The following is a 48,022-nucleotide window of genomic DNA, read 5'->3' on the forward strand; positions in this document are numbered from 1 at the left end:
GCTGCCCGGCCGCCCAGTTGGAGACCTCGATCGCTGAGGGCTTCCCGGCCCGCGCCTGCACCAGCTCCCGGTCGGCGTTCCCGCCGACCCAGCAGGCCCGGTCACCGAGCGCGGCCAGCCGGTCCAGCACCTCGACCGGCTGCGGACCGGCGGCCAGGTCACCGGTGAGGACGATCAGGTCGGCGGCGGCCACGTCCGGCTCGGCCAGGACCGCCTCCAGCGCGGGCAGCACACCGTGGATGTCGGAGAGGACGGCGACGCGATCAGGCATCGTCCCAGCCTGGCGGCACCGGCCCGGGAGGACCAAGCGATTCTGCGGCGGGCAGAGACGGCGCCGGCCCGGCCCGCGCGGAGGCGGGCCGGGCCGGGAGGCCGGTACGGAGGGTCAGACCCGCGCGCGGCGGGCCAGGCGCTCCGGGTCGAGGATGATGATGCTCTTGCCGTCCAGCCGCAGCCAGCCGCGCGAGGCGAAGTCGGCCAGCGCCTTGTTGACGGTCTCCCGGGAGGCGCCGACGAGCTGGGCGATCTCCTCCTGGGTGAGGTCGTGCGTCACGCGCAGCACGCCGCCGTCGCGGGTGCCGAAGCGGCCGGCCATCTGGAGCAGGTTCTTGGCGACCCGGCCGGGCACGTCCGTGAAGATCAGGTCGGCGAGCGAGTCGTTCGTCCGGCGCAGCCGGCGCGCCAGCACCCGCAGCAGCTGCTCGGCGATCTCGGGCCGGTTGTTCAGCCACGGCCGCAGCGCCTGCTTGCGCAGCCGGACCAGGCGGGTGTCGGTGACCGCCGTGGCCGTCGCCGTACGCGGACCGGGGTCGAAGAGCGACAGCTCACCCACCATGTCCGACGGGCCCATCACGGCGATCAGGTTCTGCCGGCCGTCCGCCGCGCGGCGACCCACCTTGATCTTGCCGGACAGGAGGATGTAGAGACTGTCGCCGGGCTCACCCTCGTTGAACACGACCTCGCCCTTGCGGACCTCGATCGTCTCCATCTCCTTGGCGAGCGCCTCGGCAGCCTCCGGGTCGACACCCTGGAAGATCCCGCTGCGGGCCAGTACCTCGTCCATCGCGCACCTCCGCCTGCGCGTGCCGTCCGTCGGCCGGGTCCGCCGTCCGCTGATCCCTCGCGCGCCGCCAGTCTAGGCGCACATGAGTAGGAATCAGAGGTGCACCCCTGGAATCTTGATCGTTGGGCGTAACCCACCCGACCCGGTGAGCAGCTAAGATCCCGCCTCCGGCCCGGGCCGGCGCCACCCGTTCCCTCCTGCGATCGTAGGGTGACCGGCGTGCTGTGTGAGCCGTTCCTGACCAGCCGGTCCGAATCCGGGTGGGAAATTCCGCTGCTGGTCTGGCGGGCCGAGTCGCCGCTGCTGGCGGTCGGCTCCGCGCCGCTGGGCGGGGGGATCGGCGTCCGCGGGTGGGTGCTGAACGCGACGGTGCCGATGTCGTACGACCGGGACGACCCCGCCGCACACCTGGCCGAGCTGGCGCACGGCCTCGACCTGGACGGCCCCGGGGTCGGGCTGCTGACCGGCGTGGACGTGACCGAGGTGGTCCGCCGGACCGACGGCGGCGTCCGGGTCTGGGCGACTGTGGGCCTGGGCACGCCGGTGTGGGCCGCCGCGCCCGAGCCGGCGCCGCCCGCCGCGACCGAGCCGGTCCGGCCCGCGCAGCGCGTCGGCACTGTCAACATCGTCGCGTACGTGCCGGTGCGGCTCGGCGACGCCGCCCTGGTCAACGCCGTGGCCACCGCCACCGAGGCGAAGGCGCAGGCGATCTGGGAACTGGGACTGCCCGCCACCGGCACCCCCACCGACGCGGTGACCGTGCTCTGCCCGGCCGACGGCGATCCGGCCCCGTACGGCGGTCCCCGGTCGGCCTGGGGCGCGCCGCTGGCCCGGGCCGTGCGCGCGGCCGTCCGCTCCGGCGGCGCCGGGACCGTCGTGCCCTGGTCCGACCGGCAGGCGGGCTGACGTGCGCCGGTCATGTTCGACACGCCGGGTTTTCCGACCGATCGGCCCTCGTCGCGGCGTCCCGGGGACGGTAGCGTCGCCGACGATGTACGCTCCCGCCCGTTCTGTGCCCCGTACCCTCCGCGCCGCCGTCGCCGGAGCGCCCGCCGCCGTCGCCGGAGCGCCCGCCGCCGTCGCCGCAGCGCCCGCCGCCGTCGCCGGACCGCGCCGCGCGGTGCTCGGCCGGCGCCTGGCCGCGTTCGCCGCGCTCGTCGCCGTCCTGTTCGTCGCCGGCTGCGGCGGGGACGCCGGTGGGTCCGGCGGCGACCCCAGGTGGCAGGCGGGGCAGGGCGGTGGAGCGACCGGCTCCGCCGGACCGGCCACCGGTGACCAGCCGGCCGCGCCTGACGCGGCGAAGGAGCCGTCGATCTCGCTCACCGCGACCGGTGACGTGATCATGGGCAATGCGCCGGACCGGCTGCCGCCCAACGGCGGCAAGGGCTTCTTCGACGACGTCAAGTCGGCGCTCAAGGGCGACCTGGTGATGGGCAACCTGGAGGAGCCGCTCACCGACGACACCGGCGCCGGCAAGTGCGGCCCGGAGCCGAAGAACTGCTACCAGTTCCGGGCCCCGCCCGGGTACGCCGCGCACCTGCGGTCGGCCGGGTTCCAGCTGCTCAACCAGGCCAACAACCACGGCTACGACTACGGCCGGCAGGGCTACGAGAACACCCAGTCGGCGCTGGAGGCGCACGGCCTCAAGCACACCGGCGCGCCGGGCGAGATCACAGTGGTGGACGTCAAGGGCATCAAGGTCGCCGTGGTGGGCTTCTCGTCGTACCCCTGGTCCAACAGCCTGGTCGACCTGAGCGCCGCCAAGCAGGTGGTCGAGATGGCCAAGGAGTCGGCCCAGATCGTGGTGGTGCAGGTGCACATGGGTGCCGAGGGGGCGGACAAGACCCGGGTGAAGCCGGGTACCGAGATGTTCTTCGGCGAGAACCGCGGCGACCCGATCCGCTTCTCCCGTACCGTCATCGACGCCGGCGCCGACCTGGTCATCGGGCACGGCCCGCACGTGCTGCGGGGGATGGAGTTCTACAAGGGGCGGCTGATCGCGTACAGCCTCGGCAACTTCGCCGGCGGCGGCAAGTCGCTGAACAGCTCGGGCCGGCTCGGCTGGGGCGGCGTGCTCAAGGTGTCGCTCACCGCCGAGGGGAAGTTCGCCGGCGGCACGTTCACCTCCACCGTGATGAACGGCGTGGGCCGTCCCTCGGTCGACCGGCAGAACCGCGGGCTCGGACTGGTCCGCGAGCTGAACCGGGCCGACTTCCCGGACACCGGCGCGAAGCTCGACGGGACCGGCAGGATCACCGCACCGGCGGGTGGCTGAGCGCACCCCGGCCGCGCCGAGCCGCCGGAGCGTCGGCCCCGCGACGTAGGCTGGCCGACGTGACCACGCGCTCCCCCGAGACCGACCTCGGCCGTACGCGCCGCGCCCGGCGCATCGGCCGCGTGCTGACCGAGACGCACCCCGACGCGCACTGTGAACTCGACCACTCCAGCGCGCTGGAGCTGGCAGTGGCGACGATCCTGTCCGCCCAGTGCACCGACAAGAAGGTCAACGAGGTCACGCCCAAGCTGTTCGCCCGCTACCGGACAGCCGCCGACTACGCCGGGGCGGACCGCGCCGAGCTGGAGGAGCTGATCCGGCCCACCGGGTTCTACCGCAACAAGACCAGCTCCCTGATCAACCTCGGGCGCGCGCTCTGCGAGCGGTACGACGGCGAGGTGCCCGGCCGGCTGGCCGACCTGGTGATCCTGCCGGGGATCGGCCGCAAGACCGCCAACGTCATCCTCGGCAACGCGTTCGGCGTCCCCGGCATCACCGTCGACACGCACTTCCAGCGGCTGGTGCAGCGGTGGCAGCTCACCACCGAGACCGACCCGGTCAAGATCGAGCACGCGATCGGCGCGCTCTACCCCAGGCGCGACTGGACGATGCTGTCGCACCGGGTGATCTTCCACGGCCGCCGGGTCTGCCACGCCCGCAAGCCCGCCTGCGGGGCGTGCACGCTGGCGAAGCTGTGCCCCGCGTACGGCACCGGGCCGACCGAGCCGGCCGCCGCGGCCAAGCTGCTGAAGGGCCCCCGGGCCCGTGACCTGGCGGTGGCCGTCGGCCTCGACCCCGACCTGGTGCCGCAGCAGGCCGCCGCGGCGGACGTGCCGTGATGCGCCGGTTCGCCTACCTTCTCGCCCCGCTGCTGCTGGCGGCGGCGGGCTGCACCGCAACGGCCGAGCAGCCCGAACGTCCCGCGCCGGCGACTCGGGCCGAGCGTCCCTCGCCGTTTGCCGACTGCACCTCGCTGACGGTCGCGCCCGCCTCGGCGTCCCCGACGTCCCCCGGAAAGGCCGTGTCCCCGACGCCTGCAGGGAAGGCCGGGGATCAGCTCCCCGACCTGACGCTCAACTGCTTCACCGGCGGCGCGCCGGTGAGCCTGCGCGACGTCAAAGGTCCGGCGGTGATCAACGTGTGGGCGTCCTGGTGCCCGCCGTGCCGCAAGGAACTGCCCGCGTTCCAGCGGCTCAGCGAGCGGGCCGACGGCCGGTTCCAGGTGCTCGGCGTGAACAGCCGGGACAGCCGCGGCGGCGCGCAGTCCATCGGCGAGGACTACGGCGTCGACTTCCCGATGCTGCTCGACCAGGGCGACGCGTTCCAACGCGCGCTGGAACGCAACGCGTTCCCGCTGACGGTGCTCGTCGACGCCGACGGGCGGATCCGGCACACCGACGCGACCGGCGCGCTCGACGACGCCCGCCTCGCCGCGCTGGTCCAGCGTCACCTCGGGGTGCGGGTATGACCCGACGGCCGCCGCTGTGGTTCGACCCGCTGCTGAGCCGGCTCGGCACCGCACGGGCGGAGGACTTCACCCGCATCGTCACCCCGTCCAGCGGCGGGCGGGAGAGCGCCGTGCTGGTGCTGCTCGGCGAGGAGCCGGGCGCGGGGCCGGACGTGCTGGTCCTCCAGCGCGCCGCGACGCTGCGCAACCACGCCGGGCAGCCGGCCTTCCCGGGCGGCGCGGCCGACCCGGAGGACGCGGACGCCCGCGCCACCGCGCTGCGCGAGGCGAACGAGGAGGTCGGTCTCGACCCCGCCAGCGTCACCGTGCTGGCCGAGCTGCCCCGGCTCTGGATCCCGGTCAGCGACTTCGTGGTCACGCCGGTGCTCGCCTGGTGGCACGACCCGCACCCGGTGCACCCGCGCGAGCCGGCCGAGGTCGCGCACGTGGCCCGGCTGCCGGTCGCCGAGCTGGTCGACCCGGACAACCGCATGCGGGTACGCCACCCGAGCGGCTGGATCGGTCCCGCGTTCTCGGTGCGCGGCATGCTCGTCTGGGGTTTCACCGCGGGCGTGATCGACCGGCTGCTGGAGATGGGCGGCTGGTCCCGGCCCTGGCCGCACTCGCGCGTGGTGGAGCTGCCGCCCGTCGACGCCACGCCCGCTCCCTCGGCGGGCACCGAGCCGGCCGACGAGAGCCCGGTGCGGTGATCACCCGTACGCATCCCCGGGTCACGTTCCGCGAGCGCTGAGCCGAGCGCGGGCCCGGTGCCCGTACCCTTGGGGCGTGTCCGCCGTGGATCTCGTCCTTCTTCTGCTCATGCTCGTGTTCGCGATCAGCGGATACCGTCAGGGTTTCGTCATCGGGGCCCTGTCGTTCTCCGGCTTCTTCCTGGGCGCGCTGCTCGGCCTCCAGGTCGGGCCGCTGATCGCGCAGCAGTTCGCGACGAGCGGCACACGCGTGCTGATCTCCCTGGTGGCGATCTTCGGGCTCGCGGTGCTGGGGCAGGCGCTGGCCGGCTGGCTCGGCTCCAATCTCCGGGCCGCCATCACCGGGCCGGCCGGGCGGAAGATCGACGACGTCGGCGGCGCGTTCATCTCGGTCATCGCGGTGATGCTCGTGGCGTGGCTGGTCGCCGTGCCGCTCGGCTCCTCCTCGGTGCCGTGGCTGGCCTCCTCGGTGCGCAACAGCGCGCTGCTCACAGTCGTCGACCAGGTGCTGCCGGACAAGGCGCAGGACCTGTCCACAGCGCTGCGCGACACTGTCGACACCAACGGCTTCCCGGACGTGTTCGGCGACCTCGCGCCGACCCGCGCCCGGCAGGTCGCCCCGCCCGACCCGGCGCTCGCCAACTCCCAGGTGGTGCAGAACAGCAGGCGTTCGGTGGTGAAGGTGCTCGGCTCCGCGCCGAGCTGCTCGCGCCGCATCGAGGGCTCCGGCTTCGTGTACGCCGACGACCGGGTGATGACAAACGCGCACGTGGTGGCCGGCACCCGTTCAGTGGCTGTGGAACTGCGTGGCGAGCGGTACGACGGCGAGGTCGTCGTCTACGACCCGGACCGGGATCTGGCGGTGCTCTACGTACCGGGGCTGCCCGGACCGTCGCTGCGCTTCGCCGCCGGCCCGGCCGCCACCGGCGCTGACGCGATCGTGCTCGGCTTCCCGCTCGACGGCCCGTACGACGCACGCCCGGCCCGGATCCGCGACGTCGACCGGATCACCGGTCCGGACATCTACTCGGCCGGTGACGTCAACCGGGAGATCTACACGATCCGGGCGCTGGTGCGCAGCGGCAACTCCGGCGGCCCGCTGGTCTCCTCGAACGGTCTGGTGCTCGGCGTGATCTTCGCGGCGGCGGCGGACGACCCGAACACCGGCTTCGCGGTGACCGCCGCCGAGGCGCGACCGGTGGCGCTGGCCGGCGCGGAGCGTACCCGCGGAGTGGCCACCGGCGACTGCACCTGAGCCGGCCGGCGGCGCTCAACCACCCGCCGAGGCTCCCGCCGGTGTCGCCTCGTCACCGGAGCGGGACAGCGGCAGCCGGGCGCGGCCCCAGGTGAGCGTCCGGTCGAGTACGGCCCGCGCCATGATCGCCACGCAGGCGCCGCCGTTGAGGAACGAGGCGACCACGTCGCTGGGGTGGTGCATGCCCCGGTACATCCGGGTGAGCGCCACGCCGAGCGGCACCAGCACCAGCAGCGCCCACCAGCCGACCTTGGCCGGGGTGCTGCGCGCCCGCAGCGCCAGCAGCACCGCGATACCGACGTAGAGCGCTGTGGCCGCCGAGGTGTGCCCGGACGGGAAGCTGGACGTGGGCGGGGAGGCGTCCATGTGTTCCACGGCCGGGCGGTTCCGGTCGATGGCCATCGTGGTGAACAGGAAGATCAGCGCCTGCGCGGTCACCGCCGCACACAGGAACAGCGGCTCCCGCCACCGGTGCAGCACCAGCCGCAGCACCAGCGCCGCCAGCACCGTCACCACGACGATCATCTGGGTGCTGGCGAGTGTGCTGAACACCAGCGAGACGTCGTTCCACCCCGGCGTCCGGTCGGCGGCCAGCTCCCGGTTGACCGTGTCCTCCACGGTGAACGGCCAGGTGCGGGCCAGCACGCGGGTCACCAGCAGGCCCAGGCCCACCATCAGCGCGAACAGCAGGGCCAGCGGCAGCAGGACACGCCGGGTGACTCGGATCACGACGTCGGACATGGGCTCGCCAGTACCCCGGCGCGGGTCCCGTTACGCCCGGCCGCCCTCCGGCCGCTGGTCGGCCAGCTCCGGCTCGACCCCCTCGCGCAGCGGGCGGGCGGACTGCCGCCCGGATCCGCCGCGCCAGGTGGCGAACGCGGCTGAGGTCGCGGCCACCACCGCCACCCCGAGCACCCAGCCGCCCACCACGTCGCTGGTCCAGTGCACGCCGAGCGTGATCCGGCTGAGCCCGGTCACCACCGTGACCAGCAGGGCAGCGGTCCACAGCGCGACCCGGCCCCGGCGGCTGTCCCGCACGAACGGCAGGAACACCAGCAGCAGCACACCCGCCGCCAGCGTGGCGTTGAGCGCGTGACCCGATGGGAAGGAGTAGCCGGCGGCCCGGGCCACCGGGTCGAGCAGATCCGGCCGGTCCCGTCCGACGAGCAGCTTGAGCAGCGCGCCGAGCAGCCCGCCGGCGACCATGGTGACCACCACCCAGACCGCGAGGCGGGGCGCGCCGCGCCGGACCAGCCACACCACCACAGCGACCGCTGCCACCCGCAGCGGGCCGGGCCCGAACACGTGCGTCCAGACCGTCATCACACCGGCCCAGGCGGGATGGTCCTGCGCGTACCCGTGGAGCGCGTCGGTGATCGAGGCGTCCAGCCGCAGCAGGGGCGGCCAGGCGCCGAGCACCAGCAGCGCGATCAGGGCGAACGGCACCAGCACCAGGAACGCCGCGAGCACGGTCAGGGTGAGCCGCAGGCCCAGCGAGTGCTCGGGGTCGAGGCGGCGGCTCCGCCACGACCGGTGCGTGACCGTCGCCCCGGTGGTGTCCATGGGGCTTCCCCTACCCATACAGGGGCGGGATCAGACCGGTTCAGCGACGGGTCTGCCGGAACCGGCGAACCATCATCGCGGTGCCGGTGACGAGCGCGACGAACAGGGCCAGGCCGGTCCAGAGCCGCTCCGGGGCGGAGACGTCCGTCTGGCCCGCCGGCCGGGCGTTCCAGCCCTCGGCCGTACGCCCGAGCGGGTCGCCACCCCGGCCCGCCGCGGCGGCCCGGGTGTCCCGCCCGTCGCCGGGTGCCGGCCCGAAGCCCACCACGCCGGGGGAGGCGTTGTCGTCGAGCGGGTTGTGACCCACCGACGGCACGTCGGCGGTGAGCGCGGCCACCGGGTCGACCAGGCCGTAGCCGAACCGGTCGTCCCGGCCGGTCGGGCCGAGATCCCGGGCGGTGGTGATCAGCCGGTTGATCACGTCCCCGGCCGACATCTTCGGATAACGCGCGCGGACCAGGGCAGCGGTCGCGGCGACGAGCGGCGCGGCGAAGCTCGTCCCCTGCACCCGCCAGTAGCCGCCCTCCGGCCGCGCGCCGTAGAGCCCGGTGGCCGGTGCGCTGAGCACCGTCTCGTGACCCGTGATCGAGCCGGACCAGAGGTTCTCGCTGGTCCGCTCCAGCCCGGCGACCGCGAGCACACCCGGTTCCCGGGCCGGGTACCACACCTCGGTGGTCGTCGAGGTGGCCAGGTTGCCGGTGCAGGCGACCACCACCACGTCCCGGGCGAACGCGTAGTCGAGCGCCGCGGCCAGGGCCGGGTTGTCGCTGCTGCCGCCGAGCGACAGGTTGACCACCTGGGCGCCGTTGTCGACGGCCCAGCGCACCGCCTTGGCGACGATCAGCGCGTCGTCGTAGCGGTTCTCGGCGTCGAGGACCCGGACCGGAAGGATCTTGGCGTCCGGCGCCAGCCCCAGCACGCCCCGGTCGTCGTCGGCCCGCCCGGCGATCAGCCCGGCCACAGTGGTGCCGTGCCCCACCGGGTCCGGGCCGTCCGAGCCGTCCGGCGTCACCAGATCCAGGCCGGGCAGCACCTGACCGGACAGGTCGGGGTGGGTGCCGTCCACACCGGAGTCGATCACCGCGACCACCACGCCGCGCCCGGTCGAGGTGCGCCACGCGGTCTTCGCCCGCAACTCCTCCAGCTGCCACTGCTCGTCGCGTACCTGGTCGGTGCGCAGCAGGCGGTCCGGGCTCACCCAGGGGCGCGCCACCGTGGCCGGGGCGGCGGGTGCGGCGTGGGCCGGCGGTGCCAGCGGACCGGCCACGGTGACCAGCGCCGACACGGCGGCGAGCAGCGCGCGGCCGGCGCGACGCCGGGGCAGCCCACCGGGCGGTCCCTGCCGATCCCCTGTCACATTCCCCAGCCGTTCGGTCGCGTCAGACACATGCTGCACGGAGATTACCGGTTGTCCCGACCGTCACGGGGCAACTCGGCCAGCCCGATCACCCGGCCGGGAGATGCGCCAGCTGCACCAGGCGCACCCCCTCCCGGCGGGTGACCAGACGTGCCCGCCCCGGGGGCAGCGGCCCGGCCTTGACCTGACCGACGAGCGCACCCTCCTCCGGGCCGCCCGACATCACCAGCCCCGCCGTGGACAGCTCGCGCAGCCGCTGCACGATCGGCTCGTACGCGGTCCGCCCGGCGCCGCCGGTACGCCGCGCCAGCACCAGGTGCAGCCCGACGTCCCGCGCGTGCGGCAGGTGCTCCTCCAGCGCCCGCAACGGGTTCGTCGGCCCGCCGGCCACCAGGTCGTAGTCGTCCACGAGCACGAACAGCTCCGGCCCCTGCCACCACGACCGGCTGCGCAGCTGCGCCGGGGTCACCTCCGGCCCCGGCTGCCGCCCCTTCAGGTAGCCGGCGGCCGACTCGATCAGCTCAGCGGTGTGCGGCGCGGCGGTGCCGTACCCGATCAGGTGCGGCGTCTCGATCACGCCCATCAGGCTGCGCCGGTAGTCCACAAGCATCACCCGGGCCTGCTCCGGGGTGAACCGGTTGACGATCGAGGTGGCGAGCGCGCGCAGGAACGACGACTTGCCGCACTCGGCGTCGCCGAAGACCATGAAGTTCGGCTCGGTGGCGAAGTCCAGCACCACCTGGGACAGGTCCGCCTCGGCCACGCCGATCGGGAACGCCAGCCCGCTCGTCGCGTTCTGGTCCAGCTCCGCGTACGGCAGCACCGGCGGAAGCAACCGCACACGGGGTGCCGACGGGCCGGTCCACGTGCCGGCCACCGCCTTCACCAGATCGGCGGTCTCCGCGCCCAGCGCCTCGACGCGGGGTTCGGCGGTGAGGAAGTGCAGCCCGCCCGCCGTGATGCCGCGCCCCGGACGTTCCTCCGGCACGGTGGCCGCCAGCGCCCGCTTGACCACCACCGAGTCGGCCGGGTCGCCGAGGCGCAGCTCCAGCCGGGAGCCGAACAGGTCACGGATCGCCGGGCGGAAGTCCGACCAGCGCAGGGCGCTCGCCACCACGTGCACCCCGTACGCCAGGCCCCGCGTGGCGAGTTCGGTGACCAGTGGTTCGAGGTCCTCGTACTCGCCGCGCAGCGTGTTCCAGCCGTCCACCACCAGGAACACGTCCCCGAACGGGTCCGGCGCGCCGGCCGCCCTCCGCCGTCGCCACGCGGCCATCGACTCCACACCGGCCTCGGCGAAACGCCGTTCCCGCTCGGCCAGCAGGCCGGCGACCTCGCCGACGGTACGGCGTACGGCGGTGCCGTCGGTCCGCCCGCTGACGCCGCCCACGTGGGGCAGGTCGCGCAGCGTGCCGAGCGTCCCGCTGCCGAAGTCGAGGCAGTAGACCTGCACCTCGGCCGGGGTGTGGGTGAGCGCGAGCGCGCAGACCAGGGTGCGCAGCAGGCTGGACCGGCCACTGCGGGTGGTGCCGACCACCGCGACGTGCCCGGCCGCGCCGTCCAGCGCCAGCCAGAGCAGGTCGCGCCGCTGCTCGAACGGCTTGTCCACCACCGCCACCGGCACCTGGAGCGCCCCGTGCAGCTCCGGATTCGCCACGGTGAGCCCGCGTACCGGGTCGGCACCGATCGGGCCGAGCAGCTCGTCCAGGGCGGGGGAGGCGTCCAGCGGCGGCAGCCACACCTGGTGCGCCGGCGGGCCCTGCCCGGCCAGCCGGTCGACGAGCAGGTCGAGGAGCGTCTCGCCGCCGTCGTCCTCGGCGGGCAGGGCGACGGGCGCGGGCGGCTCGGGCACCGGGACCAGATGGGTGGAGAAGGCGAGCACGCGTGCCTCACCGGTGCCGGACGCGCCCGCCGCACCGCCGCGGCGGCGGACCGCGCCGGAGACGTACGCGGCCTTGAACCGGACCAGCGGGTCGGTGCCCGAGCGCAGGTAACCGTGTCCCGGGCTGCGCGGCAACTCGTGCGCGTCCGGCACGCCCAGCACCGTCCGGGACTCCAGCGCCGAGAACGTCCGCAACCCGATCCGGTACGACAGGTGCGTGTCCAGCCCGCGCAGCCGCCCCTCCTCCAGCCGCTGGCTCGCCAGCAGCAGGTGCACCCCGAGCGACCGGCCCAGCCGCCCGATCTGCACGAACAGGTCGATGAAGTCGGGCTTGGCCGACAGCAGCTCGGAGAACTCGTCGCAGATCAGCAGCAGCGACGGCAGCGGCGCCAGCGGCGACCCGGCCGCCCGGGCCCGCTCGTAGTCGCGCACGCTCGCGAAGTTGCCGGCCCGGCGCAGCAGCTCCTGCCGGCGCATCAGCTCACCGTTTATCGCGTCCACCATCCGGTCCACCAGCGGCAGCGCGTCGGCCAGGTTGGTGATCACGGCGGCGGTGTGCGGCAGCCGCTCGAACGGCGCGAACGTGGCGCCGCCCTTGAAGTCGACGAGCACGAAGTTGAGCTGCTCCGAGCTGTGCGTGGCGGCCAGCCCGAGCACCAGCGTGCGCAGCAGCTCCGACTTGCCCGAACCGGTCGCGCCGATCAGCAGGCCGTGCGGGCCCATGCCGTCCTGCGCCGACTCCTTCAGGTCGAGGTCGATCGCCCCGCCGTCGGCACCCACCCCGATCGGCACCCGCAGCCGGTCCCGCGCGGCCCGGGGCGCCCAGCCCTGCTCGGCGGTGAAGCCCTCGGGGTCGCCGAGACCCAGCAGCTCGGGCAGGCCCAGCTCGGCGCCGGGCGGCGCGTCCGGTCCGCGTACCGTGCCGGCGAGCCGCAGCGGCGCGAGCCGCCGGGCCACCGCCTCGGCGTCGGCGGGCGCCAGCGCGTCCGCGGCGCCCACCTCGGCGTGCCCCTCGGCGGAGTGCGAGTGCAGCCGGCCGTCGACCAGGTCGAGCAGGAGCGCGTACCGGTCGAGCAGCCGGGGCGGCGGGGTGTCCAGGTCGAGCACCGTGACCGCGTCGATGCCACCGTCACCGGCCAGGTCGGTCGCGCCGGTCAGGTCGCCGCCGTCGAGCACCACGACGACGTGCGGCCCGTCGGTCGCGGTGCCGTGCGGGCTGAACCGGGACCGGGCGCCGAGCACGTCGTCGAGCAGCCGTTCCAGGTCGGCGGCGGAGCTGGTGACCAGCCGCACCGGGCCGAGCGCGTCGGTACGCGCCGGATGGTGGGCGTGCGGCAGCCACTTCACCCACTCCCAGGCGTTGCGGCGTTCCGGCCCGGAACAGACCGCGATCAGCAGCTCGTCCGGCGCGTGGAAGACGGCGAGCTGGGTGAGGACCGCCCGGGCCAGCGCCTGCGCGGCGGGCGATCCGGCGCCGCGTACCGGACCGGCCGGGCCGCGCACGAAGACCCGGGCGAAACTGCGCAGCGACAACGCCACCGGCAGGTCCGGCACCACCGAGTACGCGTCCAGGAAGCGCCGCAGCGCCCCGGCCGTCATCGGCTCCAGTTCCTCCAGCGGCCGGGTGACCGGTGGGACCAGCGGGGTGGCAAGCGTCTGCGGCCCCACACCGACCCGGACCACGGCGAAGTCCGGGTCGCCCGGGCGGCGTTCCCAGACCCGGTGACTGTCGACTGTCGACCAGAGCCGCCCCGGCTCGGGGTGGCGGTAGGACAGTCCGGCCCGCTGGGCGCCGGCGGTCTCCCGCACCCTGCGCCGGAGTGTGGCCAGGTGGCGCAGGTACTCCCGGCGGGCGGCCATCAGCTCGGACTTCTTCGGCCCGGCGCTGCCCCAGGTGGTCACCAGCATCGCCAGCGAGGAGAGCCCGAACATGCCGCCCACCACGTACGAGTAGGCCCCGCCGCCGCGGCCGAACATCATCGCCATGGCCACCGTCCCGCCGAGCATCGGCAGCACCATCAGCGCCTGCTGCCAGCGCCCGCCCGCGGCGGCGGGGATCTCCGGCGGCGCCTCGACGGGCAGCTCACCGACCGGGATCTCCGGTGCCGGGCGGCGTGGCGGCCGCTTGATGACGACAGTGGACACTCACCCTCCCCGGAAAGTGGCTCTGGGTAACCCGAGCCTGGCTCATCGTAGGTAAAGTCCTCTCGTCCGTCAGCCCACTCCCTCCGCCCGATATGGAGATGCCTCGATGACAAGCGGGCTCGCCCGGGTCACGATCAGCGCGCCCAGGCGGCGGGTCGACGTGGCCCTACCGGAGCAGGTGCCCCTGGCCGAGCTGCTGCCCGAGGTGCTCCGGCACGCCGGTGAGGGACTGGCCGACGACGGGGAACGGCACGGCGGTTGGGTGCTGCGCCGCACCGACGGCGCGGTGCTGGCCACCGCCCAGGCGCTGCTGCCGCAGGGCGTCCGCGACGGCGAGGTGCTGCATCTGGTGCCGGCCCGCGCGCAGTGGCCCGAACTGGAGTACGACGACGTGGTCGAGGCGATCGTGGACGGCGCCCGGCGCCGGGGCGTCGCCTGGTCGGGCGGGGCCACCCGGGCCGCCGCGCTCGCGGGTGCCGCCGTACCCCTCGCGGTCGGGCTGGTCGCCGTGGTCGCCGCCGGTCCGGGCGAGCGCGGCTGGCCGGTCGCCGCGGCGGTCGCCCTCATCCTGGTGCTCACCGCCACCGCGGCGTCCCGGGCGTACGGCGACGGCCCGGTCGGCGCCACCCTCGGCGGGTACGCGCTGCCGTGGGCCGCGGTGGCCGGTGCGCTGGCCGTCGCCTCGGGCGACCCGGTCGGCCCGGTCCCCGGCCTGCGCTGGGTGGGCGCCCCCGAACTGCTGGTCGGCTCGGTGGCGCTGCTGCTGGTGGCGGTGCTCGGCCTGCTCGGCGTGGCCAGCCGGTCCCGCGTCTTCGTGGCCGGCGTGACGGTCGGCGTGGCCGGCGTGGCGGCGGCGTTCGGCGGGCTTCTGCTCGACCCGGACGGCACCGCCGCCGTCCTGCTCGCCGTGCTGGTGTTCGCGCTCGGCGGGCTGCCGCTGCTGGCCATCCGGGTCGGCAAGCTGCCACTGCCGCCGCTGACCCTGCCCAGCCCGGCCGGCAGTCGCGACCTGCCGGACCGGGGCCGGGTGCACGCGGCGGTGGCCCGCGCCGAGGAGGTGCTCACCGGGATGCTGCTCGGCCACGCGGTGCTCGCGGTCGGCGCTGTCGCGGTGCTCGTCTCCGTCGGCCGGACCGCCGGGCTGCTGCTCGCCGCCGTCGCCTGCGGGGTGCTGCTGCTGCGCTCCCGCCTGTTCGTGGCGGTACGGCACCGGGTGCCCGCGATCGTCGCCGGGCTGGCCGGGTTCGCCCTGCTCGGCGTGGTGCTGGCCGACCGGGCCGGTCCGGGTGGCCGGCTCGCGCTGACGGTGGGCGGGCTGGCCCTGGCACTGACGGCGGTCACCGCCGGCACCACGTACGCCCGGCGCCCGGTCTCCCCGTACCTCGGGCGGCTGGCCGACCTGACCGACACCGCGCTCGTGGTCGCTGTCGTGCCGGTGGCCTGCGCGGTGCTCGGCCTCTACGACCGGGCCCGCGACCTGCTCGCCTGAACACGCGCGAGGCCCGGGTCGCGAAGCGCGACCCGGGCCCCGGCAGGCGTGAGCGTCAGTGCAGCGTCTCGCCGCGCTCCTCGGCCTCCTTGGCGCGCCGGTACGAGGCGGCGATCTCCGCCTCGGCCTCGACCCGGCCCACCCAGGTCGCGCCCTCGACCGACTTGCCCGGCTCCAGGTCCTTGTAGACCTCGAAGAAGTGCTGGATCTCCAGCCGGTCGAACTCGCCCAGGTGGTGGATGTCGCGCAGGTGCTCCTGGCGCGGGTCCTCGTAGGGCACGCAGAGGACCTTGTCGTCGCCGCCCTTCTCGTCCGTCATCCGGAACATGCCGATGGTGCGGCAGCGGATCAGGCAGCCGGGGAAGGTCGGCTCCGGCACCAGCACCAGCGCGTCCAGCGGGTCGCCGTCCTCGCCCAGGGTGCCCTCGATGAACCCGTAGTCGGCCGGGTACTGCGTGGAGGTGAAGAGGGTGCGGTCCAGCCGGATGCGGCCGGTCGCGTGGTCTACCTCGTACTTGTTGCGGTGACCCTTGGGGATCTCAACCGTGACGTCGAAATCCATCTTCCACGCTCCCTCGTTTGCCCACGCTGGCTAACGGAAACCAGCGGCTCACCCCCGGCGCGGGGTGAACGCCCCCCGTCGGCTCCGGCCGCCGCATAGTGTTCGGACCGAAGTAGTGTCGCCCAAGGCGATTTCGAGCGGGGAGGAGGGGGCCGTGGGGAGGGAAGATTCACACTACCGCCCCGAGAGGGTTGACGGGCGCGGGTCCGCCGGTTCCGGTTCCGGCGGGGCCACCGGACGGGTGTCCGTCCCGGGCGCGAACGTGCCTCATCGTCCCTCTCCGGCCACCGGGTCCGCCCGCGTCGGCCCGCCGCACCACGGCTCCGGCCCGCACCACGGCTCCGGCCCGGCGAGCGGCTCGGCCCGGGTCGGCCCGCCGGCCCCGCCGAACTGGCACGGCGCGCCGGACCCGATCCCGGTCAGCCCGCCGGTCCCGCCGGTCGGCGCCGCGCCGCCCGTACCCTCCGCGCCGCCCCCGGGCCGGCCGCGACGCCGCCTGCGGCTCGTCGCGGCGCTCGCCTGCGTGCTCGTGCTGGCCCTGGCGGTGGCCGGGCTCGCGGTGCTGCGCCCCGGCCCGGTCGCCGGGTGGCTGGGCGACGACGACGGCACGGGTACGGCGGTCGCCGCGCCGCCGGAACCCTCCCCGCAGGCCGTGCTCGCCGGGCCGGACGGCAACGCCCCGCTGCCCACCGGGGCCGGCATCCGCGCCGCCCTGGACCCGCTGGTCCGCGCCGCCGCGCTCGGCGACCGGGTGCACGTGTCGGTGGCCGACGTGAGCACCGGCCAGGCGCTCTACGGCACCGGCCAGGACACGCCCACCGTGCCCGCCTCGGTGACCAAGCTGGCGACCGGCGTGGCGGTGCTCGCCGCCCGCGGCCCGGCCTACCGGATCCCGACCCGGGCGGTGGCCGGGGCGAACCCGGGCGAGGTGGTCCTGGTCGGCGGCGGTGACCCCACGCTCGCCGTGGACAAGAACGGCTTCTACCCGGGCGCGGCCCGGCTGGACGACCTCGCCGCCCAGGTGCGCGACGCGCTCGGCGGCACCGCGCCGACCAAGGTGATCGTCGACTCGTCGCTGTTCAGCGGCCCGGTCTTCGAGCCCGGCTGGGACGCCGACATCCCCACCGGCGGCTTCGGCGCGGCGATCACCGCGCTGATGACCGACGGCGCCCGCAAGAACCCGGCGGAGGCGCGGCGCACCGCCGAGCAGACCAATCACGCCGCCGAGCGGGTGCCGCAGCCCGACCTGACCGCCGGCCGGCAGTTCGCCAAGCTGCTCGGCCTGACCGGCGGCGCCGCCCAGGTGAGCCGGGGCACCGCGCCGGCCGCGTCCGGCGCGACGGGTACGGCCCCCGGCGCCGAGCTGGGGAAGGTCGAGTCCCTGCCGATGATCCGGCTGGTCGACATCATGATCAGCGACAGTGACAACGTGATCGCCGAGGCGATGGCCCGCCAGGTGGCGCTCGCCAAGGGCAAGCCGGGCTCGTTCGTCGGTGGCGCGGCGGCCACCGACCAGGTGCTCGGCGAGCTGGGCCTGCCGGCGGGCGAGATCAGCCTGGCCGACGGCAGCGGGCTGTCCCGCACCAACCGGATCAGTCCCTCACTGCTCACCGACCTGATCACGCTCGCCGGCAACGGCAGCCACCCCGAACTCGCGGCGATCTTCGGCGGCCTGCCTGTCGGCGGCTGGTCCGGCACGCTCGACGAGCGCTACCGGGCGGCGGCGACCCGCGCCGGAGCGGGCGTGGTCCGGGCCAAGACCGGCACGTTGAGCGGCGTCAACGCGATCGCCGGCACGGTGACCACAGCCGACGGCCGGCTGCTCACGTTCGCCGTGCTCACCGACCGTACGCAGGGCTCGCTGGACGAGACCCGCGCGGCGCTGGACCGGATCAGCTCCGCGCTGGCCGGGTGCGGCTGCCGCTGACCGACGGGCGTCGATCGGCCGCCGCGAGCCCGGGTGGGGGTGTTCCGGCGCGGGTACGGTGGGTTCATGGCGCAGTTCGTGGACTGGGATCTGGCCGCCGCTACCGCGGGGGCGCTGAGCAAGTCGGGCCCTCGGGTGTCGTACGCCGAGGCGACCGACGTGGTCGGCGACCTGCGCCGGCTGACCGACGAGGCGGCCGGTCACGTCGCCGACTACACCGGCCTGCGGGCGCAGGTCGCGCACCCGCCGGTACGCGTGGTCGACCGCCGGGACTGGGCGGCGGCGAACATCGCCGGGCTGCGGGAGGTGGTCTCCCCGCTGGTCGAGCGCCTCTCCGGCGACAAGCGGCCCGGTGCGCTCACCGAGGCGATCGGCTCCCGGGTCACCGGCGTGCAGGCCGGCACCGTGCTGGCGTACCTCTCCGGCCGCGTGCTCGGCCAGTACGAGGTCTTCGCCGGCGACCCCGGCCAACTGCTGCTGGTGGCGCCGAACATCCTCGAGGTCGAGCGGAAGCTCGGCGCCGACTCGCGTGACTTCCGGCTCTGGGTGTGCCTGCACGAGGTCACCCACCGCACCCAGTTCACCGCCGTGCCGTGGATGCGCGCGTACTTCCTCGGCGAGGTGCAGGCGTTCGTGGACGCCTCCCAGGGCGGCGAGCACCTGCTGGAACGACTCCGTCGCGGCGTGGCCACGCTCTCCGACGCGGTCAAGGACCCGGAGAGCCGGGCCAGCGTGCTGGACATCGTGCAGACCCCGGCCCAGCGCGCCGTGCTGGACCGGCTGACCGCGCTGATGACGCTGCTGGAGGGCCACGCCGAGTTCGTGATGGACGGCGTGGGTCCGCAGGTCATCCCCAGCGTCGAGTCGATCCGGGCGGCGTTCAACCGGCGCCGCGAGTCCGGCAACCCGCTGGAGAAGGCGATCCGGCGGCTGCTCGGCATCGAGGTCAAGATGCGCCAGTACGCCGAGGGCCGCAAGTTCGTGCACGGCGTGGTCGACCGGGTGGGGATGCAGGGCTTCAACAAGATCTTCTCGTCCCCGCTGACGCTGCCCCGCCTCGACGAGCTGGGCGACCCGGACGCCTGGGTGTCCCGCGTACACGGGCCCGCCGGTGCCGCCCCGCCCGTCGGCTGATCCGCTCGGGCCGGCCGGCTCGGCTGGTCCGATGGCGCCGGGCGGTCCCGCCGGCTCGGTCGGCCCGGCCGACTCCGACGGCCGGGCTGATTCCGGCGCTGGCGTGCGCCGCTCTCCCTCACCCGCTCCGGCCGTCGCCGCCGTGCGGCTCGCCGTCCGCCGGGTGCTGACCGGCTTGCCCGGCGCCGGTCCGGTGCTGGTGGCCTGCTCCGGCGGAGCCGACTCGCTCGCACTCGCCGCCGCCACCGCGTTCGTGGCCCCCCGGCTCGGGCGCCCGGCCGGCCTGGTGACAGTCGACCACGGCCTGCAGGCCGGGTCCGCCGGACGGGCCGAGGCGGTCGCCGGCTGGGCCCGCGCCGAAGGGCTCGACCCGGTCGAGGTGCTTCCGGTACGCGTGGACGGCCGGCCCGGCGGCCCGGAGGCGGCCGCCCGCGAGGCCCGGTACGAGGCGCTGATCGCCGCCGCCCACCGGTACGACGCAGCCGGGGTCCTGCTCGGGCACACGCGCGACGACCAGGCCGAGACAGTTCTGCTGGCGCTGGCCCGGGGTGCCGGACCGCGCGGCCTGTCCGGGATGCCGGAGCGGCGCGACGTCGACGGGGTGCCCCTGCTGCGGCCGCTGCTCGACGTCGCGCGCGCCGGCACCCGAGCCGCCTGCGAAGCGCTCGGACTCGATCCGTGGACGGACCCGCACAACGCCGACCCCGCGTACGCCCGGGCCCGGGTCCGCGCCGACGCGCTGCCGGCACTCGTCGGCGCGCTGGGGCCGGGGGTGGTGGCGAACCTGGCCCGTACCGCCGGGCTGCTCGCGGCCGACAACGCCGCGCTCGACGCGCTGGCCGACACCGCGCTCGCCGACGTCCGGGGCGAGGGGGGCGGCCTGTCGGTCGCCCGGCTCGCCGGGTTGCCGGCCGCCGTCCGTACCCGGGTGCTGCACACCTGGGCCCGTGAACTGGGCGCGACGCCGGCCGCGCTGTCCCACAGTCACGTGGCGGCACTGGACGCCCTGGTCACGGCGTGGCACGGACAGGGCCCGGTGCACCTACCCGGCAACCACCAGGTCCGCCGCCAGGCAGGCCACCTCCTGCCCTGACCGCCGCCCTCCCGTCCCCCCCCGTTGATCAAGGACTTTTGGTCACGTTCCGGCCCTCCCCAGCCCGCAAACTCCTTGATCACCGCTCAAGGGGGGCTGGTCAGGACGGGACACGGGGGCAGGGCAGGGCGCGTCAGGCGGTCTGGCGGTCTCGGAAAGTGGTGCGGTAGGCCAGCGGGGTGGTGCCCACCCGGCGGGTGAAGTGGTGCCGCAGGGCCGCCGAGTCACCGAAGCCGGCCTGCTCGGCGACGCTCTCCACGCTCAGTGAGGTGTCCTCCAGCAGGTGCCGGGCCAGCAGCACCCGCTGGTTCGTCACCCAGTCGTGGGGGGTGGTGCCGGTCTCGGCGCGGAACCGGCGGGCGAACGTACGAGGGGCCATCCCGGCGCGTGCCGCCAGCTCGTCCACGGTCACGGGCCGGCGCAGGTGTCCCATCAGCCATTCCAGCACCGGTTCCAGCGTGGGCGCCTCGGGGGCCTTGGGGATCGGTGCCTCGACGTACTGCGACTGGCCGCCGTCGCGGTGCGGCGGCACGACCATCCGGCGGGCCAGCCGGGTCGCCACCGCCGAGCCGTGTTCCTGGCGTACCAGATGCAGGCAGGCGTCGATGCCGGCGGCGGTGCCGGCGCTGGTGAGCAGCCGGCCGTCCTGGACGTAGAGCGAGTCGCACTGGACCCGGGCGGCCGGGAAGCGCTGCTGGAGTTCGTCGGTGTACCGCCAGTGGGTGGTGCAGTCGCGCCCGTCGAGTACGCCCGCCTCGCCGAGGACGAACGCGCCGGCGCACACGCTGAGCAGCCAGGCGCCCCGGTCGGCGGCGCGGCGCAGCGCGGCGAGCACCGGTTCGGGCACCGGGGTGCCGGCGGCGTGGGCGGGCACGGCCACCAGGTCGGCGTCCTCGACCGCGCCCAGGTCGGCGGTGGGGGTGAGCAGGAAGCCGGAGCGGCTGCGGACGGCGCCGCCGTCGGCGGTGCAGACGTCGAACCGGTATGCGGGGAAGCCGTCGGCGGTGCGGTCGGTGCCGAAGACCTCCGCGAGCACGCCGAGTTCGAACGCGGCGACCTCGTCCATGGCGATGACGGCTACCGAGCGAAGCATGTGACGAGGGTAACCCGACGGGTGGCAGTAAATCGATGCCCAATGACATTCCTGCCACTGTCCGGATCGGTCGGTGGCCCGCAGAATCAATGGTGTCCGGTGCGCACCGGCGGCGAAATCAGTCTCAACCGCATGAAAGCGAGCGCCGCCATGACCGTTCTGCTGCTCCTGCTCTTCCTGCTCCTCCTCGTCGGCGCCAGCGCCTTCGGGTTCACCGCCGACACCCGCGACTCGGCCGACTGGAAGCCGAGCGACGACGGGCAGCGCTGGCGCTCCCGTACCTGCTGAGGTGATTTATTCAGTTCGCGCCGAAAATCCCCGGCGGGACCGCGCCAAAAGGGGCGGCCCCGCCGACGGCGGCGCCGGGGCGTACGGCAGGCTAGGAGCATGGCTGACGGCTCCTGGTACGACGCCGACATCGACCACGTGATCATCTCGGAGGCGCAGATCCGCGACAAGACCGCGGAGCTGGCCAAGCAGGTCTCGGCGGACTACGCCCACGTCGAGGACGGCCTGCTGCTCGTGTGCGTGCTCAAGGGAGCGGTCATGTTCATGGCCGACTTCGCCCGCGCGCTGGGCCGCCAGGGCCCGCCCGCCGAGCTGGAGTTCATGGCCGTCTCGTCCTACGGCCAGGGCACCACCTCGTCCGGCGTGGTCCGCATCCTCAAGGACCTGGACCGGGACATCGCCGGCCGCCACGTGGTGGTCGTCGAGGACATCGTCGACTCCGGCCTGACGCTGTCCTGGCTGCTGCGCTACCTGGAGTCGCGCTCCGCGGCGAGCGTCGAGGTGGTCGCGCTGTTCCGCAAGCCGGACGCGGTCAAGGTGCAGGTCCCGGTCAAGTACGTCGGGTTCGACATCCCCACCGAGTTCGTCGTGGGCTACGGGCTCGACTTCGGCGAGCGGTACCGCGAGGTGCCCTACGTCGGGGTGCTCAAGCCCGAGGTGTACGCGCGGGCCTGAGGGTCGCCGAGCCCTTCGTCAGCTGACATTCAGCGGGCTCTCAGTCTTCCGGTCTACGGTGGGGACCGGTGACGTGGAGGCACCCTCCACGCCCGGCCCCTCGAACCGCGTGACCGTGCGGCGTGGGCGGGCCGGGTGGGAGCTCACCGTCACGCCGGCTCGAAACCCGGGTTCGCCCTACGCGTAAGTGCCGGGCTCGCAAGCTCACTCGTCGCCTGAACGGTGTACCGTCGAATGACCGTGGTGCGGCAGTTTGCGTACCCCGGGGGTCGGGCCGGCCCGCACGGCGGCCCCGGCCGCCGCTCAAGGCGGCGACACCATTCAGACGGTCAGGACGTCGATCAGGAGGATGCGGGCGCCTCGGCACCCGACTACAGCATGGAACGTACGCGTTTCTTCCGCCGACCGGTGGTCTGGATCATCCTGGTCATCCTCGGCGCCGTTGTGCTCAGTCAACTGTTCACCGCTGGTCCCAGCTACCACCGGGTGGACACGTCCGTCGCGCTCGACCAGCTCAACAAGGGTGGCATCGAGAAGGTCGTCTTCCAGGACAAGGAGCAGACGCTCCAGCTCGACCTGAAGGACAAGGCCAAGTTCGACGGCGACACCACCACCGACAAGATCGAGGCGCAGTTCCCGTACGAGGTCGGCGGCCAGGTCTGGAACCAGGTACGCGAGGCCGAGGCGGCGGACCGGATCACCGGCCCGGTCGACACGAAGGTGTCGTCGGACAGCATCTGGGTCAGCCTGCTGGTCAACCTGCTTCCCATCGCGCTGCTCGTGCTTCTGCTGCTGTTCTTCATGTCGCAGATGCAGGGCGGCGGCTCCCGGGTGCTCAACTTCGGCAAGTCCAAGGCGAAGATGATCACCAAGGACACGCCGAAGACCACCTTCGCTGACGTCGCGGGTGCGGACGAGGCCGTCGAGGAACTGCACGAGATCAAGGACTTCCTGCAGAACCCGGCGAAATACCAGGCCCTGGGCGCCAAGATCCCGAAGGGCGTGCTGCTGTTCGGCCCGCCCGGTACCGGTAAGACGCTGCTGGCCCGCGCGGTCGCCGGCGAGGCCGGGGTGCCCTTCTACTCCATCTCCGGTTCCGACTTCGTCGAGATGTTCGTCGGTGTCGGTGCCAGCCGTGTCCGCGACCTGTTCGAGCAGGCCAAGTCGAACGCCCCGGCGATCGTCTTCGTCGACGAGATCGACGCGGTCGGCCGCCACCGTGGCGCCGGCATGGGCGGCGGCCACGACGAGCGGGAGCAGACGCTCAACCAGCTGCTGGTCGAGATGGACGGCTTCGACACCAAGGGCGGCGTCATCCTGATCGCCGCCACCAACCGGCCGGACATCCTCGACCCGGCGCTGCTGCGCCCGGGCCGGTTCGACAGGCAGATCCCGGTCGACGCCCCCGACATGGAGGGCCGCAAGGCCATCCTGCGGGTGCACGCCAAGGGCAAGCCGTTCACGCCCGACGTCGACCTCGACGCGGTCGCTCGGCGTACCCCGGGCTTCAGCGGCGCCGACCTGGCCAACGTGATCAACGAGGCCGCGCTGCTCACCGCTCGGAAGGAGCAGCGGGCGATCACCAACGACTCCCTGGAGGAGTCGATCGACCGGGTGATCGCCGGTCCGCAGCGCCGGACCCGGGTGATGAGCGACCAGGAGAAGAAGATCACCGCGTACCACGAGGGTGGGCACGCGCTGGTCGCCTGGGCGCTGCCGCACGCCGCGCCGGTGCACAAGGTGACCATCCTGTCCCGGGGTCGCTCGCTGGGCCACACGCTCGTCCTCCCGACCGAGGACAAGTACACCCAGACCCGGGCCGAGATGATCGACACCCTGGCGTACGCGCTGGGTGGCCGGGCGGCCGAGGAACTGGTCTTCCACGAGCCGACCACCGGCGCCGGCAACGACATCGAGAAGGCCACCCAGCTGGCCCGCGCGATGATCACGCAGTACGGCATGAGCTCCAAGCTCGGTGCGATCAAGTACGGCACCAGCGGCGACGAGCCGTTCCTCGGCCGCAACATGGGCCACGAGCGGGACTACTCCGACGCGGTGGCCGCCGAGATCGACGGCGAGATGCGCGCGCTGATCGAGCTGGCCCACGACGAGGCCTGGGAGATCCTGGTGGAATACCGGGACGTCCTGGACAACATGGTCCTGGAGCTGATGGAGAAGGAGACGCTCTCCACCGCCGACATGGCCCGCATCTGCGCGCGCGTCGTCAAGCGCCCGCCGATGGCGCCGTACCACGGCTTCGGTAAGCGTCAGCCCTCCACCGAGCCGCCGGTGCTCACGCCGGCCGAGAAGGAGGCGCTGGCGGCGCAGTCCCGCGCCGACGCCGCCGCCTCGATCGGTGGTTCCAGCAACAACTCGGACGGTACGCACTGAACAGCGATCCGACGACGGCCGGCTCCCACCACAGGGAGTCGGCCGTCTCCGCGACCGAGCCCGACGGCGACGACGCGCTCGACTACGTGGCCGCGCGCCTGATCAGCGGCAAACTGACAGGCGGCCCGGTGGAGGACAGCGTCGACCTCGCCCGGATCGAGAAGGCGGTCCGCGAGATCCTCATCGCGGTCGGCGAGGACCCGGACCGCGACGGCCTCCAGCAGACGCCGGCCCGGGTCGCCCGCGCGTACGCCGAACTCTTCGCCGGCCTGCGTGTCGACCCGGCCCAGGTGCTCCGCACCACGTTCGAGGCCAACCACGAGGAACTGGTGCTCGTCCGGGACATCGACGTGATGAGCCTCTGCGAGCACCACCTGCTGCCGTTCCGGGGCAGCGCGCACATCGGCTACATCCCCGGCCCGGACGGCCGGATCACCGGCCTGTCGAAGCTGGCCCGGCTGGTCGAGGTGTTCGCCCGACGGCCGCAGGTGCAGGAGCGGCTCACCTCGCAGATCGCCGACCTGCTGATGTCGAGCCTCGCCCCGCGCGGCGTGATCGTGGTGCTGGAGTGCGAGCACATGTGCATGGCGATGCGCGGCATCCAGAAGTCGGGCGCGAAGACCATCACGTCGGCCGTGCGCGGCGGCCTCCAGAACGACGCGAAGTCGCGGGCCGAGGCAATGGCACTGATCATGGCCCGCTGACCCTCGACCGCCACCGACGGCCGCGTACTCCCGCCCGGGAGGGCGCAGCCGTCGTCAGTCGGGCAGCATGGCGAGCAGCAGGCCGCCGGCGGTGAGCACCGCCGGGACCAGACAGACCAGGGCGCCGAAGCGGGGCGTCCGGTCCACCCGGTCGGTGGGCCGCGGGCGGAAGACACGCCCCACGGCGAGCCAGCCCAGCATGAACGCGACAGCCGGCAGCGGCAGCCCCACCAGCAGCGCCAGCACCGTCACCGGTCCCGGGCCGGCCACCGCGTACAGCAGCAGTTGGAACAGCGGCACCACGAGCGCCAGCGGCCCGTACACCAGCAGGTTGCGAGGCCGGGACGGCCACCGGGCCAGCCGCGGCAGGCCACGCGCGCTCAACGTGTCGTCCGCGGCGTCCGCCCAGTCCCCGGCCGCGCGCAGCGCCGCCAGCACCGCCGACGGCCCGCCCGCCATCGACCGGGCCGCCTCGGTCACCTCCGGCGGCGTCGGGACCAGCGACATCGCCGGTACGCCCAGATCACGCAGCCGGGACTGCTGCGGCGCCAGCCGTTCGCGTACCGCTGTCAGCTCCTCGCGGGCCGCTGCCACCGACCGTGCCTGCTCGCCGGCCGCTGTGGCCGCCGCCCGGCGTACGCCGTCGAGCGCCCGCGCGGCCGCGACGTACTCCGCCCAGGCCGACTCGGCGGGGTCCGCCACAGTGGTCGGCCCACCCGCGCGGGGCCCCGGTACGGCCGTGCCGGTCTCACTCATGCCGCCCCCTCCCCGGCGCGTCCGTCACCTGCGGGCCCGGCTCGACCCGCGCTGTCGCCACCTCGGCCGTGCCGAACGGCACGAAGACGGTGCCCTGCTCGTCCGGGCCGTCCCAGAGCACCGCGCGACCCGGCCGGGGCCGCCACCACACCGGGCGGTCGAAGAGTTGCTCCAGCCGGCCGCCCGGCACGTCGGTGACCGCCACGGCGGTGAGCTTGTCCACCTCGCCCTCGGGGCCGAGCAGCCCGGCCAGCGGAGCCGGTGTCCGCCACCAGCCGAGCAGGTGCCGGCCGGCCGGCGGCCCCTCCAGCAGCAGAGTCCGCAGCAGGTCGGGCGGCAGCTCGGTGGCGTCCGGCACGTCCAGCCCGAACACCACCAGGTAACCCGGCTCGTCCGACTCCATGGCGGTCCGCAGCCCGGCCGCGTCGACGGTCTCGACCCGGTGGCGTCCGGCCAGTTCGGCGGCGAGCACGCCGGCCGGCTCGGCGGACCCGTTCGCCAGCGGCGCCAGCACGAACCGGGCCGCACCCGGATGCGCCGCCGCGGCGCTGCGTACCGCCGTGACCAGCAGGCGCTCGGCCTCCTCGTCCCGCCCCAGGACGGCCAGGTTCCGTCCCGCGCCCGGCCCCAGCGGCACCGTCACCGTGGACCGCCGCACGTCGACCGCCCGGCCGAGCAACGCGGCGGGCGCGTGGGCCCGGCCGGCGAGCGCGGCCCGGTGCCGCGGGTCGTTGGCGAGCAGCGGGCGCGCGTACCCGGCGAAGACCACCGGCGGAGTCGACGACTCGCCCCGAGCCTCCCAGAGCCGTCGCCGCAGGGCGGTCAGGACCTCGGGATCCTCGTACGGATCAGGGAAGCGGATCATCCGCTCGTGCCCCCGGGTCGCGCCGCGCGGACCGCCCAGACCGCCGGCCGTGTTCACCACAGCGCTGCCCACCGGCAACCCCGCAGCCGAGTCGTTCGCCGGCTCCAGCACCGCCGAGCCGCCGGGCAGTGCCACCCGCACCGGGAACTGGCCGAGCAGCGGGTCACGCGGGCCGCCGATGCCCAGGTCGCCCTCGCCGGCCAGCACCAGGTGGATCCCGTACGACCGGCCGGCGCGGGCGAGCGCGTCCAGCCGGGCCAGCAGGTCGGCGGCGAGCCGGTCCCGCTCCCGCAGCGCCAGCGGGAAGTTGTCGACCACGCAGACGATCCGGGGCAGCGGCTGGTGCTCCCGCAGCTCGGTGTAGCGCTGCCCGCCGGCCCTCCGGGACGCCTCCTCGCGGCGGCGCAGCTCCGCCTCCAGCTCGCCGAACAGGTCGGCCACGTACTCCCGGTCGGCGGCCATCCCGGCGGCACGCACCTGCGGCACCCAGGAGCGGTCCCGCTCGGTCTGGAGGAACTCCACGAAGGACTCGCCGTCGGCCAGGTCGGCCAGGTAGAGCGCCAGCTCGTCCGGGCCGTACCGGGCGGCGAGGCCGAACAACGCGTCGGTCAGGAACGCCGACCGGCCCGCCTGACCTCGGCCGCTGACCAGCCAGTGCGGGGTCAGCTCGGTGAAGCCGAGGCTGACCGGGCGCCCGGCCGCGTCACCGACTGTGGTGCTCAGGCCGTCGGCCGAGCCGGCCGTCCAGAAACCGTCCGCCGGCAGCAGGTCACGCAGGGAGAGGCGGGAGCCGTCCTCGATCTGCCGGGCCAGCCGGGCGCACACCTGCGCGACCAGGTCGGCGGGCGGATCGTCGTCGAGGAACACCGGCGAGTTCAACCCGCCCGGCTGCTCCGCGCCGGGACTGCTGAAGCCGGCGCCGGGCGGGTCACCGACCAGCGCGTACGCGGTGCGGACCGTGACCGCTGTGGCGCGGGGCAGCGGGCTGCCGTCCGGCCAACCGGCGAGCACCAGGTGCAGCCCGGCGCGCGGCCCGCCCTCGGCCAGCCCGGCGAGCCGGTCCAGGTCGGCGGTGGTCGTACCGTCGGGCAGCGCCGCGACCACGAGCAGCAGCGTCCGGTCGTGCCCGCGCTGCCGCGCCGTCCCGGCCGCCACCCACTGCTCCGCCTCGGCCAGCATCGCGCGCATCCCGGCGAGATCGGTGGCGGGCGGGGGCAGCAGGCCCGCGTCGGCGAGCGGCGCGTACCCCGCGAAGGTCGCACCGGAACCGCCGTCGACCGCACGCGCCAGCAGCGCGCCCGCCGGCGTGGCGGCGAAGACGCGCAGCAGCAGCGCGCGGAGCAGCCCGGCCACCCGGGCGTCGGTGGCATCGGCGTCGAGGCTCAGGTGGCCGCTGCCGAGCAACGGCACCAGCGCGGGAAAACGGGCGTCGTCCAGCGGCGCCGCGGTGCCGACCCGGACCAGCGGCGGCAGGCCGTCACCGGGCGGCGTCGTCGCGCTCAGCGATTCCAGCGGCCCGCCGGCCCAGCCGGGCGCCGCCAGATCCGCTGCCGCCCGCAGGCGCTCGGCCAGCTCGTACTGCCGGTGGTGGTCGGCCGGCGCGGGCCGGATCTCGTCGAGGATGCCCGCCGCCGCCGTCGCGGCGGCCTCGGCCCGGCGGTGCAGCGCGGCGGCCCGGCCGGCGCGCGCCTTCGGAGTCGCCACCGCGTCCACCTCTCTTTCCGAGGCCGACATGTCCTCCCCGAGGTGTGACGGTAACCCAGGCGGCGGCCGTCCACAGGGATGTCGGTCGGCGCGGTGAGCTGGTCGGCGGTGAGCAGCCTCACCCCGCCGCCGGGCAGGGTCCGCCCGGCGGTTCGCCACGATCCGCCGGTTCCAGGCATTGGGTACGCGAGGCGCAGCCGATAGCCTCAGGAGGTGGAATCAGTGCAGCCCTCCGCCGGTTCCCAGGTGTCCCGAGTACCGGCGCAGCGGACCCCGCCGGAGCAGTTGGCGCCCCCCGTGCCCGCTCCCGCACCGGTACGCCCCAAGCGCCCGGTGCGCACGGTGCTGGCTGTCGTAGCGGGGGTGCTGGCGGTGCTGTGCACTGTCGGCGGGGTGGTCGGGTTCGTGCTGTACGACCGCGCGACCGCCCCGGATCGAAGCGCCCCCGACGTCGTCGTTGCCAACTACATTCGGGCTTACCTGATCGATCGAAACGACACGAAGGCCCAGGAGTTTACCTGTAAGGACAGCCAAGGGCTCGGTGGCATGCGGGATCTCAGGACCGAGCTGGAGCAGCGCGAAGCCACCTTCGGTGTGTCGATCAAGGTGAGCTGGGGACCATTACTCCAGGCCGAAAATGGGTCAGGCGAATCGGTTACCACGACGCTCGCCATCTCCAGCTCAAGGGACGGCCAATCTGTAAGCAGCCGTCGAGAGACTTGGCGGTTCGACCTGGCGAACAACAAGGACGGATGGCGCGTCTGCGGGGCAAGTAAGGTCGGCTGAGGCCTACTCGAGCCAGAGCAGGTGCACCGGCACCTCCAGCGTGGTCGGCGCCTGCCCGCGCCAGGCCCACCGGTACCACTCCAGCTCCGGGGCCACCCGCACGCAGATGTCGCCGTCCGCGCCGGAATAGGTCTCGGTGACGGCACGCAGGTCGCGCCGTTCCACGCCGTGGTCCACGTGCACCACGCGCCGCCCGGTCACCGCGTCGGCTTCGAACACCGGCGTCGGCGGCCGGCGTTCGGGCACGTCCAGCGAGACCAGCCGGAGCCCCGGGGCGGTCGCCCCGGTCGCCGGACGTCGTTCGCCGATGGTCTCCACCCAGACCCGTTCCACAGGCACCAGCGGGGCGAACACCTCGACCTGCTCGGCCTCGGCCCGGTACCACTCGTGTTCCGGGATCACCGGCACGTAGGTGCGGCTGCCCTGCACGACCCGCTCGTCGGCCCGCAGGTCGCCGCGCCAGCCGAGACCGGGCAGACCGACGAGCACGCGGCGGCCGCGCAGCTCGGTACCGCCGGTGGCGGGCACGGTCTCCACCGGCCGGGGCGGCAGCGGCGCCCAGTCCGGCCGGTCCGCGAAGGGATCGGGCAGGGGATTGCTCATCCGCCCGGCCTCACCCGGTCTCACCGAGAGGCGCGCCCCGCTTGCGCATGAAGGGCACCGGGTTGTCCGCCCCGTTGCTGGAGCGGTCGCCGTTCTTGTGCACCTCGAAGTGCAGGTGCGGGCCGGACGAGTTGCCGCTGCTGCCGGAGAGCCCGATGACCTCGCCCGCCTCGACCGCCTGACCCGGCACCACGCGGGGTCGCTCGACCATGTGGCAGTAGCGGGTGATGAACCCGCCGGCGTGCAGGATGTCCACGAACCATCCGCAGCCCCCCTTGTCCGGCCAGCCGTCCCGGTCGCAGTCGCGCCGCCCGGAGCGGTCGGGGTCGCAGCGGGCCACCAGCACCCGGCCCGCCGAGGCGGCGTGGATCGGGGTGCCCTTGTCGGCGGCCAGGTCCACCCCGTGGTGGCTGGGACGGGCCGTGGTGCGGAAGCCGGAGACCACGCCGCCGGGCAGCGGCGCGGTCCAGCCGGAGGCGGCAATGCGGTCTCCGGCGGCGGCGTCGCACACCGCCTTGCCGGCGATCTCCACGGTCCGGGCGGCGCCGCCGGCGAGCGCGTCGACGATGCGTCCGGCCAGCTCCTCGTGCTTGGCGTAGGCGTCGGGGTAGGCGCTGACCTGGACCTTCTGGGCGACCACCGTGAGCGGGCGCTGCTGCCAGTTCGGCACCTTCTCCATCTTCTGGTAGAACTTGCGGGCCGCGTACGAGGGCGTCATCCGCTGCTCGACGCTGCCCCACCCCGGCCGCTGCTGGAACAGGCCCAGCGAGTCGTGGTCGGCGCCCACTCCCTCGTGGGGGAGCGCGAGCGACGCCGGGACTGTGCTGTTGGCGAGGTTGCGCAGCGCTGATTCCTGCATCGCCGTGGCCAGCGCGATCACCCATCCGCGAGCGGGGAGCTTCATGTCCTGACCGACCTTGATGATGACGGCGGCGTTGCGCAGCTGGCGCTCGCCGTACTCGGCGAAGCGCGGCATGTCACCGGTCAGGTTCACCTGGTAGGTGGGGTCGCAGTTCAGGGCCGCGAGTTTCGGGTCGTCCTCGTCGCCGCCCAGCTCGGTGAGGAAGAAGGCGCCGGCGCCGCCGACGCAGCAGAGCAGGGCGAGCACGCTCGTGACGGCCGTGGCGACCACGCCCAGGCGCAGCTTCCGGCGGACCTGCCGGGGGACGGACGCGCCGGCGGTCACGACCGCTCCCAGTCGATCGCGTCCACCAGCCAGGGCCCGTCCGCTGCGACGAGTTCGAGCCGGAGTGTGCCGTTGTCCAGCGGGACCAGCGCCTCCACGAAGGACTCGGTGCGGGGCCGGAGCGTCGGAGCGCCCGCCGTCCTCCGTGCGGGCACGGTCTCCGGGTCGGCGCCCGTCATCTTCTCGGCCAGCGCCGGGGTGGAGAGCGGCCGCAGGCGGGCCTGCCAGGCGTCGCCGCTGCTGCCCGGGCCGCTCAGCCACGCGGTGGTGAACCGCCCGGCGATCTGCTCCGGGGTGGCCTCGCCCGGCCGCGTCTTCGGGGCCACAGCAGTCGGCGGGCTGGCCAGCACGCCGTCGTCACCGGCCTCCGGGTCCGCGGTGCTGATCGGCTGGGTGGGGCGGCTGGTCAGGCCGAGACCGGGGTCACCGGGGCCGGCGACCAGGCGGGCCGCGCCGATCACCCCGAAGACCAGCACGGCGATCATCAGAGCGACGCCGATCCGGGACCGGAGGACCCGGGTGAAGAGGAATTCCAGCGCCCGCCGCACCGGACTCACCGGGCCTCGGAGCGGATGCGCGGCGCCGGCCGGGCCGGGGCGGTGTCGCGACCCGCCGAGTCCGGCCGGTAGACGGCGTAGGAGGGGGACTCCTCCGGCACGTCCGGCTCGGTCCACGTCGACGGCGCACGCCGGGGCCGGGGCGTGGCGGCGGGACTCCCGCCCGGACGTCCGGGCGCGGGCGCCTCCTCCGGCCGATCCCGCCCGTCCGGCCGCTCCCGTTGGACAGGTGTGGCGCTGTGCGCCGGGTCCTCGTGCCGGGCCTCCGGCCGGAGGCTGCGCTGGTCGGCCGTGACGGTGCGCCGCTTGCCGATCGCCGGCTCGTTGGTGCCGCCGGGCTCCGTCACGTCCAGCCGGGCGGCGATCCGCATGTCCCGGAAGAAGCGCCGGTGCCAGGAGCCGGCCGAGCTGACCGCCTCGCTGCTGTCCTTGCCGCCGAGCTGGGTGATCCGGCGGTACGGCCGCAGCAGCAACCAGCCGACCACCCCGCAGAGCCAGACCAGGACCACCTGGAGCCAGCCGGGCAGCGTGGCGGTGTTCATGATCAGGTCGACGGCGAAGAGGTAGATGGCCGCTCCGGTGCCGAAGATGGCGATGTTGAAGACCGCGGCGACCACAGCGTTCGCCAGCCGCCGGAGGCCGGCACTGGCCGGGCGCATCAGGCCGACAGTGCCGAGGATCGGGGCGGCGATCACCGCCCACCTGAAGATCAGGAAGCCGAGCAGCACCAGCAGCGACGCCGTGAGGTCGAACATGGCGAACAGCACCGAGGCCAGCACCGCGATGAACCCGGCACCGATCCGGTCCATGTCCCGGGTGCCCTGGAGATACTCGTACGCCTCCGGGTCCTCGGTCTTGATCTGCTCGGCGACCTTGGCCCACTGCTGCTGCTTGGCCTTGATCACGACGTCGCGGGTGGCCGGGTTGGACCGGATCGACTCCGCCTCGTCCCAGGTCAGCGACTTGGCGTCGTAGAGCGCTTGGCCGTACTTCTTCGCGGTCTCGCTGTCCGCCGAGCCGAGCACACCACGCAGCCAGTTCCGGTAGAGCATCGTCTCGGCGGCTGTGTCGCTTGCCCGCACGGCGGGGGGACGGTGATCCTTGCACGCCTGCGGATTCGGGTCATCACATTGGCCCGGCGGCGTGTCCTTCGTGGATGGGCCAACGGCGTCGTGTACCACGCCCAGCGTGGTGATCAGCGTGTTGTCGGCGATGTTCGCGGACTTGACCGGCCAGGCGGCCAGCGCGGTCACCGCCACCATCACCAGCAGCGCCCAGCCCGCTGTGGTCATGGCGTTGCTCATGTCCGACTGGCGGGACCGCCAGAGCAGGTAGAGACCGACCACGCAGACGGTGATGATGCCGAAGACGCTGAACACCTTCTGGTAGACGGCCTTCGTGGCCTGCTCGACCAGCGGGTCGGCCCAGGCCCACATCGTCCGCGGATCCCAGGCGCGCTCACGCAGCGCGTTCGAGGCACCGATCACCGCGTTTGCGAACATGAACTCACCGTTGGCGACCATCGTGGTGAAGCGGTAGTCCGGATGCAGGACCGAGGAGGCGCAGCCGCCGTCGATGTCGTACGTGTTGTAGCTGTATCCGGCGTACCCGTAGTCGCTGTAGAGGCCCTTCGGGCCGGGCTCCTTCGCCGAGTCGGGCCGGGACGCGAACCAGCCGGCCAGGCCCGAGTCCGGTGCGGCGGGTACCGGGGCGTTGCGGCACTCGACCTGGTCCTCGCTGACGGCCTTGAGCTTGCCGACGCAGGACCGGAAGTCGGCCTGCCACTCCTTGGTGCTGCACAGCTCGGCGCGCGCCTGGGTGACCGGCGCGGCCGCGTACGCGGGTGTGGCCGCCCCGATCACCGGCCAGGAGATCGTGGCCCCGGCGAGTACGCCGAGCGCGAGGAGGAGCGCCGCGATCCGTGCCCGGGCCCTCGCCATGTCACGCCTCCAGGTCAGCCAGGACGGTCGGCAGTATCCCGGCGGCCTGGGCGACCGCGGCGGGGGTGGTGTCCAGGTGCTCCAGCAGCCCGTCGACGTACGACACGTCGACCCGGACCTTCTGCACGCGCCCGTCGACGTCGCGCATCACGAACTCGCGGAAGCCGAGCCGGTTGGCCGATCCGCTGTCCGCCTGGGAGAGCGAGGCGAGTGTCGCCTCGTACCCGTCGTCGACAGGCACCCGCAGCAGGCGCAGCGCCTCGGAGGCGATCTCGCTGTCCTCGGCGATCCGGCCGACGAAGACGGTGGAGACGAGGTTCTGCACGTCGAGGCCGAGGATGTCCTTCGGGTTCTGCGACGCGACGAGCGCGGCGAGGTTCCACTTGCGGGAGTCGCGGGCGAGCCGGACCAGGAACGACCGCCCGGACCGCCAGCCCTCCATGAAGTGCGCCTCGTCGAGGCCGACGAGCTTCCGGGAGGACATCGAACCGCCGTAGCAGCGGCGTACGGCGAGCCGGTGCGCGGTGTGCAGCATCGGCAGCGCGAGCGCCTCCTCGGCCGACCAGTACTCCCGCTCGATCTTGAGGTCGGGGAGCCGCAGGCCGGCCATGGTGATGACGGTGAGTGCGGCGTCGGCGCCGAGCAGCCCTTCCGGCGGCCGGCCGAAGAAGAGCATGGCCAGCGGCATCTCGGCGGTGTCGAGCAGCAGGTGCGCCAGTTCGCGGCCGGCGTCGTCGTCGAGCCCTTGGAGGCAGGTGACCACGTCGTCGAGCGTGGAGGTCTCCTCGGCGGGCACCTGGCGTACGGCGTGCCGGAACAGCGTGGCGGTGGACGCCTCCCGGGCCACCTGCGGCGGCACCAGCATCATGCAGATGTCCTGCACCAGCATCCGGCGCTCGGCGCGGGCGTTCGACACGGCGATCTCGAACTCGCGGTCGCCCGCCGCCCCGGCGCCGAACTCGCTGCGCAGCGGCGTCGGGATCAGCGCGTACGGCGCCAGCGTGCCCTGCTCCGAACCGGTCAGGTTGAGCACCCGGGAGTACGGGGCCAGTTCGGGCATCGCGCAGAGCCGGGCCAGCGGGCCGGACGGGTCGAGCAGCGTCACCTGCACGCCGCGGCGGGCGGCCAGGTAGCCGAGCGCGCCGAGCAGTGTCGACTTGCCACCGCCCGGCTCGGCGACGAAGACGGCGAGGCCGGAGCGTTCGCGTACCTCCATCGGGAAGTGCAGGTCGAGGAAGACCGGCCGGCGGCAGGTGCCGGCGGTCCGCCCGATCAGGTCGCCGCGCCGGTCGCCGACTGTGGACGCGGCCTGCGGCAGCGCGGCGGCGAGCAGGTTGACCGGCATCCGCCGGACGTAGCCGGTGTTGGCGATCGGCTCGCCGGGGATGAACTCGCGGGCCAGCCAGTCCTGGTTCTTCGGGTGCTGGAGCGAGATGCGCAGCTCCCGGGAGTAGAGCTGGATGAGCCGCCGGGCCCGTTCCAGGCACTCCTCCCGGGTACGCCCGCCGACCGCGATCCGGTGCCAGCCGTGCGCCCGGGCCGAGTCGACGGGCAGGCCGGTGGTCATCTCGTCGCCGATCACCAGCGCGCGCTTGGCCAGGCGTTCCAGCTCCGGTGGCGCGTCGATGCCGTGCTCGGCGTAGTCGAGCTGCTGGGAGCGGATCATCCGGAGCCGGTGTTCGAGGTTCCGGAAGGAGTCGTTGGGGCCGAGGATGTCGACCCGGGTGGACAGCTCCATGGGCCAGGGCAGCCGCTCGTGGAAGTGCAGCCAGGGCTCGTGCCGCTCGGGGATCTCCAGCGGCTCCATCCGGCCGACGGCGAGCACCGCGACGTGGCGTTCCTCGCCGGTCATCCGGTTGACCAGCTTCACCGTCGAGCCGTACGGGGTGCGGTAGCGCTCGACCTGTTCGGTGAGGGCCAGCAGGTCGCCGCGTTCCCACCGGCCGTTCGTGATCGGGGACAGGACGCCGGGCGGCGCCATGCACAGCGCCACCGACCGGTAGAGCAGCCATTCCAGTTCCGGCGCGGTGACCCGGCGCCCGCGCATGCCGAACGCGCCGAGGACTTCGTCGAACTGCTCGACGGTACGGCTCAGCCGGCGCCGCTCGCCGTCGGCGGTGCCCCGGCCGAACGTGCGCAGCAGGCGTTCGGTGAGCGAGTCGCCGAGTGACCGGCGGGCGAACGTGACACCGAGGTAGGTCTGGCCCTCGGCGTGGTTGACCGCCATCAGGTGCCGCTGGGCGGCGACCAGGTGGTCGGCCCAGCCGGTGGTGCCCGGTACGTCGGGCAGCGGGGCGGCGGTGTGCGCGTCGATGGTGCGGGCCCACTCGTCGGCCGGGAAGGGCCGGGTGGTGCGGCGCAGGTGCAGCCGGAACCCGGCGAGTCCGGCGTACTGCTCGGAGATCGCCGAGAGCAGGGCCTCCCGTTCGGCGTCCGGCCGGAACGCCCACCGCACCTCGGGCAGCCAGTACCAGGCGGTCACGGTGTTCGGGGTGAAGGTGAGGTGGCCGGCGATCTCGGTGATGGCCAGCTCGACCGACGGGTCCCGGTCACCGAACTTGATCTTCGGGGCGCGGACCCGGACCGGCTTCGTCGGCCGGTTGCGGCGTTCCGGCGTGCGCTGCCGGGGCGGCGCCACCTCGCGTCCTATGGAACGGCCGACCTCCCGCGACGGTGCCGCGCCGGCCGCGAGCGGGTCGGCCGGAGCGAGATCCGGTTCCCGGTGGTCGGCGGGAGCAGGCGCGGGCACGGGAATCGGCGGGGGCGGCGGGAGCGCCGGCTCGGGCTCGGCCGGGGGCCGGAGCGCGGGCAGCCGGTCACCGGCCTGCTGCGGAACCCGGCTGCGCGACGGGGGCGGCGGCGCGAGCGCGGCCGGCGGGTCGGGCAGGGAGGGCTCGACCGGCAGCGGTGCGGCGTGTGCGGGCTCTGGCCGGGGGCGCCCGACCGCGCGTACCCCAGGGGTCTGCTCGCGGACCGGTGGCTCCGGTTCGGCCCGGGGTGCCGGCTCTATCGGCACGGCGGGCTGGTGCGGGATCGGCAGGGGCTCGCGGCCGACGCCGCGGCGGGGCGGCGCCACCACCGGCTCGACCGGTGCGGGCGGCGTGGACGGGACGGGCCGCCGCCGGGGCTGCGCGCCGCCGAACAGGTCGAGGAAGGGGGAGTCGATGTCGCCGTCGGGGCGTGCCGGCTCACGCGGGGTGAGCGGGCGCGGCGGCTGGAAGACGCCGACGCGGCTGTGCGCGGGGCTGGTGACGAGCGCGCTGTCGAGGACGACCTCGTCCAGATCCTCGTCCGGCGGGTAGTCGAACGATCGCGCACGGTTACCGTTGGGCCCAGCCGGGCGCCCGGCCGGGGAACCCGGCGTGGAAGAGCGACTCATGCGACCGCCTCACCCGCGTCGTTCGTCTGCACGGTTGTCGTACGCCCGGTCATGCCAGTTCCTCCCGGATCCTGATCCGGCTCGCGACGAGCCGCGGGTCCCGCTGCTCGGTGGCCGGTTCCCGGGTGCGTCGCCAGTCGGTCAGCGCGGTCCGGATGACCATGCGCGCGGGCCGGTCCGGGTCGACGTACCGGAAGATGAACGAGGTCGTCACGATCGCCAGCGAGATCTCCCAGGCGGGGAACAGCTCGACCTGGAGCGTGAACAACCAGTGGATGAACATGTAGAGGGGTACGAGCAGCATGAACAGGCCGTACTGGGCGTACGGCAGGTGGACGGGAAGGGTGTACCCGGGCGGCCCCAGGTAGACGAGGCGTGCCCGGTAGATGTCGTCGTCGGTGCGCAGCCGCATCGTCGCCCAGCGCCCTACTCGAAGATCAGGTTGATCAGGTAGTCGCCGACGAAGAAGAGTGTGGCCGCTCCGGCGATGAAGGCCAGGCCGATGATGGCGATGGCGGAGCTGGTCAGCACCTTCGAGATCTCACCCCGGCTGGCCCGGCCGATGAAGATCACCCCGAGGACCGCGAGCAGGATCGGCGCGATCTTGCTGGCGAAGAAGGTGACGACGTTGTCGGTGTCGATGCCCTTCGGGGCCGGCTCGGCGAGTGGAGTCGACGCCAGGGTGTGGAGCGCGTGGTCCACGGCACTGGAAGCCGTTGCCATGAGCTCGATGGCGATCACTGGAAACCTCCCCAAGGTCGCGGCCGGCGGCGCCGCGTTGGTGCAGTTAGGCAAGCCTGGCGGGATGGTGCTCGGCAGAGACAGCGCCGTCAACGCTGAGTCCGTCACCCACCACGCAGAGTGGTGAGTTTTGGGGGGATTCTTCCCGCTTCGGCCCTCCCTCCAGGCTTCGCCATCTCGATGCTGGGCAATTCCAAAGCGTACGGCCCGGCCACCTTTGCGACAAGCCGTGAAGAGTCGACCCCCGAGTGCCTCGATGACCGATCGTACACCTGTTCCAATGCGCACGTCAGGGGTGCCGCGTCGGGCGCTCGCCCGGTGGCCGGAAGCCCTGCCGGCGAACGGTACTGTCGGGTCCGTGACCGATCTGGTACGGGCGGAGCCCCCGGTGGTGATGGGCGTCCTCAACGTCACGCCCGACTCCTTCTCCGACGGCGGCAGATACGCCGATCTGGACGCGGCCGTCGCACACGGGGTGCGACTGCGCTCCGACGGCGCCGACCTGGTCGACGTGGGCGGCGAGTCCACCCGGCCGGGCGCCGACCGGGTCGACGCGGAGACGGAGACCGCCCGCGTGCTGCCGGTGGTCCGCGAGCTGAGCGCCGCCGGCATCCGGGTCAGCATCGACACCAGCCGCGCCCGGGTCGCCGAGGCGGTCCTCACCGCCGGCGCGTACCTGGTCAACGACGTCTCCGGCGGCCTCGCCGACCCGGACATGGCCCGGGTGGTCCGCGACGCCGGCTGCCCCTGGGTGCTCATGCACTGGCGGGGGCACTCCCGGGGGATGCGGGAGCTGGCCGCGTACACCGACGTGGTGGCCGAGGTCCGGGACGAGCTGAGCCGGCGCGTCGACGCCGCGCTCGCCGCCGGGGTGGCCGCCGACCGGATCGTCGTCGACCCGGGCCTGGGCTTCGCGAAGACCGCCGCGCACAACTGGGCGCTGAGCGCCCGCCTGCCCGAGCTGGTCGACCTGGGTTTCCCGGTGCTGTTCGGGGCCAGCCGCAAGTCCTACCTCGGCCGGCTGCTCGCCGATCCGGCCGGCGAACCCCGGCCCACCGCCGGCCGGGAGGCCGCCACCGTCGCGACGAGCGTGCTCGCCGTCGCGGCCGGCGCCTGGGGGGTACGCGTGCACGACGTCCGCGGCACCGCCGACGCGCTCGCCGTCTGGCGCGCCACCGGCAGCCCCCGGCTCGCCGTCGCGACCGGCGCGCGGTGGGCGAGCACGCCGCCGGCGGAAGCGGCCACCGGCAGGCGACAGGCGGAGGCGGCCACCGGCGGCACCCGGCCGGCGGAAGCGGCCACCGGCACGAGCGGAGGCGACCGATGACCGACCGGATCGAGCTGACCGGCCTGCGCGCGCACGGCCGCCACGGCGTCTACGACTTCGAGCGCGCACAGGGGCAGGAGTTCGTGGTCGACGCGGTGCTGGAACTGGACCTGGGCCCGGCCGCGCGTTCGGACGAGGTGACCGACACCGTGCACTACGGCGAGCTGGCCGAACGCCTGGTCGCGGTGATCACCGGCGAGCCGGTGAACCTGATCGAGACGCTCGCCGACCGGCTGCTCGCGGTCTGCCTGGCCGAGCCGCTGGTGGCGGCCGCGACGGTGACCGTGCACAAGCCGGAGGCCCCGATCCCGCACGCCTTCCGGGACGTGGCCGTCACGATGCGGCGTACCCGATGACCCGGGCCGTGCTGTCGATCGGCAGCAACCTGGGCGACCGCCTCGGCCACCTGCGCGGCGCGGTGGCCGCGTTCGGCGACCGGGTGCTGGTGGTCTCCGGTGTCTACGAGACTCCACCGTGGGGGGACGCCGACCAGCCCGCGTACCTGAACGCGGCGGTGATGGTCGCGGACCCGGCGGCGGCGCCGGAGGACTGGCTGGCCCGCGCCCGGGCCGCGGAGGCGGCGGCCGGGCGCGCCCGCGACCCGGAGCGACGGTACGGGCCGCGCACGCTGGACGTGGATGTGATCGCGGTCTGGGACGAAGCCGGTGAGCCGGTGCTCCGCGACGATCCCGAGCTGACCCTGCCGCACCCCCGGGCCCACCTGCGCGCCTTCGTGCTGCGCCCGTGGATCGACATCGAGCCGCACGGCCGGCTGCCCGGGCACGGCTGGCTGACCGACCTGCTCAACGCCGAGCCGCTGGCCGGGGACGCCCTGGAACTGAGCCCTCGCCCCGATCTGACGCTAGAGTCGGACGCATGACCCGGTGGATCGTGGCCCGGCAGTGGCGAGCTGAGGAGGTGCGGTGAGCACCGACCGCTCCCCGCAGGGACCCGACCGCTTCCGGATGGGCCCGACCCGGGCCTCCACGCTCGTGATGGCCGGTCTGGCCGCCGCCGCGGTGGCCTGGCTGCTGATCAGCGGCTTCTACTACGACTTCGCGCCCGACCTGCCCTGGCTGCCGGTGATCACGCTGGCCGGGCTGGCCGTGCTGGAGGGCTACGCGGCGGTGAACACCCGGGGCCGGATCGAGCGGCGGCCCGGCCGGGAACCGGTGAACCCGCTGCTGGTCGCCCGGTTCGTGGTGCTGGCCAAGGCGTCCGCGCTGGCCGGGGCCATCTTCGCCGGCTTCTACGCCGGCCTGACCGGCTGGCTCTTCGTGGAACGCACGAACGCGGCGGTGGGCGATCGCCCCGCCGCGCTCGGCGGCCTCATCGCCGCGCTGGCGCTGGTCGCGGCCGCGCTCTGGCTGGAACGCTCCTGCCGCGTCCCGGAGCAGGAGGACGACGAGGACCGCGAGCCGGGCGACCGGGAGACGCCCCGCGGGCGTCTCTGAGGGTTCCCCCCACCCCGGCCCGGCGGTACCGTCCCTGGCGACCGGAGAGCGACGGCCGCCACGGTCCGCCCCGCCCGTGGGCCGGACGCGGCCACCTGGGGGAGGCGCGAGCCAATGGCGTACGACGATGCGGGCCGGACAGCGCCGCCGGAGACGTCGTCCGGTGTGCCCGCTGCCGTACTGGAGAACGTCTTCGACGACCCGGCGCACGGCGAACCCGGCCGGGACCGCATCGCGGTGCACGTGCTCTGGGAGTTCGTGCTGCTCGCCGGGCTGGTCGCGATGGCCTGGCTGCTGTGGCGGGAGGACGCGGACGCGCTGCGCGGCGGCGCGCTGAAGACGCTGCTCGTCGACGTCGCGGCGCTCGGGCTGCTCACGCTCGCCGCCGGCCTGAGCCTGCGCGCGGGCGCGGTGAACCTGGCGATCGGCCCGGTCGCACTGGCCGCTGCGCTGCACTTCGCCGAGCAGAGCGACCGGGGCTTGCGGGAGGCGCTGCTGCCGGCGCTGGCGGTGGCGGCGGCGGCCGGGCTGGCGCTCGCCCTGGCCGTGGTGGTGCTGCACGTGCCCGGATGGGCGGCGAGCCTGGCCGGGGCGGCCGGCGTGATCGTCTACCTGGAACGGCGGGCCGGCCCGGTGACGGTGCAGGGTGACTACGACCCCCGTCCCAGCGCGCTCTACTTCTTCGTCGGCTTCGCCGCGGTCGCCGTCCTCGGTGGCCTGTTCGCCGCGATGAAACCCGTACGCCGGCTGATCGGCCGGTTCCGCCCGGTCGCCGACCCGGCCCGGCGGCGCGGCGCGGTGGCCGCCACCGTGACGGCGCTGGCGCTCGTCGGGTCCACGGTGCTGGCGATGCTCGGCGGCGTGCTGATCGCGGCGAACGGGGACGGTGAGGTCGCGCCCGGCACCGGACTGGACTGGACCGTGCTGGCGGTCGGCACGGTGATGCTCGCCGGCACCAGCGCGTACGGGCGCCGCGGCGGCATCTTCGGCACCCTGTTCGCGGTCTGCCTGGTGGTGGTGTTCCTCGCCTGGACCGTCCCGTACGGCTGGACGGTCAGCCGGTGGGCGCTGGGTGCCGCCGTGCTCGGCGTGGGCCTGCTCGTCACCCGGCTGGTCGAGACGTTCGGCCGCCCCCGCCCGGCGGCGACCGCCGGGACCGGCCCGGTCCGTCCGGCCCGGGACGGCGGGTTGAGCGGCGGCTGGACGATGACCCCGGCACCCGAGCCGGCCGACACCTGGCCGTCGGTGCTGCCGGTACGCCAGCACGACACCCCGGTGGAGGCATGGGAGGCGCCGCGCTGGGACAACGAGCCCCGGCGCTGGGACGCCGACCGCTGACCGGCGGCCGCCGTGCGTCCGGCGCGCCCGGACTGATCTCTCCGGTTAGGCTCGGCGGCATGACCGATACTCCCGCCCCCGGCGGCCGCACCTTCGACGAGCTCGACAAGCTCTCCACCGAGGAGCTGCGCGAGCAGGCGTTCCACCTGGCGCGCGAGCGCCGCGACGTGGGCTTCTTCTGGTCGGTCCTGCGGCACCTGCCGAACGCGGACGAGGCGGCCGCCCTGGACGGCGCGCCGAACTCGGTCGGCCCGACCATCGACGAGGCGAACGCGCTCTGGCGTGAGCTGACCGGGCACGGCTACGAGGAGTCCGCGCCGCTGCTGCGCGCCGCCTTCATCGACTACCTGATGAAGCACTGAGGTCGATGACGGACCGCCGGCCGACGACGGCCGACCGGTTACGCAGGTTTGCCCGGCGGGACCGGCCGGGAACTGACCGCCGCATGGCTCTGAGCAACCGCCCCCGCACCGTCTCCCGGTACGGCTCGGCCGCCGGCACCGGCACGCTTGCCGCGTTCCTGCTCGTCGCCGTCGGGGGCAGTCCGATGTACGTGGACTGGGCGCAGCGCGGCACCGACCCGACCGGAGCCGGTGGCTGGTTCCTGCGGCTGCTCGCCTGGCCGTCCTGGCGGTGGCACGCCGACGAGGGTGTGTTCGCCACCAACCTGCGGGCGATCCTGCTGATCGTGCTGGCCGCGGCGCTGCTGTACCTGCTGCCCGGCCCGCAGGCCGACCGCGTGACGTCCTCGGGCAGCCAGTTCCTCTCCGGCTGGGGCGCGTACGCGCTCGCGGGCGGGCTCAGTGCCCTGCTCGCCACGCTCCTCGGCCCGCACGGCTCGCTGTTCGCCGCGTTCCAGGCGGCCAGCACCGGCGTCACGTACGGCTTCTTCGCCGGCTGGATCGTCGGACTGGCCAGCCTCGGCGGCCGGGCCTGACCTCAGTCCACGGCGCCCGGCGTCAGCAGCCGGGTCCGGGCGAGCAGCCCCACCGCCCGCCCCTCCTCGGTGACGACCGCGTGCTCGGCGCCGGCGGTGAGCAGCGCGCCGAGCGCGTCGTACGCCGAGTCGCCGAGCGCCACAGTGGGCAGGCCGGTGCCGCCGTCGGCCGGGAGCGGGTCGAGCACCGCGCGGGTCACCGGGGTCACCGCGAGACGCCGGATGCCCCGGTCGGCGCCGACGAACTCGCGGACGAAGTCCGAGGCGGGCGAGCCGAGCAGAGCGGCGGGCGTGTCGTACTGCTCCAGCCGGCCGCCCTCGGACAGCACAGCGATCCGGTCGCCCAGCCGGACCGCCTCGTCGAGGTCGTGGGTGACCAGCACGATCGTCTTGCGTACCTCGGCCTGCAGGCGCAGGAACTCCTCCTGGAGGCGGGTCCGGACGATCGGGTCCACTGCCGAGAACGGCTCGTCCATCAGCAGCACCACGGGATCGGCGGCGAGCGCGCGGGCCACCCCGACCCGCTGCCGCTGCCCGCCGGACAGTTCGTGCGGGTACCGCCGGCCGAACTGCGCCGGGTCGAGACCGACGAGTTCCAGCAGCTCGCCGACCCGGTCCCGGGTTCGCTGCTTCGGCCAGCCCAGCAGCCCCGGCACGGTCGCCACGTTCGCGGCGACGGTCTGGTGCGGGAACAGGCCGACGTTCTGGATGACGTAGCCGATGCGGCGGCGCAACGCCACCGGATCGACCCGTGTGACGTCGTCGTCGCCGAGCAGGATCCGCCCGTCGGTCGGCTCGATCAGCCGGTTGATCATCCGCAGCACCGTCGACTTGCCGCAGCCGGACGGGCCGATCAGCACCACAAGTTCGCCGGCCGCGACCTCCAGGCTCAGCTCGCGTACCGCCTCGGTGCCGTCCGGGTAGCGCTTGCGGATGCGCTCCAGCGTGATCGACGCCGCGCCGCCTCCGGCGGTGCCTCCCGGGGTACCGTCCACGTGTGTCCCTCCACCTGAGCTACCGGGCCGACCCGGGTAATCCGTGGTTCTCCTGGCAGTACGTGCGGGACAACTCTGACACGATCCTGGCCGCGTTGCGGGAGCACACCTCGCTGACCGCCCGGGCCGTGGTGATCGCCGCGCTGGTGGCGCTGCCGCTCGCGGTGCTCGCGTACTGGTTCCGGTCGCTGTCGGCCCCCATCCTGGCGGTGACCGGGGTGCTCTACACCGTCCCGTCGCTGGCGTTGTTCGCGTTCCTGGCGCCCTACCTGGGCATCGGCGCGATCACCGTGCTCACCGTGGTGGCGCTGTACGCGTTGCTGGTCATCGTGCGCAACGCGCTGGCCGGGCTGACCCAGGTGCCGCCGGAGGTGCGTGAGGCCGCCGAGGGCATGGGGTACGGCAGGTGGGGCCGGCTGTTCCGGATCGAGCTGCCGCTGGCGCTGCCCGGCATCCTCACCGGCGTACGGCTGGCGACCGTGTCCACTGTCGCGCTCGTCACCGTCGGGGTGGTGGTCGGCCGGGGCGGGCTCGGCCAGCTCATCTTCGCGGGCTTCCAGAACAACTTCTACAAGGCGCAGATCATGACCGGCACGGTGCTGTGCGTGCTGCTGGCGCTGGTGCTCGACCTGGTGCTCGCGGGCGTGGGACGCCTGCTCACGCCCTGGCTGCGCGGGAGGTCCGCCCGGTGAACCCCGTCGAGCAGGCAGTGGTCTGGCTGAACGACCCGTTGAACTGGACCAACCCCGGCGGCGTGCTGGACCGCCTCGGCGAACACCTGAGCATGTCCGCGCTGGCGGTGCTGCTGGGTTGCCTGGTGGCCTGGCCGATCGGGCTCTGGCTCGGGCACAGCGGCCGGGGCGGCGGGCTGGTCCTGCTGGTCTCCAACGTCACGCTGGCGATCCCGACGCTGGCGCTGCTGACCATCCTGCCGCTGACGTTCCTCGGTTTCGGCCGGCCGGCCGTGGTGGTGGCGCTCGCGGTCTTCGCGGTGCCGCCGCTGCTGGCGAACGCGTACACCGGGGTGCGGCAGGCCGACCCGGAGGCCCGGGACGCGGCCCGGGGGATGGGCCTGTCCGGCGGGCAGGTGCTGCGTCGGGTGGAGCTGCCGCTCGCCGTGCCCTACCTGGCGGCCGGCTTCCGTACCGCGGCGGTGCAGGTGGTGGCCACCGCCGCGCTCGCCTCCTTCGTCAACGGGGGTGGGCTGGGCCAGATCATCCGGGCCGGGTTCGGGCTCGACATCGCCGCCGGCGGGGGCCAGATCATCGCCGGCGGGGTGCTGGTGGCCGGGCTGGCGCTGCTCGTCGAGGGGGTGCTCGCGCTGGTGGAGCGGGTGGTCACGCCGCGCCCGCTGCGCCGCGTACGCAGGCGGGCGAGCCGTCGCGCGACTGCTGCCACGACCGGCGGCTGAGCCGTCGGTGACGATCAGGTGACGAAAACCGCTCCGAGTTTGTCGGTCGGGTCCGGAAGATATTGGCTGGAGTCACGGGTGGTCGTCCGGATCGCCCGTCGGACACGCGGCCGGCCCGGGAGGGTCGCGCCGGGACACGGAAGGCGGGCACTGATGCGCGCGCGTACGACACTGGCCGCGGGGGCGCTCGGCGCACTCACCGCGGCTGTTCTCCTCACCGGCTGCGGTGACGCCGGCTCGTCCGGCACCGACGCGCCCGAGCAGGGCGCCTCGGGAGCGGGCTGCGCGCCGGTGGCCGGCGACCAGCTCGTCGTCCTGACCGACGACAAGAAGCTCCAGAACACCGACAACGTCATCCCCGCGATCAACGCGAAGGCGGCCACGCCGCAGCTCGTCGCCGCGCTGGACAAGGTCTCCGCGAAGCTCGACACCCCGAAGCTGATCCAGCTCAACCGGGCGGTCGACGTCGACCGCAAGACGCCCCAGGTCGCGGCGCAGGAGTTCGCCTCCGCCAACGGCGTGACCGACGGGATCGAGAAGGGCCCGGGCGGCCAGGTCACGGTCGGCTCCGGCAACTTCAGCGAGAGCCAGACCATCGCCGAGCTCTACAAGATCGCGCTCACCGCGGCCGGCTACCAGGTCAAGGTGCAGACCATCGGCAACCGGGAGCTCTACGAGCCGGCCCTGGAGAAGGGGCAGATCCAGGTCGTCCCGGAGTACGCCGCCACCATGGCGGAGTTCCTCAACACCAAGGCCAACGGCAAGGACGCCCAGCCTGTCTCCTCGCCCGAGCTGGACAAGACGGTCGCGGCGCTGAAGACCGAGGGCGACAAGGCCGGCCTGGTCTTCGGCCAGCCGTCCCAGGCGCAGGACCAGAACGCGTTCGCGGTCACCAAGGCGTTCGCCGACAAGTACGGCGTGTCCACGCTCTCCGAGCTGGCCGACAAGTGCTCCGGCCAGGCCACCGTGCTGGCCGGGCCGCCGGAGTGCCCGCAGCGGCCCAAGTGCCAGGCCGGTCTGGTCGAGGTCTACGACTTCAAGGCCGGCTCGTTCAGCTCGCTGGACGCGGGCGGCCCGCAGACCAAGAACGCGCTGAAGACCGGCTCGGCGAGCGTCGGCCTGGTCTTCTCCTCCGACGCGGCGCTGGCCACGAGCTGACGCACCACCGCCGGCCAGTGCCTCGCGTGCCGGCCGGCGGCACGGCTGCCCTGTTCGACGGGCCGCTCATCGAGTGGTGCCGACCCGTTCCCCTCCGGTGGAACTCTCGGTAGTCTGCTCAGCCATGCCCGCCTCGGTCGCGCCCGCCGACAGGAGCACGCCCACCCTGCTCACCGTCCTGTTCTGGGTCGGTGTGGGGCTGGCGCCCCTGGCCGCGCTCATCCTGCTGATCGCCGACGGCAACGGCTCGCTCCGGTTCGGCGCCGTCCTGGCGATCCTCGCCGTCGTGCTCATCGGTCTTTCCATCGCGCTGCGGCCGGAGAGCGGTTCCGGGGGCGCGGCCGCCGAGGAGATGCGCGAGGAGTTGGCGCAGCTCCGGCGGGAGCTGCGGGCCGAGATCGTGGCCGCCGCCCAGCGCGGCAACCAGGCTCTTGACCAGGCACGACGGGCCGAGGAGGTGGCCGGCGCGGTACGGCACCGGCTCGACGCGGCCGCCGCCGGACTGGCCTCCGCGCCGACGTCCGCCTCCGTGCCCGCGTCCGCTCCGGTGCCCGCGTCCGGGTCGGAGCGCCCGAGCGGTGCGGCACGGGTGCCGGTCACCGGCACGCCCGACGCGGGCCGCGCACACCCGGTTGGCCGGGACGACGACGAACCGGCGCGGCCGGCGTACTCCGGCGGCCGCTACGGAACCGACCACGACGCGGAGCCGCCCCGGGCGGGCCACCACGACGCCGACCCGTCCCGGGCAGGCCGCTACGACGCCGACCCGCCCCGGGCAGGCCGCTACGACGCCGACCCGTCCCGGGCAGGCCGCTACGACGCCGACCCGCCCCGGGCAGGCCGCTACGGCCCCGACCCGGCACGGGCCGGTCGGCACGACGCCGAGCCGGCGCGGCCCTCGGTGCGTCAGGACCGGCCGGCGAGCGGGGTGTACGGCGCGGCGCCGGTGTCCGAGCCGGTCGCCCGGCCGGAGACCCGCCCGGTCGGCGTGGTCCACCACACCGAGACGGTGCACGTCACCACGCGGCACACGATCGTCGGCGGTGGTGAGCCGACCGGGACCCGGTACGGCGGATTCCCCGGCGGCTGGCCGGACGAGGACCGGTCCCGGGGCACGGACGCGGCCGACCACTGGCGCGCGGGACAGCGTGACCCGGGCCGGGACGACCGGGCGGGCCGTCGGGCCGCGGACGACGGTGGCTGGGGAACCGGGTCCGGCGACGGCGGACACTCGTGGACCGACCCCGGGCGCCCGGCTGCCGAGCATCCGTGGGCGGGTGTCGGCCGGGCCGCCGGCGGGGAACAGGGCTGGTCGGCGCGTACCTCCGGGGGCGGTTGGTCGACCGGCCACGACCAGGACCGGACGGCGGTCGCGGAGGACCAGCGGCCCTGGTCCCGCGGAGGCGACGACCGGGCCGGCCGGGCGGCGGCCGGCGTCCCCGCCTGGCCGGCGGCCGCAACAGGCGCACCGGCCGGGCCGGACACGACGGCCGGCCGGGCGGCCATCGATGGCGACCAGTGGTCCGAGATGCGTGCCGGCAACCGGTGGGCCGCGGTCCGCGACGACGACGCGGGGCGGGAGATCCGGCTCGGGGAACGGCGGGCCGCTGTGCACGCCGACGGCGGCGGTACGGAGTACCGGGTCGAGGACCGATGGGCGGCCGTGCGCGGCGGCAGGACGGACGCGAGCGGGCCGGATGGACCGGACGCCCGTTGGTCCGGGGAGAGCAGTCCGGCGCTGCCGGCCGGTGGGGTGCCGGTGCCGGACGAGTGGCGGGCCCCGGCGCAGCGCAGCGGCCAGCCGGAATGGCGCCAGCCGCCCCCGGAGTGGC

44 protein-coding genes (1 of these 44 only partly in view) are annotated in these 48,022 nt (G+C 74.3%); 26 read left to right on the forward strand and 18 right to left on the reverse strand.

Features of this window, described 5'->3' with window-relative positions; genetic code table 11:
* Together Q3W68_RS26515 and Q3W68_RS26520 are read right to left on the reverse strand one after the other, a co-directional pair.
* Positions 1-271: the 5' portion of a metallophosphoesterase gene (locus Q3W68_RS26515; RefSeq protein ID WP_302908038.1), read on the reverse strand. 473 nt of this gene lie to the left of the window's left edge; only the first 271 of its 744 coding nucleotides appear in the window; its start codon is at positions 269-271; its stop codon lies off the left edge, out of view.
* Between the two features lie 114 nt (positions 272-385).
* A complete protein-coding gene (locus Q3W68_RS26520) occupies positions 386-1,063 on the reverse strand; it encodes a Crp/Fnr family transcriptional regulator (protein WP_007073398.1) in 678 nt (225 codons plus the stop codon).
* Between the two features lie 219 nt (positions 1,064-1,282).
* Here Q3W68_RS26520 and Q3W68_RS26525 point away from each other — a divergent pair, with 219 nt between their 5' ends.
* The 6 genes from Q3W68_RS26525 to Q3W68_RS26550 all read left to right on the forward strand — a co-directional run bounded on the left by Q3W68_RS26525 (position 1,283) and on the right by Q3W68_RS26550 (position 6,750).
* Entirely contained in the window at positions 1,283-1,969 is a 687-nt protein-coding gene (locus tag Q3W68_RS26525) for an adenosylcobinamide amidohydrolase (RefSeq protein ID WP_302908040.1), read from the forward strand.
* Positions 1,970-2,075: 106 nt separating this feature from the next.
* Positions 2,076-3,338: a CapA family protein gene (locus Q3W68_RS26530; protein ID WP_302908041.1), complete on the forward strand. Its 1,263-nt coding sequence runs from the start codon at positions 2,076-2,078 to the stop codon at positions 3,336-3,338.
* A 59-nt stretch (positions 3,339-3,397) separates the two neighbouring features.
* Positions 3,398-4,177 (forward strand): endonuclease III, encoded by a 780-nt coding sequence (gene nth, locus Q3W68_RS26535; protein ID WP_302908042.1) that lies wholly within the window; start codon positions 3,398-3,400, stop codon positions 4,175-4,177.
* Positions 4,177-4,806 (forward strand): TlpA disulfide reductase family protein, encoded by a 630-nt coding sequence (locus Q3W68_RS26540; RefSeq protein ID WP_302908043.1) that lies wholly within the window; start codon positions 4,177-4,179, stop codon positions 4,804-4,806. Before nth ends, Q3W68_RS26540 begins: the two co-directional genes overlap by 1 nt.
* Complete coding sequence (locus Q3W68_RS26545) at positions 4,803-5,495, forward strand: CoA pyrophosphatase (protein WP_302908044.1); 693 nt, start codon at positions 4,803-4,805, stop codon at positions 5,493-5,495. Before Q3W68_RS26540 ends, Q3W68_RS26545 begins: the two co-directional genes overlap by 4 nt.
* Before the next feature lie 76 nt (positions 5,496-5,571).
* The gene (locus Q3W68_RS26550; protein WP_302908045.1) at positions 5,572-6,750 is read left to right on the forward strand and encodes a MarP family serine protease; all 1,179 of its coding nucleotides are present in this window, start codon (positions 5,572-5,574) and stop codon (positions 6,748-6,750) included.
* Between the two features lie 15 nt (positions 6,751-6,765).
* Here Q3W68_RS26550 and Q3W68_RS26555 read toward each other — a convergent pair whose 3' ends face one another.
* The 4 genes from Q3W68_RS26555 to eccCa form a co-directional block, all read right to left on the reverse strand.
* Positions 6,766-7,491, reverse strand: a complete 726-nt coding sequence (locus Q3W68_RS26555; RefSeq protein ID WP_302908046.1) for a phosphatase PAP2 family protein — start codon at positions 7,489-7,491, stop codon at positions 6,766-6,768.
* Positions 7,492-7,521: 30 nt separating this feature from the next.
* Positions 7,522-8,313 (reverse strand): phosphatase PAP2 family protein, encoded by a 792-nt coding sequence (locus Q3W68_RS26560; RefSeq protein WP_302908047.1) that lies wholly within the window; start codon positions 8,311-8,313, stop codon positions 7,522-7,524.
* A gap of 40 nt (positions 8,314-8,353) precedes the next feature.
* The gene (mycP, locus tag Q3W68_RS26565; protein ID WP_302908072.1) at positions 8,354-9,637 is read right to left on the reverse strand and encodes a type VII secretion-associated serine protease mycosin; all 1,284 of its coding nucleotides are present in this window, start codon (positions 9,635-9,637) and stop codon (positions 8,354-8,356) included.
* 121 nt (positions 9,638-9,758) lie between these two features.
* Positions 9,759-13,697 (reverse strand): type VII secretion protein EccCa, encoded by a 3,939-nt coding sequence (gene eccCa, locus Q3W68_RS26570; RefSeq protein WP_302908048.1) that lies wholly within the window; start codon positions 13,695-13,697, stop codon positions 9,759-9,761.
* Positions 13,698-13,803: 106 nt separating this feature from the next.
* On the opposite strand from eccCa, the gene eccD reads away from it, so the two are divergent.
* Positions 13,804-15,186 carry a type VII secretion integral membrane protein EccD gene (gene eccD, locus Q3W68_RS26575; protein ID WP_302908049.1) on the forward strand — a complete coding sequence of 461 codons (1,383 nt, stop codon included), beginning with the start codon at positions 13,804-13,806 and terminating at the stop codon, positions 15,184-15,186.
* Positions 15,187-15,241: 55 nt separating this feature from the next.
* Here eccD and Q3W68_RS26580 read toward each other — a convergent pair whose 3' ends face one another.
* Complete coding sequence (locus tag Q3W68_RS26580) at positions 15,242-15,748, reverse strand: inorganic diphosphatase (protein WP_013288994.1); 507 nt, start codon at positions 15,746-15,748, stop codon at positions 15,242-15,244.
* 412 nt (positions 15,749-16,160) lie between these two features.
* Here Q3W68_RS26580 and dacB point away from each other — a divergent pair, with 412 nt between their 5' ends.
* The 3 genes from dacB (at position 16,161) to tilS (ending at position 19,902) form a co-directional block, all read left to right on the forward strand.
* On the forward strand, positions 16,161-17,675 hold the full coding sequence (dacB, locus tag Q3W68_RS26585) for a D-alanyl-D-alanine carboxypeptidase/D-alanyl-D-alanine-endopeptidase (RefSeq protein WP_368045772.1): 1,515 nt from the start codon (positions 16,161-16,163) through the stop codon (positions 17,673-17,675).
* A 66-nt stretch (positions 17,676-17,741) separates the two neighbouring features.
* Positions 17,742-18,809 carry a zinc-dependent metalloprotease gene (locus Q3W68_RS26590; RefSeq protein ID WP_302908051.1) on the forward strand — a complete coding sequence of 356 codons (1,068 nt, stop codon included), beginning with the start codon at positions 17,742-17,744 and terminating at the stop codon, positions 18,807-18,809.
* 103 nt (positions 18,810-18,912) lie between these two features.
* Entirely contained in the window at positions 18,913-19,902 is a 990-nt protein-coding gene (gene tilS, locus Q3W68_RS26595) for a tRNA lysidine(34) synthetase TilS (RefSeq protein WP_302908052.1), read from the forward strand.
* Between the two features lie 133 nt (positions 19,903-20,035).
* Here tilS and Q3W68_RS26600 read toward each other — a convergent pair whose 3' ends face one another.
* Complete coding sequence (locus Q3W68_RS26600; protein ID WP_302908053.1) at positions 20,036-20,995, reverse strand: GlxA family transcriptional regulator; 960 nt, start codon at positions 20,993-20,995, stop codon at positions 20,036-20,038.
* 132 nt (positions 20,996-21,127) lie between these two features.
* Here Q3W68_RS26600 and Q3W68_RS26605 point away from each other — a divergent pair, with 132 nt between their 5' ends.
* The 4 genes from Q3W68_RS26605 (at position 21,128) to folE (ending at position 25,053) form a co-directional block, all read left to right on the forward strand.
* Positions 21,128-21,283: a hypothetical protein gene (locus tag Q3W68_RS26605; RefSeq protein WP_302908054.1), complete on the forward strand. Its 156-nt coding sequence runs from the start codon at positions 21,128-21,130 to the stop codon at positions 21,281-21,283.
* A gap of 99 nt (positions 21,284-21,382) precedes the next feature.
* Entirely contained in the window at positions 21,383-21,958 is a 576-nt protein-coding gene (gene hpt / locus Q3W68_RS26610; RefSeq protein ID WP_013288988.1) for a hypoxanthine phosphoribosyltransferase, read from the forward strand.
* A gap of 378 nt (positions 21,959-22,336) precedes the next feature.
* Positions 22,337-24,349, forward strand: coding sequence for an ATP-dependent zinc metalloprotease FtsH (gene ftsH, locus Q3W68_RS26615; RefSeq protein WP_120572785.1), 2,013 nt, complete (start codon positions 22,337-22,339; stop codon positions 24,347-24,349).
* Positions 24,350-24,435: 86 nt separating this feature from the next.
* Complete coding sequence (gene folE / locus Q3W68_RS26620; RefSeq protein WP_013288986.1) at positions 24,436-25,053, forward strand: GTP cyclohydrolase I FolE; 618 nt, start codon at positions 24,436-24,438, stop codon at positions 25,051-25,053.
* A gap of 54 nt (positions 25,054-25,107) precedes the next feature.
* Here the strand turns inward: folE and Q3W68_RS26625 are convergent, their stop codons facing one another.
* Together Q3W68_RS26625 and Q3W68_RS26630 are read right to left on the reverse strand one after the other, a co-directional pair.
* On the reverse strand, positions 25,108-25,809 hold the full coding sequence (locus Q3W68_RS26625; protein ID WP_302908055.1) for a hypothetical protein: 702 nt from the start codon (positions 25,807-25,809) through the stop codon (positions 25,108-25,110).
* The gene (locus Q3W68_RS26630; RefSeq protein WP_302908073.1) at positions 25,802-28,387 is read right to left on the reverse strand and encodes an FtsK/SpoIIIE domain-containing protein; all 2,586 of its coding nucleotides are present in this window, start codon (positions 28,385-28,387) and stop codon (positions 25,802-25,804) included. The genes Q3W68_RS26625 and Q3W68_RS26630 overlap by 8 nt, the downstream gene beginning before the upstream one ends.
* A gap of 213 nt (positions 28,388-28,600) precedes the next feature.
* Between Q3W68_RS26630 and Q3W68_RS26635 the strand changes: the two genes are divergently transcribed.
* Positions 28,601-29,164, forward strand: coding sequence for a hypothetical protein (locus Q3W68_RS26635; RefSeq protein WP_302908074.1), 564 nt, complete (start codon positions 28,601-28,603; stop codon positions 29,162-29,164).
* A gap of 3 nt (positions 29,165-29,167) precedes the next feature.
* Here the strand turns inward: Q3W68_RS26635 and Q3W68_RS26640 are convergent, their stop codons facing one another.
* Genes Q3W68_RS26640 through Q3W68_RS26670 form a run of 7 tightly spaced genes read right to left on the reverse strand, consistent with a single transcriptional unit; the run spans position 29,168 to position 37,570 of the window.
* Positions 29,168-29,767 (reverse strand): hypothetical protein, encoded by a 600-nt coding sequence (locus Q3W68_RS26640; RefSeq protein WP_302908056.1) that lies wholly within the window; start codon positions 29,765-29,767, stop codon positions 29,168-29,170.
* A gap of 10 nt (positions 29,768-29,777) precedes the next feature.
* Positions 29,778-30,953 (reverse strand): M23 family metallopeptidase, encoded by a 1,176-nt coding sequence (locus tag Q3W68_RS26645; RefSeq protein WP_302908057.1) that lies wholly within the window; start codon positions 30,951-30,953, stop codon positions 29,778-29,780.
* Positions 30,950-31,510, reverse strand: a complete 561-nt coding sequence (locus Q3W68_RS26650) for a hypothetical protein (RefSeq protein ID WP_302908058.1) — start codon at positions 31,508-31,510, stop codon at positions 30,950-30,952. The genes Q3W68_RS26645 and Q3W68_RS26650 overlap by 4 nt, the downstream gene beginning before the upstream one ends.
* A complete protein-coding gene (locus Q3W68_RS26655; protein ID WP_302908059.1) occupies positions 31,507-33,450 on the reverse strand; it encodes an MFS transporter in 1,944 nt (647 codons plus the stop codon). The genes Q3W68_RS26650 and Q3W68_RS26655 overlap by 4 nt, the downstream gene beginning before the upstream one ends.
* 1 nt (position 33,451) lies before the next feature.
* A complete protein-coding gene (locus tag Q3W68_RS26660) occupies positions 33,452-36,829 on the reverse strand; it encodes an ATP-binding protein (protein WP_302908060.1) in 3,378 nt (1,125 codons plus the stop codon).
* Positions 36,830-36,878: 49 nt separating this feature from the next.
* Positions 36,879-37,241, reverse strand: coding sequence for a hypothetical protein (locus Q3W68_RS26665; RefSeq protein ID WP_013288977.1), 363 nt, complete (start codon positions 37,239-37,241; stop codon positions 36,879-36,881).
* 14 nt (positions 37,242-37,255) lie between these two features.
* Positions 37,256-37,570: a hypothetical protein gene (locus tag Q3W68_RS26670; protein ID WP_013288976.1), complete on the reverse strand. Its 315-nt coding sequence runs from the start codon at positions 37,568-37,570 to the stop codon at positions 37,256-37,258.
* A gap of 358 nt (positions 37,571-37,928) precedes the next feature.
* On the opposite strand from Q3W68_RS26670, the gene folP reads away from it, so the two are divergent.
* The 7 genes from folP (at position 37,929) to Q3W68_RS26705 (ending at position 42,626) form a co-directional block, all read left to right on the forward strand.
* The gene (gene folP, locus Q3W68_RS26675; RefSeq protein WP_302908061.1) at positions 37,929-38,897 is read left to right on the forward strand and encodes a dihydropteroate synthase; all 969 of its coding nucleotides are present in this window, start codon (positions 37,929-37,931) and stop codon (positions 38,895-38,897) included.
* Positions 38,894-39,253: a dihydroneopterin aldolase gene (gene folB, locus Q3W68_RS26680; RefSeq protein ID WP_043327897.1), complete on the forward strand. Its 360-nt coding sequence runs from the start codon at positions 38,894-38,896 to the stop codon at positions 39,251-39,253. The genes folP and folB overlap by 4 nt, the downstream gene beginning before the upstream one ends.
* Complete coding sequence (gene folK / locus Q3W68_RS26685; protein ID WP_302908062.1) at positions 39,250-39,777, forward strand: 2-amino-4-hydroxy-6-hydroxymethyldihydropteridine diphosphokinase; 528 nt, start codon at positions 39,250-39,252, stop codon at positions 39,775-39,777. The genes folB and folK overlap by 4 nt, the downstream gene beginning before the upstream one ends.
* Before the next feature lie 85 nt (positions 39,778-39,862).
* Complete coding sequence (locus tag Q3W68_RS26690; protein ID WP_302908075.1) at positions 39,863-40,351, forward strand: DUF3180 domain-containing protein; 489 nt, start codon at positions 39,863-39,865, stop codon at positions 40,349-40,351.
* Between the two features lie 114 nt (positions 40,352-40,465).
* On the forward strand, positions 40,466-41,689 hold the full coding sequence (locus Q3W68_RS26695) for an ABC transporter permease (RefSeq protein WP_302908063.1): 1,224 nt from the start codon (positions 40,466-40,468) through the stop codon (positions 41,687-41,689).
* Between the two features lie 59 nt (positions 41,690-41,748).
* Positions 41,749-42,051, forward strand: coding sequence for a hypothetical protein (locus Q3W68_RS26700; RefSeq protein WP_091425717.1), 303 nt, complete (start codon positions 41,749-41,751; stop codon positions 42,049-42,051).
* Between the two features lie 83 nt (positions 42,052-42,134).
* Positions 42,135-42,626 carry a hypothetical protein gene (locus Q3W68_RS26705; protein ID WP_151501347.1) on the forward strand — a complete coding sequence of 164 codons (492 nt, stop codon included), beginning with the start codon at positions 42,135-42,137 and terminating at the stop codon, positions 42,624-42,626.
* A 2-nt stretch (positions 42,627-42,628) separates the two neighbouring features.
* Here the strand turns inward: Q3W68_RS26705 and Q3W68_RS26710 are convergent, their stop codons facing one another.
* Positions 42,629-43,621 carry an ABC transporter ATP-binding protein gene (locus Q3W68_RS26710; protein WP_302908064.1) on the reverse strand — a complete coding sequence of 331 codons (993 nt, stop codon included), beginning with the start codon at positions 43,619-43,621 and terminating at the stop codon, positions 42,629-42,631.
* A 2-nt stretch (positions 43,622-43,623) separates the two neighbouring features.
* On the opposite strand from Q3W68_RS26710, the gene Q3W68_RS26715 reads away from it, so the two are divergent.
* The 4 genes from Q3W68_RS26715 to Q3W68_RS26730 all read left to right on the forward strand — a co-directional run.
* Positions 43,624-44,313: an ABC transporter permease gene (locus Q3W68_RS26715; RefSeq protein WP_120572798.1), complete on the forward strand. Its 690-nt coding sequence runs from the start codon at positions 43,624-43,626 to the stop codon at positions 44,311-44,313.
* Positions 44,310-45,032: an ABC transporter permease gene (locus tag Q3W68_RS26720; protein ID WP_302908065.1), complete on the forward strand. Its 723-nt coding sequence runs from the start codon at positions 44,310-44,312 to the stop codon at positions 45,030-45,032. Before Q3W68_RS26715 ends, Q3W68_RS26720 begins: the two co-directional genes overlap by 4 nt.
* A 153-nt stretch (positions 45,033-45,185) precedes the next feature.
* Positions 45,186-46,190 (forward strand): glycine betaine ABC transporter substrate-binding protein, encoded by a 1,005-nt coding sequence (locus Q3W68_RS26725; protein ID WP_302908066.1) that lies wholly within the window; start codon positions 45,186-45,188, stop codon positions 46,188-46,190.
* Between the two features lie 124 nt (positions 46,191-46,314).
* On the forward strand, positions 46,315-48,022 hold a 1,708-nt coding region (locus Q3W68_RS26730; protein WP_302908067.1), incomplete at its 3' end, for a hypothetical protein.

It is taken from the genome of Micromonospora sp. C28ISP2-4 (assembly GCF_030519385.1).
Taxonomy (GTDB): domain Bacteria; phylum Actinomycetota; class Actinomycetes; order Mycobacteriales; family Micromonosporaceae; genus Micromonospora; species Micromonospora tulbaghiae.

Bases quoted from the DNA above. Each gene is read 5' to 3' on its own strand.
- Q3W68_RS26660 (WP_302908060.1), bottom strand. From the start codon at position 36,829: ATGAGTCGCTCTTCCACGCCGGGTTCCCCGGCCGGGCGCCCGGCTGGG.
- Q3W68_RS26705 (WP_151501347.1), top strand. From the start codon at position 42,135: ATGGCTCTGAGCAACCGCCCCCGCACCGTCTCCCGGTACGGCTCGGCC.
- Q3W68_RS26540 (WP_302908043.1), top strand. From the start codon at position 4,177: ATGCGCCGGTTCGCCTACCTTCTCGCCCCGCTGCTGCTGGCGGCGGCG.
- folB (WP_043327897.1), top strand. From the start codon at position 38,894: ATGACCGACCGGATCGAGCTGACCGGCCTGCGCGCGCACGGCCGCCAC.
- Q3W68_RS26600 (WP_302908053.1), bottom strand. From the start codon at position 20,995: ATGCTTCGCTCGGTAGCCGTCATCGCCATGGACGAGGTCGCCGCGTTC.
- Q3W68_RS26700 (WP_091425717.1), top strand. From the start codon at position 41,749: ATGACCGATACTCCCGCCCCCGGCGGCCGCACCTTCGACGAGCTCGAC.
- Q3W68_RS26545 (WP_302908044.1), top strand. From the start codon at position 4,803: ATGACCCGACGGCCGCCGCTGTGGTTCGACCCGCTGCTGAGCCGGCTC.
- Q3W68_RS26695 (WP_302908063.1), top strand. From the start codon at position 40,466: ATGGCGTACGACGATGCGGGCCGGACAGCGCCGCCGGAGACGTCGTCC.
- hpt (WP_013288988.1), top strand. From the start codon at position 21,383: ATGGCTGACGGCTCCTGGTACGACGCCGACATCGACCACGTGATCATC.
- Q3W68_RS26520 (WP_007073398.1), bottom strand. From the start codon at position 1,063: ATGGACGAGGTACTGGCCCGCAGCGGGATCTTCCAGGGTGTCGACCCG.
- Q3W68_RS26605 (WP_302908054.1), top strand. From the start codon at position 21,128: ATGAAAGCGAGCGCCGCCATGACCGTTCTGCTGCTCCTGCTCTTCCTG.
- ftsH (WP_120572785.1), top strand. From the start codon at position 22,337: ATGGAACGTACGCGTTTCTTCCGCCGACCGGTGGTCTGGATCATCCTG.
- eccD (WP_302908049.1), top strand. From the start codon at position 13,804: ATGACAAGCGGGCTCGCCCGGGTCACGATCAGCGCGCCCAGGCGGCGG.
- Q3W68_RS26580 (WP_013288994.1), bottom strand. From the start codon at position 15,748: ATGGATTTCGACGTCACGGTTGAGATCCCCAAGGGTCACCGCAACAAG.
- Q3W68_RS26665 (WP_013288977.1), bottom strand. From the start codon at position 37,241: ATGCGGCTGCGCACCGACGACGACATCTACCGGGCACGCCTCGTCTAC.
- Q3W68_RS26690 (WP_302908075.1), top strand. From the start codon at position 39,863: ATGGGCCCGACCCGGGCCTCCACGCTCGTGATGGCCGGTCTGGCCGCC.
- Q3W68_RS26590 (WP_302908051.1), top strand. From the start codon at position 17,742: ATGGCGCAGTTCGTGGACTGGGATCTGGCCGCCGCTACCGCGGGGGCG.
- Q3W68_RS26625 (WP_302908055.1), bottom strand. From the start codon at position 25,809: ATGAGTGAGACCGGCACGGCCGTACCGGGGCCCCGCGCGGGTGGGCCG.
- folK (WP_302908062.1), top strand. From the start codon at position 39,250: ATGACCCGGGCCGTGCTGTCGATCGGCAGCAACCTGGGCGACCGCCTC.
- Q3W68_RS26555 (WP_302908046.1), bottom strand. From the start codon at position 7,491: ATGTCCGACGTCGTGATCCGAGTCACCCGGCGTGTCCTGCTGCCGCTG.
- Q3W68_RS26640 (WP_302908056.1), bottom strand. From the start codon at position 29,767: ATGAGCAATCCCCTGCCCGATCCCTTCGCGGACCGGCCGGACTGGGCG.
- Q3W68_RS26655 (WP_302908059.1), bottom strand. From the start codon at position 33,450: ATGGCGAGGGCCCGGGCACGGATCGCGGCGCTCCTCCTCGCGCTCGGC.
- Q3W68_RS26560 (WP_302908047.1), bottom strand. From the start codon at position 8,313: ATGGACACCACCGGGGCGACGGTCACGCACCGGTCGTGGCGGAGCCGC.
- Q3W68_RS26725 (WP_302908066.1), top strand. From the start codon at position 45,186: ATGCGCGCGCGTACGACACTGGCCGCGGGGGCGCTCGGCGCACTCACC.